The 57,671-nt window shown below is 65.7% G+C and carries 46 protein-coding genes (1 of these 46 running past the window's edge); 33 read left to right on the forward strand and 13 right to left on the reverse strand.

The features are described from left to right. Positions 1-140 precede the first annotated feature (140 nt). Positions 141-1,235: a serine hydrolase gene (locus tag ACFWB0_RS13055; RefSeq protein WP_378490868.1), complete on the reverse strand. Its 1,095-nt coding sequence runs from the start codon at positions 1,233-1,235 to the stop codon at positions 141-143. A gap of 122 nt (positions 1,236-1,357) precedes the next feature. On the opposite strand from ACFWB0_RS13055, the gene ACFWB0_RS13060 reads away from it, so the two are divergent. From ACFWB0_RS13060 to ACFWB0_RS13075, 4 genes are all read left to right on the forward strand, one after another. After that, the gene (locus ACFWB0_RS13060) at positions 1,358-2,023 is read left to right on the forward strand and encodes a nucleoside/nucleotide kinase family protein (protein ID WP_378490869.1); all 666 of its coding nucleotides are present in this window, start codon (positions 1,358-1,360) and stop codon (positions 2,021-2,023) included. 10 nt (positions 2,024-2,033) lie between these two features. Next, positions 2,034-3,287 (forward strand): phosphoribosylamine--glycine ligase, encoded by a 1,254-nt coding sequence (purD, locus tag ACFWB0_RS13065; RefSeq protein WP_378490870.1) that lies wholly within the window; start codon positions 2,034-2,036, stop codon positions 3,285-3,287. An 84-nt stretch (positions 3,288-3,371) separates the two neighbouring features. After that, on the forward strand, positions 3,372-5,174 hold the full coding sequence (locus ACFWB0_RS13070; RefSeq protein WP_378490871.1) for a CocE/NonD family hydrolase: 1,803 nt from the start codon (positions 3,372-3,374) through the stop codon (positions 5,172-5,174). Positions 5,175-5,205: 31 nt separating this feature from the next. After that, positions 5,206-6,381: a pyridoxal phosphate-dependent aminotransferase gene (locus ACFWB0_RS13075; protein ID WP_378490872.1), complete on the forward strand. Its 1,176-nt coding sequence runs from the start codon at positions 5,206-5,208 to the stop codon at positions 6,379-6,381. A 1-nt stretch (position 6,382) separates the two neighbouring features. Here ACFWB0_RS13075 and ACFWB0_RS13080 read toward each other — a convergent pair whose 3' ends face one another. Beyond that, entirely contained in the window at positions 6,383-8,011 is a 1,629-nt protein-coding gene (locus ACFWB0_RS13080; RefSeq protein WP_378490935.1) for a GMC oxidoreductase, read from the reverse strand. 142 nt (positions 8,012-8,153) lie between these two features. On the opposite strand from ACFWB0_RS13080, the gene ACFWB0_RS13085 reads away from it, so the two are divergent. The 7 genes from ACFWB0_RS13085 to ACFWB0_RS13115 all read left to right on the forward strand — a co-directional run bounded on the left by ACFWB0_RS13085 (position 8,154) and on the right by ACFWB0_RS13115 (position 14,813). Beyond that, positions 8,154-8,765 (forward strand): TetR/AcrR family transcriptional regulator, encoded by a 612-nt coding sequence (locus ACFWB0_RS13085; protein WP_378490873.1) that lies wholly within the window; start codon positions 8,154-8,156, stop codon positions 8,763-8,765. Between the two features lie 31 nt (positions 8,766-8,796). After that, positions 8,797-10,218 (forward strand): adenylosuccinate lyase, encoded by a 1,422-nt coding sequence (purB, locus tag ACFWB0_RS13090; protein WP_378490874.1) that lies wholly within the window; start codon positions 8,797-8,799, stop codon positions 10,216-10,218. A gap of 62 nt (positions 10,219-10,280) precedes the next feature. After that, positions 10,281-10,895, forward strand: coding sequence for a TetR/AcrR family transcriptional regulator (locus tag ACFWB0_RS13095; RefSeq protein WP_378490875.1), 615 nt, complete (start codon positions 10,281-10,283; stop codon positions 10,893-10,895). A 24-nt stretch (positions 10,896-10,919) separates the two neighbouring features. Further along, the gene (locus ACFWB0_RS13100) at positions 10,920-11,348 is read left to right on the forward strand and encodes an HIT family protein (RefSeq protein ID WP_378490876.1); all 429 of its coding nucleotides are present in this window, start codon (positions 10,920-10,922) and stop codon (positions 11,346-11,348) included. A gap of 4 nt (positions 11,349-11,352) precedes the next feature. Further along, a complete protein-coding gene (locus ACFWB0_RS13105; protein WP_378490877.1) occupies positions 11,353-12,948 on the forward strand; it encodes an L-lactate permease in 1,596 nt (531 codons plus the stop codon). Positions 12,949-13,014: 66 nt separating this feature from the next. Beyond that, a complete protein-coding gene (locus ACFWB0_RS13110) occupies positions 13,015-14,013 on the forward strand; it encodes a Dyp-type peroxidase (RefSeq protein WP_378490936.1) in 999 nt (332 codons plus the stop codon). Beyond that, positions 14,010-14,813, forward strand: a complete 804-nt coding sequence (locus tag ACFWB0_RS13115; protein ID WP_378490878.1) for a family 1 encapsulin nanocompartment shell protein — start codon at positions 14,010-14,012, stop codon at positions 14,811-14,813. Before ACFWB0_RS13110 ends, ACFWB0_RS13115 begins: the two co-directional genes overlap by 4 nt. Before the next feature lie 44 nt (positions 14,814-14,857). Here ACFWB0_RS13115 and ACFWB0_RS13120 read toward each other — a convergent pair whose 3' ends face one another. The 3 genes from ACFWB0_RS13120 to ACFWB0_RS13130 all read right to left on the reverse strand — a co-directional run bounded on the left by ACFWB0_RS13120 (position 14,858) and on the right by ACFWB0_RS13130 (position 16,958). Then, the gene (locus ACFWB0_RS13120) at positions 14,858-15,340 is read right to left on the reverse strand and encodes a MarR family winged helix-turn-helix transcriptional regulator (RefSeq protein WP_378490879.1); all 483 of its coding nucleotides are present in this window, start codon (positions 15,338-15,340) and stop codon (positions 14,858-14,860) included. Positions 15,341-15,425: 85 nt separating this feature from the next. Next, positions 15,426-16,184: a cutinase family protein gene (locus tag ACFWB0_RS13125; protein ID WP_378490880.1), complete on the reverse strand. Its 759-nt coding sequence runs from the start codon at positions 16,182-16,184 to the stop codon at positions 15,426-15,428. 105 nt (positions 16,185-16,289) lie between these two features. Continuing rightward, entirely contained in the window at positions 16,290-16,958 is a 669-nt protein-coding gene (locus ACFWB0_RS13130) for an alpha-ketoglutarate-dependent dioxygenase AlkB family protein (RefSeq protein ID WP_378490881.1), read from the reverse strand. A gap of 72 nt (positions 16,959-17,030) precedes the next feature. Here ACFWB0_RS13130 and ACFWB0_RS13135 point away from each other — a divergent pair, with 72 nt between their 5' ends. From ACFWB0_RS13135 to ACFWB0_RS13165, 7 genes are all read left to right on the forward strand, one after another. Next, entirely contained in the window at positions 17,031-17,711 is a 681-nt protein-coding gene (locus ACFWB0_RS13135; RefSeq protein ID WP_378490882.1) for a TetR/AcrR family transcriptional regulator, read from the forward strand. Between the two features lie 36 nt (positions 17,712-17,747). Next, complete coding sequence (locus ACFWB0_RS13140) at positions 17,748-18,251, forward strand: hypothetical protein (protein ID WP_378490883.1); 504 nt, start codon at positions 17,748-17,750, stop codon at positions 18,249-18,251. A 113-nt stretch (positions 18,252-18,364) separates the two neighbouring features. Beyond that, complete coding sequence (locus tag ACFWB0_RS13145) at positions 18,365-19,183, forward strand: SDR family oxidoreductase (RefSeq protein ID WP_378490884.1); 819 nt, start codon at positions 18,365-18,367, stop codon at positions 19,181-19,183. A gap of 22 nt (positions 19,184-19,205) precedes the next feature. After that, on the forward strand, positions 19,206-20,429 hold the full coding sequence (locus tag ACFWB0_RS13150; protein ID WP_378490885.1) for an acyl-CoA dehydrogenase family protein: 1,224 nt from the start codon (positions 19,206-19,208) through the stop codon (positions 20,427-20,429). Next, on the forward strand, positions 20,426-21,208 hold the full coding sequence (locus ACFWB0_RS13155) for an SDR family oxidoreductase (RefSeq protein ID WP_378490886.1): 783 nt from the start codon (positions 20,426-20,428) through the stop codon (positions 21,206-21,208). The genes ACFWB0_RS13150 and ACFWB0_RS13155 overlap by 4 nt, the downstream gene beginning before the upstream one ends. Then, positions 21,201-22,235 (forward strand): phosphotransferase family protein, encoded by a 1,035-nt coding sequence (locus ACFWB0_RS13160; protein WP_378490887.1) that lies wholly within the window; start codon positions 21,201-21,203, stop codon positions 22,233-22,235. The genes ACFWB0_RS13155 and ACFWB0_RS13160 overlap by 8 nt, the downstream gene beginning before the upstream one ends. A gap of 53 nt (positions 22,236-22,288) precedes the next feature. Next, positions 22,289-23,272: an NADPH:quinone oxidoreductase family protein gene (locus tag ACFWB0_RS13165; RefSeq protein ID WP_378490888.1), complete on the forward strand. Its 984-nt coding sequence runs from the start codon at positions 22,289-22,291 to the stop codon at positions 23,270-23,272. A 64-nt stretch (positions 23,273-23,336) separates the two neighbouring features. On the opposite strand, the gene ACFWB0_RS13170 is transcribed toward ACFWB0_RS13165, so the two are convergent. After that, positions 23,337-24,773 carry an MFS transporter gene (locus ACFWB0_RS13170; RefSeq protein WP_378490889.1) on the reverse strand — a complete coding sequence of 479 codons (1,437 nt, stop codon included), beginning with the start codon at positions 24,771-24,773 and terminating at the stop codon, positions 23,337-23,339. Positions 24,774-24,876: 103 nt separating this feature from the next. After that, positions 24,877-25,515, reverse strand: a complete 639-nt coding sequence (locus ACFWB0_RS13175; protein WP_378490890.1) for a TetR/AcrR family transcriptional regulator — start codon at positions 25,513-25,515, stop codon at positions 24,877-24,879. 124 nt (positions 25,516-25,639) lie between these two features. Between ACFWB0_RS13175 and ACFWB0_RS13180 the strand changes: the two genes are divergently transcribed. Genes ACFWB0_RS13180 through ACFWB0_RS13215 form a run of 8 tightly spaced genes read left to right on the forward strand, consistent with a single transcriptional unit; the run spans position 25,640 to position 33,608 of the window. Continuing rightward, the gene (locus ACFWB0_RS13180; protein ID WP_378490891.1) at positions 25,640-26,428 is read left to right on the forward strand and encodes a 3'(2'),5'-bisphosphate nucleotidase CysQ; all 789 of its coding nucleotides are present in this window, start codon (positions 25,640-25,642) and stop codon (positions 26,426-26,428) included. An 11-nt stretch (positions 26,429-26,439) separates the two neighbouring features. Beyond that, positions 26,440-27,345 carry a sulfate adenylyltransferase subunit CysD gene (gene cysD, locus ACFWB0_RS13185; RefSeq protein WP_378490937.1) on the forward strand — a complete coding sequence of 302 codons (906 nt, stop codon included), beginning with the start codon at positions 26,440-26,442 and terminating at the stop codon, positions 27,343-27,345. Further along, a complete protein-coding gene (gene cysN / locus ACFWB0_RS13190; RefSeq protein WP_378490892.1) occupies positions 27,345-29,246 on the forward strand; it encodes a sulfate adenylyltransferase subunit CysN in 1,902 nt (633 codons plus the stop codon). The genes cysD and cysN overlap by 1 nt, the downstream gene beginning before the upstream one ends. Before the next feature lie 44 nt (positions 29,247-29,290). Then, on the forward strand, positions 29,291-29,650 hold the full coding sequence (locus ACFWB0_RS13195; RefSeq protein ID WP_378490893.1) for a nuclear transport factor 2 family protein: 360 nt from the start codon (positions 29,291-29,293) through the stop codon (positions 29,648-29,650). A 26-nt stretch (positions 29,651-29,676) separates the two neighbouring features. Next, positions 29,677-30,459 (forward strand): SDR family oxidoreductase, encoded by a 783-nt coding sequence (locus ACFWB0_RS13200; RefSeq protein WP_378490938.1) that lies wholly within the window; start codon positions 29,677-29,679, stop codon positions 30,457-30,459. 22 nt (positions 30,460-30,481) lie between these two features. After that, positions 30,482-31,627, forward strand: coding sequence for a sulfotransferase family protein (locus ACFWB0_RS13205; protein WP_378490894.1), 1,146 nt, complete (start codon positions 30,482-30,484; stop codon positions 31,625-31,627). Positions 31,628-31,662: 35 nt separating this feature from the next. After that, positions 31,663-32,724: a DUF1214 domain-containing protein gene (locus ACFWB0_RS13210; RefSeq protein WP_378490895.1), complete on the forward strand. Its 1,062-nt coding sequence runs from the start codon at positions 31,663-31,665 to the stop codon at positions 32,722-32,724. Between the two features lie 11 nt (positions 32,725-32,735). Further along, complete coding sequence (locus ACFWB0_RS13215) at positions 32,736-33,608, forward strand: TIGR03619 family F420-dependent LLM class oxidoreductase (RefSeq protein ID WP_378490939.1); 873 nt, start codon at positions 32,736-32,738, stop codon at positions 33,606-33,608. A gap of 48 nt (positions 33,609-33,656) precedes the next feature. Here ACFWB0_RS13215 and ACFWB0_RS13220 read toward each other — a convergent pair whose 3' ends face one another. Beyond that, complete coding sequence (locus ACFWB0_RS13220) at positions 33,657-34,148, reverse strand: FBP domain-containing protein (RefSeq protein WP_378490896.1); 492 nt, start codon at positions 34,146-34,148, stop codon at positions 33,657-33,659. A gap of 266 nt (positions 34,149-34,414) precedes the next feature. After that, positions 34,415-35,632: an MFS transporter gene (locus ACFWB0_RS13225; protein ID WP_378490897.1), complete on the reverse strand. Its 1,218-nt coding sequence runs from the start codon at positions 35,630-35,632 to the stop codon at positions 34,415-34,417. A gap of 95 nt (positions 35,633-35,727) precedes the next feature. Here ACFWB0_RS13225 and ACFWB0_RS13230 point away from each other — a divergent pair, with 95 nt between their 5' ends. Further along, complete coding sequence (locus ACFWB0_RS13230) at positions 35,728-36,099, forward strand: ArsR/SmtB family transcription factor (protein WP_378490898.1); 372 nt, start codon at positions 35,728-35,730, stop codon at positions 36,097-36,099. 180 nt (positions 36,100-36,279) lie between these two features. Here ACFWB0_RS13230 and ACFWB0_RS13235 read toward each other — a convergent pair whose 3' ends face one another. Further along, a complete protein-coding gene (locus ACFWB0_RS13235; protein WP_378490899.1) occupies positions 36,280-36,753 on the reverse strand; it encodes a MarR family winged helix-turn-helix transcriptional regulator in 474 nt (157 codons plus the stop codon). 76 nt (positions 36,754-36,829) lie between these two features. On the opposite strand from ACFWB0_RS13235, the gene ACFWB0_RS13240 reads away from it, so the two are divergent. After that, positions 36,830-38,662 carry an ABC transporter ATP-binding protein gene (locus tag ACFWB0_RS13240; RefSeq protein ID WP_378490900.1) on the forward strand — a complete coding sequence of 611 codons (1,833 nt, stop codon included), beginning with the start codon at positions 36,830-36,832 and terminating at the stop codon, positions 38,660-38,662. Between the two features lie 95 nt (positions 38,663-38,757). On the opposite strand, the gene ACFWB0_RS13245 is transcribed toward ACFWB0_RS13240, so the two are convergent. After that, a complete protein-coding gene (locus ACFWB0_RS13245; protein ID WP_378490901.1) occupies positions 38,758-39,900 on the reverse strand; it encodes an isochorismate synthase MenF in 1,143 nt (380 codons plus the stop codon). 248 nt (positions 39,901-40,148) lie between these two features. On the opposite strand from ACFWB0_RS13245, the gene ACFWB0_RS13250 reads away from it, so the two are divergent. After that, complete coding sequence (locus ACFWB0_RS13250) at positions 40,149-41,174, forward strand: ABC transporter substrate-binding protein (protein ID WP_378490902.1); 1,026 nt, start codon at positions 40,149-40,151, stop codon at positions 41,172-41,174. Positions 41,175-41,269: 95 nt separating this feature from the next. Here ACFWB0_RS13250 and ACFWB0_RS13255 read toward each other — a convergent pair whose 3' ends face one another. Continuing rightward, positions 41,270-41,680 (reverse strand): hypothetical protein, encoded by a 411-nt coding sequence (locus ACFWB0_RS13255; protein ID WP_378490903.1) that lies wholly within the window; start codon positions 41,678-41,680, stop codon positions 41,270-41,272. Between the two features lie 185 nt (positions 41,681-41,865). On the opposite strand from ACFWB0_RS13255, the gene ACFWB0_RS13260 reads away from it, so the two are divergent. Next, positions 41,866-42,750 carry a phosphoribosylaminoimidazolesuccinocarboxamide synthase gene (locus ACFWB0_RS13260; protein ID WP_378490904.1) on the forward strand — a complete coding sequence of 295 codons (885 nt, stop codon included), beginning with the start codon at positions 41,866-41,868 and terminating at the stop codon, positions 42,748-42,750. Between the two features lie 5 nt (positions 42,751-42,755). Beyond that, on the forward strand, positions 42,756-44,882 hold the full coding sequence (locus ACFWB0_RS13265) for a S9 family peptidase (protein WP_378490905.1): 2,127 nt from the start codon (positions 42,756-42,758) through the stop codon (positions 44,880-44,882). Positions 44,883-45,012: 130 nt separating this feature from the next. Here ACFWB0_RS13265 and panD read toward each other — a convergent pair whose 3' ends face one another. Continuing rightward, positions 45,013-45,435 (reverse strand): aspartate 1-decarboxylase, encoded by a 423-nt coding sequence (panD, locus tag ACFWB0_RS13270; protein WP_378490906.1) that lies wholly within the window; start codon positions 45,433-45,435, stop codon positions 45,013-45,015. A gap of 342 nt (positions 45,436-45,777) precedes the next feature. Between panD and ACFWB0_RS13275 the strand changes: the two genes are divergently transcribed. Together ACFWB0_RS13275 and ACFWB0_RS13280 are read left to right on the forward strand one after the other, a co-directional pair. Next, positions 45,778-52,380 (forward strand): amino acid adenylation domain-containing protein, encoded by a 6,603-nt coding sequence (locus ACFWB0_RS13275; protein ID WP_378490907.1) that lies wholly within the window; start codon positions 45,778-45,780, stop codon positions 52,378-52,380. After that, a protein-coding gene (locus ACFWB0_RS13280) for an amino acid adenylation domain-containing protein (protein WP_378490908.1) crosses the window boundary here: on the forward strand, positions 52,377-57,671 show its 5' portion. It continues 2,454 nt past the right edge of the window; the window shows 5,295 of its 7,749 coding nt (coding positions 1-5,295); it begins with the start codon at positions 52,377-52,379; its stop codon lies off the right edge, out of view. Before ACFWB0_RS13275 ends, ACFWB0_RS13280 begins: the two co-directional genes overlap by 4 nt.

Raw genomic sequence — 57,671 nt, forward strand, 5'->3', positions numbered from 1 at the left:
TCGCCGCCGGGCTGGCGGAGACACGAAACGCCTGCGGAGGCGATGTCAGACGGCACGGGTCCTCCCGTCCGCACTCGCCGGTGAAACAGGAACTCCCGGATGTGAGTCCGAGAATCCTCGTCCTTCAGGGCGGGGAGTAGTCAAACAGCGCACCGTATCTGATCGAGGATCTCGGGCTCGCTCATCGCCGCGAACATCAGGCCTTGGTGCGCGAAGCTTCCGAGCGCGGCCGTGTAGTCGGCTTCCGTCATGTTCGACGTCAGCATCACCGCAGTTGCGACGGAGCCGTCGGCCAGTCGCAGGCTCATTGCCTCGGTGAGTATCCCGGGCAGATTTCCGCCCTTGAATCCGAGACCGTCGGTGCCGGGAGGTGCGGGCTGCCATTCCAGGTGACCGCGAGCGATGTCCGTTCCGCTCCCGAACGACCCGTCGGCGATCGTCCGATGGATGCCCGCAAGCTGGTCGGCCGTTCCCGCGTTGTCTTCTCGTTGAATCCGGTCCATTTCGCCGAACGGGTCGTCGGGCAACACATCGGGTTGCTGAAGGAGTCCGAGGATCTCGGCGCGGAAGCCGGGATCGTCCGCGTAACGCTGCGCGCTGTCCCACAGGTCGGCGCCGGTGTCCTGCGGTGCAAGGAACGCGAGCGTATTGCCGAGGAGGGTGGGCGGTTCGAAGTCGTCCCAGCCGCCCTGTTCGGCAGCTGCCGTCAGTGCGTCGTCGCCGAGTCGATCACGTAGATAGTCGGGTGCGGCGTTGTCGCTCTCCTGGATCATCGCGGTCACCAGGTCGTCGAGAGCGACCGTGCCCTCTGGGGTGACGCCGAGGCGTTCCAGTGCGGCGGGGTGCGCGCCGCCGTCCGTGTCCGGGAGGTACCAGCGTTCCCATTCGGCGACAGGGATCTGTTCGGCGGGGTCGAGGGTGCCGTCCGCAACGGCCTGCGCGTACGCGGCAAGGTGGACGACCTTGACCGCGGATGCGAGTGGCTGTGGGTCGTCGGCGCGATGTGCGACGACGTTCCCGTTCCCGTCGTCGATGACGAGACCGACGGAGTCGGGGTGTTCGGCGAGGTATCCGACCCAGCCTTCGGGGATCGCCACGTCGGAGGCGGGGAGCGTAGCGCAGTCTGCGGCGGCGCTCGTGTCGGTGGCGGTGGCTTCGTCGGGTGGTGCGTCGGTGCACGCCGTGAGTGTCAGGGCGGCTGCGGCGGCGAGTGCGGCGAGGACCTTCGGCGACATGGCTGCTCCGTACTTTCTTTCGGAAATTCGTGAGTTCGGAAATTCGGAATTCCGGATTAACGATAGGTGTGGCGGGGGAGCGTGTCCAGCCCACGGAGTCGGCCGGTCGTATCCTCACCGTCATGAACGGGCCCGGATCCGCACGTGTCGGCACGCAACGCGCGCTGATCGCGGAGCTCGTCACCGAGGTTCTGGCACCGCTGCCGGCAGACCGGCGGACGGTGGTCGGGCTGTGCGGACCGCCCGGGTCCGGGAAGAGCCGCGCGGCCGGACTACTCGTTGCAGCGCTCACCAGAGCCGGAATCGAGTCCGGGTCGGCGCCGATGGACGGATTCCACCTGTCCGACGCGCAACTCGGCGCGCGCGGTGCACGCGGGCGCAAGGGCGCACCGGACACCTTCGATGTGGCGGGATACCGCGAGCTCCTTCAACGCCTTCGGCTCCGCCGCGCCGAAACGGTCTATGCCCCCGACTTCTCGCGCAGACTCGACGACCCGGTGGCTGCGGTGCACGCCATCGAACCGTCTGCCCGCGTGGTCGTCACCGAAGGGAACTACCTCCTGTTCGACACCGGGGGATGGGAGACGATCCGTCCACTCCTCGATCTCGTGATCTATCTGGACGTGCCGGATACGACGCTGACCCCGCGCCTGGTCCATCGGCATCGCGTGGGTGGCCGCGCGCAGTCGCAGGCCCGCGACTGGGTTCGCGAGGTCGATCTGCCCAACGCCGCGGCAGTCGCTCGGACCCGTGGCCGTGCCGATCTCGTGTGGAGCCCCGTCCCGTAGTCTGTCGTGCGTGCGCGTACTCGTTATCGGCTCCGGTGCCCGTGAACATGCTCTCGCCCTGGCGCTGTCCCGCGACCCGGGTGTGACGGCCGTTCTGGCTGCTCCGGGCAATGCGGGCATTGCCAAAATCGCCGAGCAGCATCCGGTCGACGCCTCTTCCGCCGACGAGGTCGTCGCGCTGGCGAAGGGCACGCAGGCCGACCTGGTCGTGATCGGCCCCGAGGTCCCGCTCGTCCTCGGTGTCGCCGAGGCCGTCCGCGAGGCAGGCATCCCCTGCTTCGGCCCGTCTGCCGAGGCAGCTCGCATCGAGGGGTCGAAAGCCTTCGCGAAGGACGTCATGGCCGCCGCGGGGGTGCGTACGGCGCGCAGTGAGGTCGTCGACACGCCTGCGATCATCGACGAAGCCCTCGATCGCTTCGGCCCGACCTGGGTGGTCAAGGACGACGGCCTCGCCGCGGGCAAGGGTGTCGTGGTGACCACCGATCGTGACGCCGCGCGCGATCACGCAGCGGAGATCATCGAGAACGGACACCCTGTCCTGCTGGAGTCGTTCCTCGACGGCCCCGAGGTATCGCTGTTCTGCCTCGTCGACGGCGAGACGGTGGTGCCGCTGCTTCCCGCGCAGGACCACAAGCGTGTCGGCGACGGCGACATCGGCCCCAACACCGGTGGTATGGGTGCCTACACACCGCTGCCGTGGCTGCCGGAAGGTGCCGTCGAGCAGATCGTCGACGAGGTCGTCAAGCCTGTCGCGGCCGAACTCGTGCGTCGTGGATGCGGGTTCTCCGGCCTGCTCTACGCCGGCCTGGCCATGGGCAAGGAAGGCCCCGCGGTCGTCGAATTCAACTGCCGTTTCGGTGATCCCGAGACGCAGGCCGTCCTCGCGCTCCTCGAATCCCCGCTCGGCGAGGTGCTGGGCGCAGTCGCGAACGGCACCCTCGCGCAGTTGCCCCCGCTGCAGTGGCGCGACGGCGCCGCCGTGACGGTGGTGCTGGCCGCGGAGTACTACCCGGCGAGCCCGCGCACAGGCGACGTGATCACCGGTGCCGACAGCGACACGGTCCTGCATGCAGGTACGAGCCGCCGCGACGACGGTGCGCTCTTGTCGGCAGGCGGTCGTGTGCTGAGCGTCATCGGGGTCGGCGACGATCTCGAGGCGGCACGCGCGGACGCATACGAGACGCTGGACGACATCAAGCTTCCGGGCGGCCATTTCCGCAAGGACATCGGCCTCGCTGCGGTCGAGGGTCGCATCACGCTCTGATTCGATCTCGCGCGGGAAGAACTTGCGCGTACTGCAAGTATGTTTCACACTCGGTGCATCTTCTGAAGGGGCCAGAGGTGGGACATGGGTTCGTGGAAGTATGTGTCGACGCAGGATCCGACTCCGCTCGAGCATCACTGCGTCAGGCTGTATCCGCTACCGAGCGACATCACCGTCGAGCGTGACGTCCCGATTCGCACTGCAGACGGCACCATCCTGCGAGCGAACGTGTATCGGCCGGAAGGGCTCGAACAGTGCCCGGTCCTCGTCTGCGTCACCCCGTACGGCAAGGACGCCGGTGTCGACGACTACCCGGTGAATTTCGGCGAGCTCGCGGAGTCGGGGAACTTCGTCGGAGAACTCGAACTGAGCGACCAGACGGCATTCGAAGCACCCGACCCCGGCTACTGGGTGCCGCGCGGCTACGCCGTCGTCGTCGCCGACCTACGCGGGTGTTTCGCCAGCGACGGCCGCCCGCGGTTGCTGCTCGGCCGGATCGCGGCGGACGCCGCCGACGTCATCGAATGGGCCGCCGAACAGCCGTGGAGTACCGGCAAGGTGGGCATGGCCGGGGTATCGCACCTCGCGACGTTGCAGTGGTACACCGCAGCGCAGCACCCGCCCCACCTCGCGGCCTTCTCTCCGTGGGAGGGCATCACCGACCCCTTCCGCGACACGCTCAGCCACGGCGGCATCCCCGAAACACATTTCAGCGATTTCTGGTGGCGCGCGACGCAGCGCGGCACCCGCGTGCCGTCGGCCTCGATCCGGAAGATCTCGCCGTGGCTGTGGCGCCGATTCCCGGACCGTTGCAGGCACGTCGTCGGCCCGCCGCCCTTCGCGGACATCACGGTGCCCGCCCTGGTGGGAGCATCGTGGTCCGACCAGGGGCCACGCACACGCGGCTCGATCACCGGCTACACCCAGCTGGGATCGCCCGACAAATGGCTGTACACGCACGGCCGCAAGACCTGGCAGATGTTCTACGGCGCCGAAGCACTGGACGTGCAACGCCGGTTCTTCGACCATTTCCTCAAGGGCGAGGACAACGGGTTCGACGAGGTTCCGCGCGTTCGCCTCGAAACCCGCCACGACCTGCGCACCTACTCCGAGCGTCACGAATCGCAGTGGCCGCTTCCGAACACCCGCTACGTTCCGCTCCACCTCGATCACGCCACCGGAGGCCTGCACCCCGAGCGATCCGACGAGGCGGTGAATGCCCGGATGTTCCCCGTCGCAGGCGACGAACTGGTCTTCACGACGACATTCGACGAGGACACCGAGATCTCCGGCCACGCGGCCCTCCGGCTGTGGGTGGAGGCCAAGGACGCCAAGGACATGGACCTGTTCGTCGCTCTGAAGAAGATCGATCCGTCGGGGAACGAGGTCCGATTCGAAGGACACGACGGTTTCGAAGAGGGAGTCGTCGCGCACGGCTGGATCCGGGTCTCGCACCGCGCGCTCGATCCGGAGGCGTCGACCGCATACCGCCCGGTGATCGACCCGGCCACGTACTGGCCGCTGTCAGCGGGACAGATCGTGCCCGTCGACATCGAGATCATGCCGCACAGCACCTTCTTCGAAGCAGGATCGTCGCTCGTGCTGGTCATCACCGGCCAGGACTTCGACACTCTCCCGGACATCCGGCACGACGACACGATCAACCAGGGTTTCCACATCGTGCACGCCGGTGGGCAATACGATTCGCATCTGCTGCTGCCGGTGGTGCCTGCCGCGGTCTCCACGGTCGACGTCATCGACACTGCTGTGTCGTGCGAATCCTCGGGGTCGTGCGAATCTTCGGGGTCCTCCGAAGCCGCCGGTTCGCCCGACGGCCTACCCGTCGCGTGGGGGCCCGTGTTCGGGCGCCAGCACGTCCGACTCTGAGAGTCCGGCGTGGACGACTACCGTCGATGTCGTGCGCATTGAATCCCGACGCTCCCGTATCGAGACGTTCCACGTCATGGATGTGTGGAAGGCTGCCACCGAACGGCAACGCACCCACGGCGACGTGCTGAGCCTGGCTGCCGGTCAGCCGTCGACGCCTGCCCCGACCCCGGTGTTGCGCGCCACCCGGCACGCCGTCGACACCGAACTCCTCGGCTACACCGAGACCTTCGGAATCCTCCCCCTGCGTGACACGATCGCCGGATACCACCGCGACCGGTACGGGATCGACGTCGACGCCGACGACGTCGTGGTCACCACCGGATCGTCGGGTGCGTTCACCCTGCTGTTCCTCGCCGCATTCGACCCCGGCGACACCGTGGTCGTCGCACGTCCCGGCTACCCGGCATACCGCAACACGCTCGCGGCGCTCGGCTGCAACGTCGTCGAGCTCGACTGTGGCCCCGACACCCGCTATCAGCCCACCGTCGCGATGCTCGAGGCTCTCGACACGCCGCCGGCCGGGCTGGTGGTCGCGAGCCCGGCGAACCCCACCGGCACCATGATCGACCCGGACGAACTTGCTGCGCTGGCCCGCTGGTGCGACGACCACGACGCGCTCCTGATCTCCGACGAGATCTACCACGGCCTCGAATTCGGCACTCCCGGTGCACCGGCTACGTCCACGGCATGGGCGACGTCGCGGGAGTCGGTCGTCGTCGGGTCGGTGTCGAAGTACTTCTCGATGACGGGATGGCGACTCGGGTGGATGCTCGTGCCGGACTCGCTGCGACCCGCCCTGCAGCGTCTGGCATCGAACATGACGGTGTGCCCGCCGTCGATCTCGCAGTTCGCGGCGATCGAGGCGTTCGGCGCCGAAGCGCGTGTCGAACTCGACGGGCACGTCGCTCGCTATGCCGCCAACCGCGACGTCCTGCTGACCGGGCTACCCGATCTCGGCATCACGAAGCTGGCGCCGGCCGACGGCGCGTTCTACGTGTACGCCGACATCGCCCATCTGCTCGACAACGAGAACTCGGCCGCGTGGTGCTCCCGGCTGCTGCGCGACACCGGTCTGGCGCTCGCACCGGGGATCGACTTCGACACCGTTCGCGGCGACGAGACGGTGAGGCTGTCGTTCGCCGGGTCGACCGCGGACGTGTCGGCAGCGTTGGACCGGCTCGCCGGATGGCTGCCGGTGCCCTGAATTACCTTCCTGCTGAGATGATCTGCGCGATGTTGCGTTCGGCAAGTGCGGCGATGGTCAACGACGGATTGACCGTGCCGGTGCTGCCGGGGATCAGCGCGCCGTCGACGACGTAGAGGCCCGGGTGACCGTGCACCCGTCCGTAGCCGTCCGTCGCGTCGCCCATCACCACACCGCCGAGCGGATGCGCGGTGAACGACGCGTTGACGTCCGAGGCCATCGGCTCGGCGCCGGGGACGGTGCCGCCGGCTGCAGCCATCTTGTTGTGCACCGCCCGGAGCGCGTCGATGCTCGCGCGTTCGCCGCCCGCCGGCCAGTTCACTACTGCGCGATCGGCATTCGCGTCGTACACCACGTCGGCGCGGGTCGGGTCGAGCGTCATGCCGAGGGATGCGAGCATGCCGACGTCCTTCGCGGTGCCCGCGACGAACCAGTTCTCGAGGCTCAACGGCAGCCCCGACTCGTCGACCACCCGTGACGCAGAGGGGGACCCCTGATCGCCGCCGAAACCGTTGGTCAGTGCCACCGAGCGCACGAGCACCGCGTCGCCGTTGGTTCCCCAGCCGCGGCCGACGTGCTCGTTGAGGTTCGCGAGCGATCCCGTGTGGCGCGCCTTGACGAGCAGCTCGGTGGTGCCCACCGAACCTGCGCCCAGCACCAGCCGGTCGCAGGTCAGCGTCGAGGTGCTCAGAACGGTGCCGAAGGGATCGACGGCCTGGACGTCCACTACGTAGCGACCGTCGGGTTCCTGCCCGATGGACAGCACACGATGCGCGTGGCACACCTGGGCGCGGCCGGTGGCCTCCGCCGCGGGAATGTAGTTCTGGGTGAGGTCGAACTTCGCGCCGTTGGAGTTGCCGAGGTTGGTCTCGCCTGCCACCGCCGAGCGGCGCACCGACCCGGCAAGCTCGGCGCGGACGACGTCCCAGTCCCAGATGCCGTCGATGCGGTGCGGTGTGTAACCGGCCTTGATGGCGTCGTCGTCCCAGCGTCGGGAGTGCGTGAACTCGTCCGCGTTGTAGATGTCGTCGGGCATCGTGTCGAGTCGCAGCATCGACCGCACCTTCGGGTACCACGTCGAGTTCATCTCGTCGTAGCTCAATCGGTCGCCGAACACCTGCTGGAAGAAGCGCTGTTCGGGGGCGATCATCACGCCCGTGAACACGATCGAGCCGCCACCGACGGCGGCTCCGCGCCACACCGACATGTTCGGGTAGTCGGTCACGTCGAGTACGCCCGCGAAGTCGTCGCACACGACGGGAATGCCGGTCGGGCCGGTGAACGAGGTGCGGTGGTAGTAGCCGCGACCGTCGGCAAGCAGATCGGTTGTGAAGATCTCCCGCTGCGGGTCGCGCGGCCAGCGCATACCGCGTTCGAGGACGGTCACCTGCGAGCCGGATTCCGCGAGCCGCAACGCAGCGACGCTGGCACCGAACCCGGAACCCACCACGATGACGTCCGAGTGGGCCGGCGGTGTGGGGGGAGGGGTGAACAGTTCGGGAATGAGACGACGGTATTCGTCGATTCCGAGGGGGAGTGCCGAGGCAACCGGAAGCCGGGTGCCGGGCACACCGACGGAGGCCACGGCCGCACCCAATGCTGATGCCTGTAGGAACCGACGACGCTTCATTGTGGTTTTCGCTCCGATCGTGTCGATACGATCGGGGGCGCGACAGCCGAGCCCCCATGCTCGCGACAGCGAGCTCATCGTACCGGCAGCATGTCCCACCGTTCGGCCCTGGTGGAGGCGGTCGGGCTGGCACGATGACGAGGTGTCGATTGCTGCGACTCCGAAGGGCGAACGGCGCCGTCAGGCGCTGGTCGAAGCTGCAGCCGACCTCGTTCGCGAAGGCGGTATCGACGCGGTGCGGCACCGGTCCGTCGCCACCCGTGCGGGCCTGCCGCTTGCGTCGACGACGTACTACTTCGATTCGCTCGACGACCTCGTGACCTGCGCGGTGCATTTCAACAGTGCGCGCGAACTCGACGAGATGGGTGAGTGGGTGCGTGAGGTCTCGCAATCGCCGCGCACCGTCGGCTCCACCGCCGATCTGATCGTGGATCTGCTCATCGGTCCGCGCGCGATCGGGCCGGCCGACCGCGAACGTCTCATTTCGCGATACGAGCGTTACGTCGCGACAGCACGTCATCCCGAATTGCGCGCTGTGCAGCTGGAGATGCGTAAACAGCTCGACGAGTTGCTCACCGAGCTTCTCCACCGATGCGGCCGCGACGTGCACGCCGATCAGCTGCGTCGGCTCGTCGCGGTGGTGGACGGCGCGGTGCTCGGTGGTCTCGGGGAGCTCGACCCCGATCCGAGAGCACTTGCACGAGGGATCTTGATCGACGTCGTGGAAACCGTCGCTCCGGCGGCCGATGAGTGATCGCGGGCGCGGGTCCGTAAACTGTCGCTCTGTGAGCAACATCCCGAACGTCCTCGCCACCCGGTACGCCAGCCCCGAATTGCGGCAGTTGTGGTCGCCGGAGCACAAGATCGTGCTCGAGCGGCAGCTGTGGCTCGCAGTGCTGCGTGCGCAGGCAGAGCTCGGGATCGATGTGCCGGAGGAAGCGCTCGCCGACTACGAGCGTGTGCTCGACAAGGTCGACCTCGACTCCATCGCCGACCGCGAGCGCGTCACCCGTCACGACGTGAAGGCCCGCATCGAGGAGTTCAACGCCCTCGCCGGTCACGAGCACGTGCACAAGGGCATGACCAGCCGCGACCTGACGGAGAACGTCGAACAGCTGCAGATCCTGCGGTCGCTCGAGCACATCCACGCACACGGTGTCGCGGTTGCTGCGCGTCTCGCCGTTCGTGCCACGGAGTACTCGTCGCTGGTGATGGCCGGACGCTCGCACAACGTCGCTGCGCAGGCCACGACCCTCGGGAAGCGGTTCGCTTCGGCGGCCGACGAACTCCTCCTCGCCCTGCAGCGCGTGCGCGAACTGATCGACAGGTACCCGCTGCGCGGGGTCAAGGGCCCGATGGGTACCGCCCAGGACATGCTCGACCTGCTCGGCGGCGACGCCGACAAGCTCGAGCAGCTCGAAACGAAGGTCGCGGAGCACCTCGGCTTCTCGCACGTGTTGACGAGCGTCGGGCAGGTGTATCCGCGTTCGCTCGACCACGATGTGCTGTCGGCGCTCGTGCAGGTCGGTGCGGGCCCGTCATCCTTCGCACACACCGTCCGCCTCATGGCCGGACACGAGCTGGTCACCGAGGGGTTCCAGCCGGGGCAGGTGGGCTCGTCGGCCATGCCGCACAAGATGAACACGCGCTCGTGCGAACGAGTCAACGGGCTGCAGGTGGTGCTTCGCGGCTACGCCTCGATGGCCGCCGAACTCGCAGGTGCCCAGTGGAACGAAGGCGACGTGTTCTGCTCGGTCGTGCGTCGTGTCGCGCTGCCGGATGCGTTCTTCGCGATCGACGGCCAGATGGAGACTTTCTTGACGGTGCTCGCCGAGTTCGGCGCGTACCCGGCGGTGATCGAGAAGGAACTCGTCCGGTACCTGCCGTTCTTGGCGACCACCAAGGTGCTCATGGCTGCGGTGCGTGCGGGAGTGGGCCGGGAGACCGCGCACGAGGCAATCAAGGAGCATGCGGTGGCCGTGGCGCTGGCGATGCGTGAACAGGGCCGCGAACCCGACCTGCTCGACCGCCTTGCGGCCGACGACCGGTTGCCGCTCGACCGCGCAGGGCTCGATGCCGCGTTGGCCGACCGCACGGTGTTCGTCGGTGCTGCCGAGGCGCAGACCGCACGTGTGGTTTGCGCCGTGGAAGATTTGGTAACGCAGTATCCGGAGGCGGCGACGTACTCGCCGGCCCCGATCCTGTAGACACAGGAGACGGCTACCAGGGGAAAGTTCGATGGGGGTAGCTGCACACAACAGGGGAGACAATGGCTTCGGAGAAGTTGGAAAACAACGGGCGGATCAGGGACGCGGCGCGCACACGCACCGCGCTCCTCGACGCCGCGCTCGAGGTGTTCCTCAGGGACGGATATGCCGAGGCTGCGACCGAAGAGATCGTGGCCGTGGCGGGGGTGACCCGGGGCGCGCTCTACCACCACTTCGCGAACAAGCGTGAACTGTTTCGTGGAGTGATCGAGCGCATCCAGAAGGAAACCGAGGAATCCTTGGTTCCGAAAGAGCCCTACGACGATCGATGGGAAGCGTTCACCGTTGCGGTATTGACGTCCCTCGACGCGGTCTACGACCAGGCAACCCGCCGATTGCTGCTGATCGAGGCACCTGCGGTACTCGGATGGGCCGAGGTTCGGGAGACCCACCGTGGCTCGACGTTGCGCAGCATCGAACGCATGCTGGAGTCTTTCGAACCGGACACGGCACCGTCGATCCGTGAATCGGTGCTCGCTCATCTGATCATTGCTGCCGTCGAGGAAGCGATGCTGTACCTCGCGCACAGTGACGACCCCCAGCGCGACCGCAGCATCGTAGAGGCGGAATTGCTCAAGGTACTCGGCGCTGCTCGCCGACCGGCTGTCGAAGCGTAGCCGCGGAGTGAGATTCTTACCTTCGTGAACGACTGTATTTTCTGCGCGATCGTGGCGGGAGTGGCACCGGCGAGCGTGGTACTCGACGAACCCGATGTACTCGCGTTCATGGACATCCGTCCCTTCACACCGGGGCACCTGCTGGTCGTGCCCAAGCGGCACGCATCGGGACTGGCACAGCTCGAGCCGGACGACGGGTCAGCGGTGTTCGACGCGGGCCGGCGCATCGCAACGGCCCTGCGAGCGAGTTCCCTGCCGATCGACGGCGTGAACCTCATGCTGGCCGACGGTGTGGCCGCAGGCCAGGAAGTGTTCCACGTGCACCTGCATGTCGTGCCGCGCACGGGCGGCGACGGGTTCGGGATGCGTGCCCGCCCGCAGTCACCCAACCGCACGGTGCTGGACGGCACCGCCGATGCGATCAGGTCCGCTCTGACGGTGCCCGAGGGGTGACCTCGTGACCTACGTGCAACCGATCGCGCCGATCGGTGAGTCGCTCGCATGGTCTGCCCTGGTCGCATTCCTCCCGCTGCTGACGATGCTCGTGATGCTGGCGGTGTTCCGGGTCAAGTCCTATGTCGCTGCTGCGGTCGCGGTCGTCGTGGCCATCGCGGTTGCCGCGACGGTCTACGGGATGCCGTTGTCGTCCGCGATCGGCTCCGGTGTCGAGGGCGCCGCCTTCGGCGTCTTCCCGATCATGTGGACCGTCGTCAGCGCTGTGTTCGTATACCGGCTGACGGTGGAGACGGGCCATTTCGACGTTCTGACCCGTGCGTTCGCGCGGATCTCCCCGGACCATCGCATCCTGACGATCGTCATCGCGTTCCTGTTCGGTGCGCTCCTCGAAGCCGTCGCCGGTTTCGGAACTCCGATCGTCGTCGCCACCGTCGTGCTGATCGGAGCGGGTCTGCAGCCCGTTCGGGCGGCGGCCGCGGCGCTGATCGCGAACGCTGTCGGAACACCTCTCGGCGTCATGGGAACCCCGATCCTCACCATGTCGAAGGTGTCGGAGATTCCGATCGAGGAGATCGGTCCCGTGGTGGCGGCCCAGGTGTGCCTGCTTGCTGTGTTCGTTCCGTTGGTGCTCGTCGCGGTCGTCGGCGGTGCCCGCGGGGTGCGGGAGACATGGCCGGCGGCGGTCGCAGTCGGTATCGCCTTCGCATCCGCACAGTTCCTGTGCGCGAGTTACTTCGTGGTCGGATTGAGCAACATCGCGGGTGCAGCGGCCGGGCTGGTGGCGCTGCTGATCGTGTTGCGATTCCGGTCGCCGTCCACCGGGGCGGCGCCCAGTGCGCCGCAGCACGAACCCGACAGCACACGCCGTGTCGTCGAAGCGTTCGCGCCCTACGCGTTGATCGTCGCGGTGTTCCTGATCAGCCGCATCGAGCCCGTCGCCTCGGTGTTGTCGCGCGCGACATTCTCGTTCACGTGGCCGGGCCTCGACGTCGAGACCGCGTCGGGCGGGGTTCCCGCAGCCGAGACGTTCACGCTGAATCTGCTGACCGCGCCGGGCACGATCGTGTTCGTCGCCGCACTGTTGTCGATCGCGTTGTTGCGTGTCGAGGCGGGGGATGCGCTGCGCTGTTTCGTCGCCGCGGTGGTGCAGTTGAAGTGGTCGTTCGCGACGGTGACGTCGGTCGTCGCGTTGGCGTACGTGATGAACCTGTCGGGTCAGACCGCGACCATCGGCCAGTTCCTCGCGGGTGCGGGCGCCGCATTCGCTCTGCTGTCGCCCGTTCTCGGATGGCTCGGTGTGGTGGTGACGGGTTCGAACACCGCGTCCAACGCGATGTTCGGCAGCTTGCAGGTGTCGGCGGCGCAGCAGGCAGGACTGAACCCGACGGTCCTCGTCGCAGGCAACATGACCGGTGGTACGGCCGGAACCCCGATCGCGCTGCAGAACCTCGCGTTGGTGTCGTCGGTGGAAGGTCTGGCGGGCAGGGACGGAGTGCTGCTGCGCCGGTTGCTCCCGGTGAGCATTGCCGCGCTCGTCGTGTATTCGGTGGTGGTGTGGTTGCAGACCACGTCGGTGTTGTCGTGGATGGTGACATAGGGCTTCGCCGCCCCCGTTCGGCGGCTGTTCCATTACGGTGATCTTGTGCCAGTTTCGCAGCCGATCATGACGCCCTTGACCGAGGCGGCAATCTTCCTCGTCGTCACGGTGGACGAGGGAGGTGAACCTGCGGTCCGGGACCTGCTCGGCGACCTCGCGGGCCTGCGTCGATCCGTCGGTTTCCGGATCCCGGAGGGCGGCCTCTCGGTCGTCGTCGGAATCGGGTCGACGCTGTGGGACCGGCTGTTCTCCGGGGCTCGCCCCGCCGAACTACACGAGTTCGTCCCGCTGGACGGCGAGACGCACCACGCGCCCGCGACCCCGGGAGACCTTCTGTTCCATCTGCGGGCGTCGACGATGGACCTGTGCTTCGAGCTGGCCGGGAAGATCAACGATCGACTGCGCGGCGTTGCCGCGGTCGTCGACGAAACCCACGGATTTCGCTACTTCGACCGCCGCGACCTGCTGGGGTTCGTCGACGGCACCGAAAACCCCGAGGAAGACGAGGCCGCCGACGCAGCGTTGGTCGGGCCCGGCGACCCCGACTTCGCCGGTGGCAGCTATGTGATCGTGCAGAAGTACCTACACGATCTCGCGACCTGGAACGCATTGTCGGTCGAAGAGCAGGAGCGTGTGATCGGACGCACGAAGCTCGACGACATCGAACTCGATGACGATGTGAAACCAGCGAATTCGCACGTCGCGCTCAACACGGTCGTCGACGACGACGGTGTCGAACAGCAGATCCTGCGGGCCAATATGCCCTTCGGGAATTTCGGAGCCGACGAATTCGGCACGTACTTCATCGGCTACTCGGGGACACCCGACGTGACCGAACAGATGTTGCGCAATATGTTTCTCGGAGATCCGCCCGGAAACCACGACAGGATCCTCGACTTCTCCACGGCCGTCACGGGCACGCTGTTCTTCTGCCCGGCCATGGAGTTCCTCGACGACCTTCCGCCGGCACCGCCGGAACGAGAGGTCATCCCCGAACCGAATGCACCGACCGCCGGAGACGGATCTCTCGGAATCGGCCCTCTCAGAAGGAGTTCAACGCTGTGAACAACCTGTATCGCGAACTTGCCCCGATCACGGGCGCGGCATGGGCCGAGATCGAGGAGGAAGCGTCCCGCACGTTCAAACGGCACGTCGCCGGCCGTACCGTCGTGGACTTCTCCGGCCCGCACGGCACCGATTTCGCGGCCGTCGGTCTCGGCCGCACCAGTGAGATCGCTGCGCCGGCCGACGGGGTACGGGCACGGCAGCATCGGGTCGCGCCCGTCGTCGAACTGCGAGTGCCGTTCACGCTCTCGCGCGAGGAACTCGACAACGTCGAGCGCGGCGCCCACGATGTCGATCTCGATGCGGTGAAGGACGCTGCGAAGAAGATCGCGTTCGCCGAAGACCGCGCGATCTTCGAGGGCTACGCTGCCGCCGGGATCGAGGGCATTCGTGCGTCGTCGACGAACGCGCCACTGCACCTGCCCGAGGATCCGCGCGACATTCCGGAGACCATCAGCCTGGCGTTGTCGGCACTGCGTCTCGCGGGTGTGGGCGGCCCGTACTCGGTGCTGCTGAGCGCCGACGCATTCACGAAGGTCAGCGAAACCTCCGACCACGGCTACCCGATCCGCGAGCAGATCCGCCGACTGATCGACGGCGACATCATCTGGGCGCCGGCGATCGACGGTGCTTTCGTCACCACCACCCGCGGCGGCGACTACGACCTGCAGGTCGGGCAGGATCTGTCGATCGGCTACCTGTCGCACGACGCGGAGAACGTGCAGTTGTACTTCCAGGAGACCTTCACGTTCCTCGTGTACACGGGTGAGGCCTCGGTCGCGTTGCTTCCGCCACGCTGACCTCGCGGGTCGGTCCGGCCGTCTCGAACGGGTGGACCGACCCGTCAGCGTTGTGTCTGTTGCTGCTTCTGGGCGGCTGCGTTGACGCGGCCGAGCACCCGGTGCAGTTCCTCGAGTTCGGAGATGTCGACGCCGAGTGCGTCGACGACCTGCCCCGGCACGGATTCGGCGGCGGTCCGCAGAGTGCGGCCGGTGTCGGTCAGGTCGACGACCAGTCGCCGCTCGTCGATCGAACTTCGGGTGCGGGTGATCAGGCCGAGCATCTCGAGTCGCTTGAGCAACGGCGACAGGGTTGGGGAGTCCAGTTGCAGGAGTGCGCCGATGTCCTTGACGGCCAACGGCGCCCGATCCCACAGGGCCAGCATGACGAGGTACTGCGGGTGAGTCAGTCCGAGTGGTTCGAGGATCGGCCGATACACCGCGAGCACCGCGCGGTTCGCCACCGACAGTGCAAAACACACCTGACGGTCGAGGGCGAGGAGGTTGTCGTCGGATGAGGTCTGCGAAGCGGGGATATCGACGCTCATGTGATCACCGTACCGAATCGATCGCGCATCAATGGATCGTGGGCGATTTGGTCGTTTTCGATTCGGATGCTGGTCCGTGCGCGCGTCAGGGTTGGTAGTCGGGGTACTTCGTGTGGAGTTCCAGGTATCCCGTGACGTTGTCCCGGAGCCAGTCCTTGCCGTCGCCGGGGGTGCGGCCGTCGCACACCGCGTCGCCTTCGATGCAGATTCGTTGGACGGGGATCTGACCGAATTCGCTGCGGGCGCCGCCGAGCGTCACGCCGGGAACGACGGGGCCCGGGAACAGGGTCTCGATGCCGCGGGTGTCGCGGGGATCCGAGTAGAGGATGCCGCTGATCCGGTCGGGCGGGACGGATCCGTCGGCCGCGACCTCGGCGAGGACGTCGCCGGCGATCGAGGCGCCCTGCGAGTAGCCGAGGATCAGCAGGTCGGCGTCGGGACAGGTGCTGTGCCGGGCAGCAATGGTCTCGCGGAGGCGCTCGTGTCCGACCTGTTTGGACCTGTCGTAGGCGATGGCGCCGTCGTCGTCGATGCCGTCGCCGTCGTCGTGTGAACCGGTACTGGGCATCGGTACGACCACCGCGGGGTAGGGGATGTGTTCGACGACGGTGCCCGGACCGCGGTAGCGGTCGGAGATCTCAGCGAGCGGCGAGTCGGGGTCGATCGAGTCCGGAGTGCGGAAGCCCTTGGTGCCGTCGACCGCGAGGACATACCGATCGGGGCAACCGGGGACGGGTTCGGCGGACGCCGTGCCGACCGGAACGGTGAGCCCTGTGATGATCAGGCCGGTGGTGAGTAACCCTGCTGCGAGCAGGCCGAGAGCGCGTGGGTGTTTCCGGGGCATGCGTAGTTCTCCTCGTGTGCCCCCGACAGGCGATATTCGAATTCGACAATAGCGGCGTTTCGGCCGCTACGCATGTCCAGAATGCGAACTTTCCGGTGATTGTGGTCACCCGCGGGTGCGGCCGAGCCCGGTCGCGCGGAGAGTGACGTTCAGTCGTCCTCCCGCAATCCCGATGTCGGCGGGGCCGGTCTCCGGAAAAACCGAGGGCACACCGTGATACGCGAACCGCGAGGGGCCGCCGAAGACGAAGAGATCCCCGGATTCGAGCCGCACATCGGTGTACGGCCGGCCCCGCGTCTCGCAGTTCCCGAATCGGAAGACGCACGCGTCGCCGATGCTCAGCGACACGATCGGTTCGGCGACGCGTTCGTCCTTGTCCTGGTGCATCCCCATCCGGGCGCCGGCGTCGTAGAAATTGATGAGGGCTGTGTCCGGCTCGTAGTCGTCGGCTGGACGAGAGTACGCGTCGGCGACCGCTCTGCGGCCGAGGTCGGCGAGCCAACGGGGCAGTGGCGCGACGGGTGCGTCGTCGACGTCCACCGCGGTGCGCGTGTAGCGATACGGAGACCAATGCCATCCGAGACAGACGGTCTGCACCGACATCATCCCGCCTCCGGGGAGTGCGGTGTGTCGCATGGGCGCCGGGCCCCGAGCCCAGTCGCGGCACGCGCCGACCAGCCGGCGCTGCATCTCGCGGTCGAGCCACGCGGGCACGTGCACCGCCCCGGGCGCGACCTGGCGACGTGCGCGGGGAAGCGGTAGCGGTTCGTTCACGGTCGCGGCTCCTCGAGGCGCTCGTCGTCCAGGGTGGTCAGCGGTCACGTGCCGATCACGTATAAATACAGAATGCCGAGATCCGACACCGATGACACCTTCGACGAGTCTCCTCCGTCGATGGCGCCGTCGTCGTTGCTGCGGGATCTACCGGTCACCGAGCGAGGGTTGCGGACGCGGTCGTCGTTGATCGCCGCTGCTCGAACGGTGTTCGAGAGCACCGGCTACCTCGATACCCGGCTCGTCGACATCACGAAGCATGCGAAATGTTCGGCCGGCACGTTCTACACCTACTTCTCGAGCAAGGAAGAGATCTTCGCGGCGGTGCTCGAACTGGCGCAGGAGGACATGCTGCATCCGGGTATGCCGCGCGTGGCCGACGAGGACGATCCGGCCGCGGTCGTGGAGGCGAGCAATCGGGCGTATCTCGAGGCGTATCGGCGCAACGCGAAGCTGATGGGGCTGCTGGAACAGGTTTCGCATATCGATCCGGTGTTCCGCGAACTGCGTCAGAAGCGGGGCGACGCGTTCATCCGGCGCAACGCGCGCAGCATCGCGAATCTGCAGGACCGCGGACTCGCCGACGGCGAGGTCGACGCGCTTCTGGCGTCGAGGGCGCTGTCGGGCATGATCAGCCGGCTCGCCTTCTCTCACTTCGTCGTCGACGACGATGAGTCCGCGGACATGGACACGCTCGTGTACACCGCGACCCGGCTGTGGGTCAATGCGCTGCGGATCCCGCAGGGAACCTGAGACGTCCCGGGTGCTCGGCCGTCGTACGATGCCGGTATGACGACGACTCGCATCGCCGCCCTCGCTCTCCTCACAGCCGCGGCCTGCGTTGCCTGTAGCCAGCAAGAAGTAACCGTGACCCGCAACGGCACCGTCGTCTCGACGGTGGCGGACCCTGAAGCGGCGGAGGGCATCGACCCGTGTACCGCACTCTCCCGCGAGACTCTCGACCTGTTGGGGGCGGGGGAGGCGGTGCCGCGCGAGTTGTCGGCCGAGCCGGGATGCGAGTGGTCCGGGATGAACTCGTACATCACGCCCTCGGCGACGTTGTGGGTGTCCGGGAGGTCCGAGCCCGAAAGTGTCTGGGAGGCCACAACCGTCGCAGGTGTCGAGGTCGAGATCTGGACTCTCGCACCGGAGGGGGGCAGATACATCGCCCGCTTCGATGACCTCACGTTGTCGCTGAACTATCTGCGCGCACGCAGTGAGGTTCCCGCGGGCGAGGCCTTGGACCTGCTGATGGCCGACGTGCTTCGCGCGTACGGACGCGCCGAGACATAAGAGTCCTCCGCGGGTCGTGCGGCGTTGCGGACCCGCGCAACCTCAACAGTTGAAGTTGACGCCGCATTCAACTTATAGTGCGAGGACGAGGAGCACGACTGTCGGGAGGCAAAGTGGACGTTGCAGGGAAAGTCGCCATCGTGACCGGCGGGGGAAGCGGGATCGGTGACGCCCTCGCAGCGCGGCTCACGCAGGCAGGAGCGCGCGTCGTGGTCGTCGACCTCGACACCGCCGCTGCCGAGAAGACCGTCGCGCGCATCCTGGCGGAACACCCCGGCAGTGCCGTCGCCGCCGGAGCGGACGCATCCGATGCCGCCGCGATCGCCAGGGTCATCGAGATCGCCGAAACCCGCTTCGGGCCGGTCGATCTGTACTTCGCGAACGCCGGAATCACCGGCATGCACGGACTCGACCTCGACGACGACCAGTGGGAGAACATCTTCGACGTCAACCTTCGGGCGCACATCCGCGCCGCGAAACTCCTCGTCCCGGGATGGGTGGAACGCGGCGAAGGGTACTTCGTGAGCACCGCGTCCGCGGCAGGTCTACTCACCCAGATCGGTGCGGCAGGATATTCCGTCACCAAGCACGCCGCCGTCGGATTCGCAGAATGGCTGTCGGTGACCTACGGCGACCGGGGCGTCCGCGTCAGCTGCATCTGCCCGATGGGTGTCAACACGCCACTGCTGTACGCGGGCAGCAACTCCGGCGAGTCGCTCGGCGACCTCGGAACCCGCGCCGTGACATCCTCCGCGGCCGTGCTCGAACCCGCCGACGTCGCCGAGATCGTGCTCGACGGCATCAGCGAAGAGCAGTTCCTGATCCTCCCGCACCCGGAGGTACTCCAGATGTACCGGAACAAGGGCGCCGATTACGACCGCTGGCTGCGTGGAATGCGGCGCTACCAGCGGTCTCTGATGTCCGAATCCTGATCAACTCTTCGAGGAGCTTGCCATGTCACTGTTCGACCTGTCACCGCGCGCCGAGAAATATCGGACGGACCTGCTGGAATTCATGGATTCCCACGTCTACCCGGCCGAGGCCGTCTACCACCGTCAGATGGAAGAAGCCGGCGACCCGCACTTCCACCCGCCCATCATGGAAGACCTCAAGGCGGAAGCGCGTTCGCGCGGACTGTGGAATCTCTTCCATCCACATCCGGAGTGGGGCCCCGGACTCACCAACCTCGAGTACGCGCCCCTCGCCGAGATCATGGGCCGAAGTCCGCTGGCGTCGGAGGCCTGCAACTGCGCCGCGCCGGACACCGGCAACATGGAGGTGTTCACGCTCTTCGGCACCGACGAACACAAAGAGAAGTACCTGAAGCCGTTGCTCGACGGCACCATTCGCTCGGCCTTCGCAATGACCGAACCCGACGTCGCGAGTTCGGACGCCACCAACATCGAGATGTCGATGGTCCGCGACGGCGACGACTACGTCCTCAACGGCCGTAAGTGGTTCGCGTCCAACGCGATGCACAAGAACTGCAGGGTCCTGATCGTGATGGGTAAGACCGACCCCGCGGCGGCTCCTCACCGGCAGCAGTCGATGATGGTCGTCCCCATCGACGCCTCCGGCGTCACGGTGGTGCGCAACCTCCCTGTCTTCGGTTACCACGACCGCGAAGGCCACGCCGAAATCCTGTTCGAGGACGTGCGCGTGCCGTCGAAGGACGTCCTCAAAGGTGAAGGCGAAGGTTTCGCCATCAGCCAGGCGCGTCTCGGCCCCGGCCGGATCCACCACTGCATGCGTGCGATCGGTGTGTCCGAACGCGCACTCGAACTGCTCTGCCGCCGTGCACAATCACGCGTCACGTTCGGTAAACCCGTGGCCGACAACGCCAACATCCAGGACTGGATCGCCGAGGCGCGCATCGAGATCGAGATGATCCGCCTCCTCACTCTCAAGACCGCGTACCTCATGGACACCGTCGGCAACAAAGAAGCGCGCACCGAAATCGCGGCGATCAAGGTCGCGGGACCGAACATCGCGCTGAAGATCGTCGACCGTGCGATCCAGGTGCACGGCGGCGGCGGCGTCACCGACGATTTCCCGCTCGCCATGGCATACGCGCATCTGCGCACACTGCGTCTGGCCGACGGCCCCGACGAGGTACACAAGCGCGCGATCGCGAAGCAGGAACTGCGCAAGTACCGAGACCTGCGGCCCACCTCATGACCGGATTCGACCTGACGGGCAGGACAGCGATCGTCACCGGCGCCTCCCGCGGCATCGGATTGGAAACCGCCCGCGCCCTCGCAGAGGCGGGAGCGAACGTCGTCGTGACGTCGCGCAGCCAGGAATCGGCGGACGCCGCCGCTGCCGACATCGGCCCGGCTGCGCTCGGTGTGGGTGCACATGCCGTCGACGAGGAAGCTGCGCGTCGATGCGTCGACCTCACCCTCGACAAGTTCGGCAGCATCGACATTCTCGTCAACAACGCCGGGACCAACCCGTCGTACGGTTCGCTGATCGAGCAGGACCACGCGCGGTTCGCGAAGACCTTCGACGTGAACGTATGGGGTCCGATGCTGTGGACATCGTTGGCGGTGAAGGCGTGGATGGGCGATCACGGTGGCAGCATCGTGAACACCACGTCGATCGGCGGCATGAAATTCGAGGCGAATATCGGCGTGTACAACGCGTCGAAGGCCGCACTGATCCACCTCACCAAACAGCTCGCGCTCGAGCTGTCGCCGATGGTCCGCGTCAACGCCGTCGCACCCGGTGTCGTGAGAACCAAACTGGCCGAAGCACTGTGGAAAGACCACGAACCGCGGGTCGCGGCGTCCACACCGCTCGGGCGCATCGGTGAGCCCGTCGACATCGCGTCGGCCGTTCACTTTCTCGTATCGGATGCGGCGCAGTGGATCACCGGCGAGGTGATGGTGATCGACGGCGGCCGGCTGCTGGGCAACGCGGCGTCGTTCCGGCAGGGAGGCGCGCGCGATGCCTGAGACCGTGGTGGTCGGGATCGATACCGACGCGGTCACGGCGTGGGTCGCCGAAATCGTGCCTGCGCTTGCGGGCCCGCTGACCTTCGAGCGGATCGGGCTGGGGCAATCCAACTTGACCTACCTGATCGGCGAGGCATCCGGCCGACAGTGGGTGCTGCGCCGACCACCGTTGGGCACGTTGCTCGCGTCTGCGCACGATGTTGCGAGGGAAGCCCGGATCCTCTCGGCCCTCGAGCACTCCGCCGTACCCGTACCCCGGATTCTTGCGGTGACCGACGACCCGTCGGTCACCGATGCGCCGCTCGTCCTGATGGAGTTCGTCGACGGACTCGTCGTCGACCGGATGGCGGTGGCCGAGGCACTCACCCCGAAACAGCGACACACGATCGGGATTCGCCTGCCTCGGACGCTCGCGGCGATCCATGCCGTCGACCTCCACGCGGTGGGGTTGGCGGATCTCGCGAGCCACAAGCCCTACGCCCAGCGGCAGCTCACCCGGTGGTCGGGGCAATGGGAACGCTCGAAGACACGCGAGATACCCGGCCTCGACGACCTCACCCGGAGATTGTCCGCCAGTATCCCGGAACAGCGGGAAGTCACGCTCGTCCACGGCGACTTCCACCTGCGCAACCTCATCACCTCACCCGACGACGGTGAGGTGAGAGCCGTACTCGACTGGGAATTGTCCACACTCGGAGAACCCCTGGCGGACATGGGAAGCATGCTCGCGTACTGGAGCGAACCCGGCGAGCACACCGCGGGAGACTTCCCGGCCACACAACTGGACGGCTTCCCGAGCCGTGCCGCACTCGTGGAGATGTATCTCGCCGAGACCGGTCGCGACCCCGCCGCACTGAAGTTCTGGCATGCACTCGGGTTGTGGAAGGTGGCGATCATCGCCGAGGGCGTGATGAGGCGCGCGCTCGACGACCCGCGCAACAAGGCAGCCGCGAGCACCCCGACCGTGGAGCGCATCGACGCGCTCGTCGACGCCGCCCGGGCGGTCGCGGCCGATGCCGGAATCTGACCGACCGACAACCACCGACCTGAAGGCTGTGACTACGTGAAGGCTGTGATCTTGTGAAAGCGTGGCGTGTACACGAACTCGGTGAGCCGCGAGATGTACTCCGGTTCGAGGAGATCGACGACCCGGCGGCAGGCCCCGGGCAGCTGCTCGTTCGAATGCTCGCGGCACCGGCCAACTTCCCCGACGTGCTGCTGTGCCGGGGAAAATATCAGGTCAGGCCCCCGCTGCCGTTCACGCCGGGAGTCGAACTGTGCGGTGAGGTGATCTCCGTCGGGGAGAACGTCACCCGTTTCTCCGTGGGCGACCGGGTCATCGGAAATCCGAATCTGCCGCTCGGTGCGTTCGCCGAGCGCACCGTGATGGACGAGGTGAACGCATTCCCCGCACCCGCGTCGCTCGACGATGCGTCGGCGTCGGCGCTGTTCATCGGATATCAGACCGCATGGTTCGCGTTGCACCGCAGAACGCGCCTGCTCGAGGGAGAGACGCTGCTCGTGCACGCTGCTGCGGGCGGTGTGGGCAGCGCCGCGGTGCAACTCGGCAAGGCTGCCGGCGCCCGTGTGATCGGCGTGGTGGGCGGGCCCGAAAAGGCCGAGTATTGCAGGAAGCTCGGCGCCGACCTGGTGATCGACCGGCACACCGATGATTTCGTACCGTTGGTCAAGGAATTCACCGGCGGCAAGGGCGCCGATGTCGTGTTCGATCCCGTTGGCGGCGATGCTTACACCGGATCGACGAAGTGCATCGCGTTCGAGGGCAGGATCGTGATCATCGGCTTCGCCGGCGGAACCATTCCCACCCCGGGACTCAATCACGCACTGATCAAGAACTATTCGATCATCGGCCTGCACTGGGGTCTCTACAAGGAACGCAACCGCGCGGTGATCGAAGAATGCCACACCGAACTCGCGGCTCTCGCCGAGTCCGGGGCGATCGCGCCACTGGTCAGTGAGAGGCTGTCATTGTCGGAGCTCGCCGATGGGATTGCGCGGCTCGGTGAGGGAACAACCGTGGGCAGGGTCGTCTTCGAGCCGTAGCAGTACGCCTCGACGCAGTGATCGGCCGGCGGTTCTCGGAACCGCCGGCCGATCCTGAGTTCCGTCAGTTCTTCTGGTATTTGATGCTGAGTGTGAGCACGATCGTGATGGCACACATGACCACGAGCAACGCGCACACGGCCCCGAGCGCGGCCACCGTCGGCGTCGACGTGCCGGGCACGACGAGGGTGGCGAGCAGGACCGTCGTGATCGACGTGCCGATCGCCATCGCCGCGGTGCGCACGACCGACTGGCTTCCGGTGATCTCGCTGGTGTTGTGCTCGGGCACGAACTCGACCAGCAGGTTCGGCAGTGCCGTGTAGGCGAACGCGGTCGCAACGGAGACGGCCACCACCAGTGCGGTCATGCCGACGACCGAGCCGTGGAAGAGGAAGAACGAAGCGCACGCGATCATGAACACCGTGGTGCCGAGGAGCAGCGACGACCGGGCGCCCAGTGCTGTCGCGATCTTGCCTGCGAGCGGGGTGAAGAGCATTCCGATCATGGCGCCGACGAACGAGAGCATCCCGGCGTGGGTGGCCGACAGGCCGAGTCCGAACGGCGCGGTGGTGGGTGTCTGCATGATGATCGGAATGAGCATCGTTGTCACGCCGATCGGGCCGATGCCCAGCGCCACGGTGGCGAGCATGGTGGCGGCGACGTTGCGTTCGGCGAGCAGGCGCAGGTTGATGATCGGAGACTTGCGGCCCAGTTCCCAGCGCACCCACCAGGCGAAGATCGCGATGCCGGCCACCAGCAGACCGAGTACGCGGGGGTCGCCCCAGCCCCACGACTTGCCCTGGGTGAGCGCCAGCAGGATGGCGGTCACGGCGATGGCCAGACCGATCGCGCCGACGAAGTCGACCTGTTGACGTTCGGTGTCACGATGACGCCACGGCAGCACGGCCTCGACGAGGACGACGCATCCGATGGCGTAGACGGCTGTGACGACGAACATGTACCGCCAGTCGCCGAGGTCGATGATCAGGCCGGCCACGAGAAGCGATGCGGCACCGGCGGCGACCGCGGAACCGGCGATCAACGCGACGGCCATCGGCACCTTCTTCGCCGGGAGGTGCTCGCGGGCGAGGCCGATACACAGGGGCAGGATCGCGCCTGCGACGCCCTGGATCGCACGTCCGAGGATGACGCCCCAGAGAGTGCCGAAGGCCATGCTGACGATGGATCCGACTGCTGCGCAGATCAGGACGATGATCAGGACGCGCTCTCTGCCGTACATATCACCGAGGCGGCCACATACGGCGGCGGAGGCGGCAGCAACCAGCAGGAACGCGGTGACGCTCCATCCGACGGCAGATGCGTCCGTATTGAAGATCTCGGTGAACGTCGGGAGCGCCGCGTACATCATCGATGTCTCGAACGCGCTGATGATTTCCACCGCGATCAGTACCGACACGATCAGCCAGACCGGGCGCGTCCGTTCGTATCGCTGTTGCGTGCGTGTCGATCGGGGCCGATCGGGTATCACCGATGTACTCATACGAGCTCCTGAATTCCGTGAGGCTTCGAGGGAGCACGGTATGGTTGTGTGGCTGGTCACAATGGCCGAGTACCGCTGAGTGGGACTTTCGACTGAGTCTTTGTCACCCTTGTGTCCGCGGCCCGTCTTCGGGCGCAGTGATGGCCCGGGTCAGCGATGCCGCGGCGAATTCCGTGAGCTCCGCGTGATCGAGGTCGGCGGCCCAGTTGTGGACGATGGTGTCGGCCACGCCCTGGAGGACGGACAGGGCGAAGGGGAGCATGGCCGGGTCGTCGCGCAGTGTGCGGTGTTCGGCGGCGGCGGCCTCCGTCAGCGCGGCATGGAGCTCGGTGTTGTACTCCCGGGCGGTTCGCCGCACCTTGCGGACAGATTCGCGTTCGGTGTGGTCGTCGCCTTCGACGTCGCGCCAAGTGGCAGTGAAGCGGCCGACTCGCCCCCACTGGCGAGTGGACTCGGGGATCACCGCGGCGAGCAGCGCCGCGACTCCGCGGTCGCGGGGGAGAGCGGCCACGAACGACCGGGACTCGATCTGACTCTCGTTGAGTAACGAGGTGAAGATGTCCTGTTTATCGGTGAAGTACTGATAGATCAGCCCGACGCTGGTTCCGGAGCGTTTCGCGACCGAGCGGATCGTCAGTGCGGAGTACCCGCCCTCGTCCAGCAGGGCGGCAGCCGCATCGAGTGTGCGGCGACGCCGTGCCTCTGCGTCCCCATAGATCGATTTGCTGCTCGATTCGCCCATCGTCCCACCGTAGCCGGGGTGCGGCGGTTGTCGACGTCCGCACCGGCGTGGCGTCTCCGACTGAGATCGAACATTGTTCGAAATGGGATTGAACAATGTTCGTTCTGTGGTTAGAGTCTCATTCATGGACCACGGCGCCCCGGTGGCGACACACCCGACCCCTCCCTTCTCGAATGCAGACGATGCGCTCGCGGCATCGGAATTGGCAACTGCTGCAGGAGCATTACTCCTCGATCTCCGTCTCGGTCTCGAATCCGGAGCGGATCCGGACGAGATTCGTCGGTTGGGAGACCTGAAGAGTCACGAGTGGCTCGTCCACGAGCTTGCGAACAGGTTCCCCGAGGACTCGGTGCTCTCGGAAGAAGGTGCAGACGACCTCGCCCGGCTCGGCTCGGACCGTGTGTGGATCGTCGACCCCCTGGACGGCACCCGCGAATTCGGGGAGTCGGGACGCGCCGACTGGGCCGTGCACGTCGCTCTCGTCGAGAACGGACTGCTGACCGTCGGCGCGGTCGCGATGCCCGCCCTCGGTGTGACCTACTCGACGGGCGACACCCCCACAGCCTTCTCGTCGCTATCGCACACCCCTCGCGTGGTCGTCTCCCGCACCCGCAAACCCGAACCCGTGCTGGCCCTCGCGACCGCCCTCGGCGCGGAACTCGTGGAGATGGGATCGGCCGGCGCGAAGGCGATGGCCGTGGTGCGCGGCGAGGTCGACATCTACGCCCACACCGGCGGCCAGTACGAGTGGGATTCCGCAGCCCCCGTGGCGGTTGCACGCGCCGCCGGACTGCACGTCTCACGAATCGACGGCTCCGAACCCCACTATAACCAGGAAAACCCCTGGATGCCCGACCTGTTGATCTGCCGCCCCGAACTGGCCGGCGAAGCATTGGAGGTGCTCGGACGATGAGCAGTCCCACCATCAGAAAAAACCTGACACACCTGGAACGTCTCGAGGCCGAGAGCATCCACATCATGCGGGAAGCGGTCGCCGAGAGCGAGAACCCCGTGATGCTGTACTCGGTCGGCAAGGACAGCGCCGTGATGCTGCACCTGGCCCGCAAGGCATTCTACCCGTCCCGCCTACCCTTCCCGCTGCTCCACGTCGACACCACGTGGAAGTTCCGCGAGATGTACAAGCTGCGCGACGAGACCGCTGCCGCAGGAGATCTCGACCTCGTCGTCTACAAGAACCCCGAATGCATAGAGAGGGGTATCAACCCGTTCACGCATGGTTCGGCGACCCACACCGACATGTGGAAGACCGAAGGCCTCAAGCAGGCCCTCGACCTCCACAAATTCGACGCCGCATTCGGAGGCGCGCGCCGCGACGAGGAGAAGTCCCGTGCCAAGGAGCGCGTCTTCTCGATCCGCTCCGCCGAGCACCGCTGGGATCCGAAACAGCAGCGGTCCGAACTGTGGCGGATGTACAACGTCCGCAAGTCGCCCGGTGAGTCTCTGCGGGTGTTCCCGCTGTCGAACTGGACCGAACTCGATGTGTGGGAATATATCCGGCAGGAGAACATCCCGATCGTCCCGCTCTATTTCGCGGCGAAGCGACCCGTCGTCGAGCGTGACGGCGCACTGATCATGGTCGACGACGACAGGATGCCGCTGCTGCCCGGCGAGGTTCCCGAGCTCAAGAGCGTGCGCTTCCGCACCCTCGGCTGCTATCCGCTCACCGGCGCCGTCGAATCCACGGCCGAGACGTTGACCGACATCATCCAGGAAATGTTGCTCACCACCACTTCCGAGCGCCAGGGTCGCGTGATCGACCACGACTCCAGTGCCTCGATGGAGAAGAAGAAGCAGGAAGGGTACTTCTGATGACTCAGCCTTCGGAACTGATCGCCGACGACATCGAGCAGTACCTCGCGCGGCACGCGAACAAGTCGATGCTCCGCTTCATCACCTGCGGCAGCGTCGACGACGGCAAGTCCACCCTGATCGGGCGCCTGCTCTACGAGTCGAAACTGGTCTTCGAGGATCAGCTTTCCGCGCTCGAAGCCGACTCACGCAAGGTCGGCACCCAGGGCGAGGGTCTCGACTTCGCGCTTCTCGTAGACGGTTTGGCTGCCGAACGCGAACAGGGCATCACCATCGACGTCGCGTACCGCTACTTCTCGACCGAGCAGCGCAAGTTCGTCGTCGCGGACACCCCGGGCCACGAGCAGTACACCCGCAACATGGTCACCGGCGCGTCCACCGCCGACCTCGCGGTGATCCTCATCGACGCCCGCAAAGGTGTGCTCACCCAGACCCGTCGGCACTCGTACCTCGTCTCGCTCCTCGGCATCCGCCACGTGGTGATCGCCGTCAACAAACTCGACCTGGTCGACTACTCGCAGGATGTGTTCGACGACATCGTCAGCGAATACACGAGTTTCGCAAACGAGATCGGGCTCGGAGACGTCGTCGCGATCCCCATGTCGGCGTACGTCGGTGACAATCTCACCGAACGCAGCTCCAACACGCCCTGGTACCACGGGCCGACGCTGATCGAGCACCTCGAAGACGTCGAGATCGACGATGACCTGCGCAATGGCCCGTTCCGCATGCCGGTGCAGTGGGTCAACCGCCCCAACCTCGACTTCCGTGGCTTCTCCGGCCAGATCGTCGGCGGAGCCGTGCGGCCGGGCGACCGGATGCGAGTTCTCCCCAGCGGCAAAGAGTCCACCGTCGCGCGGATCGTCACCATGGACGGCGACCTCGACGAGGCCATCGCCGGGCAATCGGTCACCATCACCCTCGCCGACGAGATCGATGTCAGCCGTGGAGATGTGCTCGCCGGAGCGGAGATGCTGCCCGGTGTGGCCGACCAGTTCGAGGCGCACGTGGTGTGGATGGGCGAACACGAGATGCTGCCCGAGCGTCCCTACCTGTGTCAGATCGGGACGATGACCGTGCAGGCCCGCATCACCAAGCCCAAGCACAAGGTCAACGTCAATACTCTCGAGAAGACCGCGACCAACACGCTTGCGCTCAACGAGATCGGCGTGTGCAACATCAGCTTCGACCGGCCGGTGCCGTTCGACACCTACGCTGCGAATCGCGATACCGGCGGGTTCATCCTCATCGACCGGCTCACCAACAGCACGGTCGGCGCCGGCATGATCGCGCACTCGCTGCGCCGCTCGGACAATATCCACTGGCAGGCTGTGGACGTCAACGGTGATGCCCGCCGGGCGCTCAACGGCCACGGATCGCAAGTGCTGTGGTTCACCGGCCTCTCGGGCTCCGGGAAGTCCACCATCGCCAACGAACTCGAGCGTCGGCTGCACGCACTCGGCTGCCACACGTACCTGCTCGACGGCGACAACATCCGGCACGGTCTCAACCGCGACCTCGGATTCACCGAGGCAGACCGGGTGGAGAACATCCGGCGTGTCACCGAGGTAGCCCGGCTGATGGCCGACGCCGGTCTGATCGTGCTGGCATCCTTCATCTCGCCGTTCCGTGCCGAGCGCGATGCTGCTTGCGAACTGGTCGGGTCCGACCAGTTCTGTGAGGTATTCGTCGACACCCCGATCGCTGTCGCCGAGCAGCGGGATCCGAAGGGCCTCTACAAGAAGGCACGTCGCGGAGAGCTGACCAACTTCACCGGCGTCGATTCCCCGTACGAGCCGCCGGAGCATCCAGACCTGCGGATCGACACGACCGCGACGTCACCCGAAGATGCGAGCGCGCAGATCATCGAGCTGCTGCGCAGCCGCGGCGCGATCGCCTGAATCTGTTCCCGCGTACCACCCACCCCTCACGGAAGGAACGTTTCTTGCCTACGAGAGACGAAATCTGTTCGGCGCTCGAGTCGTATGTGAAGCACCTGGGAAACCACGATGTGGACCAATTGGTGTCGCTGTTCGCGGAGGGCGCCGTACAACACGAGCCGCTCGGCGTGCGGACATACCGTGGCCTCGAGGAGATCCGCGGGTTCGACATCGAGAACGCGAAGGTGGACTTCACGGTGAGCCGCCACTCGCCGATCATCGTCACCGGCCGGTATGCCGCGATGCAGGTGCGAGTGGCGCGTGAGGGGATGCCCGCGTTCCTCGCCAGCGACCTGTTCGAGTTCGACGACGACTGCCGAATCGTTTCGCTCAGCGTCGTGATCGACCCGCAGGCCCAAGTGTGACGGCGGCCGAGCGAGCCGCGCCCACGATGCCGATACTGCTCGAGGGCAAGGTCCTCGTCGTCTCCGGTGTGGGGACGGGGCTCGGACGCTCGGTGGCCGTCCGCGGCGCGCTCGCAGGAGCCCGCGTCGTCCTGGCCGCCCGGACCGAATCGCGGCTGACGGAGGTCGCCGAGGAGATCCGGGAATTGGGCGGTACCGCGGTGTCCGTGCCGACAGACGTCACTGACGACGCGTCCGTCACCAATCTCGCCGAGTCTGCGCTCGCAGAGTTCGGAGTCGTCGACGCGGTAGTGCACAACGCGTTCGTGCAGCCACCGCACGAGCGGCTGCTCGACACCGAGTTCGAGGTGGTCCGGCAGGGCCTGGACATCAATCTGCTGGCGGCACTCAACCTGACCCGGAAACTGGCGCCCGCGCTGGAACGGTCCCAGGGATCGGTCGTGATGATCAACTCGATGGTGCTGCGGAACCAGCTGCCGAACTTCGGTGCCTACCGTGTGATGAAAGCCGGTCTGCTCGCCCTCGCCCGAAGCCTCTCGGTGGAGATGGGGCCGACGGGAGTTCGGGTTAATTCAGTTGCACCAGGATATATCTGGGCTGAACGTGTCCAGCGGATGGTTGAGAAGCAAGCGGCGGAGCGCGGCGTCGACCCGGCCGAGGTCTACGCCGAGATCGCGGCCGGAACGGATCTGCGTCGACTTCCCGAGCCCGACGACATCGCGAATGCCGTGCTGTTTCTCGCCTCCGATCTCGCTCGCGCGATCACTGGGCAGTGCTTGGACGTCAACTGCGGCCACGCCCATCACTGATTCACTCTCAAAGGACTCATGGATGACACACGACTACGACGGCATCGGCTCTATCGACGACCTGCATCAGGCCGCGCGCGAGGCCGCCGGTTACGACGACTTCGGCAGCGACGACTACCTCGAAGGGCTGCGGGTTCTGCTCGAGTCGTTCGAACGGGAGGCCGACCTCACTCCTCACGGTAAAGTGATCGCGCACAAGATGATCGTCGCCGCGCTCGCGGGACGCTTGTCCAGCGAGGCCGGATTTGCGAAATACCCTGAGCATGTCGGTGTTCCGATCGATCGCCCGATCTTCGTTGTCGGGTTGACGCGGACCGGAAGCACGGCGCTGCACCGGTTGCTCGGCGCCGACCCGGCGCATCAGGGTGCCGAGATGTGGCTCGCCGAGCGGCCGCAGCCGCGTCCGCCTCGCGACACGTGGTCGGAGAACGAGGAGTTCGTGCGTTCGGATGCCTTCTATCGGGCTCGCCAACGTAACGAGACAGATCTGATGAAGGTGCATTTCATGGGATCGGAGGAGGTCGAGGAATGCTGGCGTCTGCTCCAGCAGACGATGCTCTCGACCGCATTCGAGACCGTCGCATACGTTCCGAGCTACACCCGGTGGCTCGCGGGGCAGGACTGGACTGAAACGTATGCGCGGCACAAGAGGAACCTGCAGTTGATAGGGCTGCACGACTCGGACCGGCGGTGGGTACTCAAGAGCCCGAGTCATGTCTTCGCGATTGATGAGATCATGTCTGTCTACCCCGATGCGCTGTTCGTTCGCACCTTCCGGGATCCGCTGACGTCGATGGCGTCCACATTCAGCCTTGCGGAGCAGGGCGGCCATGACATGTCGAAAGCCTTCGACCGACCCGCCATCGGGCGCACCCAACTCGACTTGTGGGCGCGCGGAAACGCGAACTTCAACAGTGCCCGTACCCGGTACAACCCCGATCAGTTCATCGACGTCGACTACAAGGACTTCATCTCCGACGCGGTCGGCACCGTCGAGAAGATCTATTCGCAGTTCGCCATGCCCTTCACGGACGCGGCCCGCGCTGCGGTGGAGGCATCGCACCAGGCGAGCCTCGCTGACCATCGCCGGCCGTCGCACCGCTATTCACTCGAGGAGTTCGGCGTGAGCGCCGCCGACGTCGAGGCGAAGTTCGCTGCCACCGTGTGAACACTTGAAACATCCACCAGAACAGGGGTACTCATATGAACGCTACGTGGGAAAAGTTTTGCGCAGATCTGCTCGAGGTCGGGAAGGTCCTCGAGGACGACATCGTCCCCCAGGATCCACTGACTCAGGCCGAGGGGGTTCGCTACCTGAGCCGGTTGCTCCGATACGGAACCATCAACTGCGTCGAGTACACCGATCCGCGCTGGCCGCAGTTCACGTCGGCGCCGAACTCGAACATGATGACGAAGATCGGTGCCGACAACCCGGACAACGTCTACATGCGCGCCAATATCTCGGGTAAGTACACGTACCGGGTCGTCGGGAGCCGGGGCACTGTCCCGCTCATCACGTTTGGTTCACGCGTCAACCGGTACCACATCGATGGCACCATGTTGCAGACCGGCGACCTGCACATCCACGATCTCGAGGTCGACGAGAACGGCCGTTTCGAGTTCATTGCGAGCGTCGACAAGCCCGCCGAGGGTGCCTGGCTGCCGCTGTCGCCGGACAGCAACCTCATCTCTGTTCGGCAGACTCACCGGGACCGGCGCAACGAGGTCGTCGGTGAGCTGTCGATCGAGTGCCTCGACCCGGATGGGGAATTCGAGCCGCTGAGCCCGGAGGCGTTGGGCGAGCGACTGACCAAGTCGGTCGGGATCGTGAAGGGCATGGCGGAGACCTTCCTCGAGTGGTCACGCAGATTCCAGCCCCAGCCCAACGAGATCTTCGACCGCGGCCAGGCCCAGTTCCAGGAGGCCGGTGGAGATCCCACGATCTTCTATCTGCACGGCTATTGGAAACTCGCCGCCGACGAAGCCTGGGTGATCGAGACCGAGGTGCCCAACTGCGAGTACTTCAATTTCGTGTTGCAGAACTTCTGGGTCGAGTCGCTCGACTACAACCGGACGAACATCTACATCAACAACCACACGGCGAAGTTGAACGACGACGGCACCCTGACGATCGTGGTCGCCGCGAAGGATCCCGGCTACGGAAACTGGATCGATACCGATTCGCACGCCGAGGGTACCTGGGCGATGCGCTGGATCAAGGCCGATTCTCATCCGATCCCGACGTCGCGTGTGGTCGAACTGTGAGTTCGGTGCCCATGAAATGGGCACTGCCCGCAGCGATGATCGATGCACGCGACCTGCCGGAGTTCGCCCGAGTCGCCGACGAAAGCGGCTACGACGCGATTGCATTGCCCGACTCGGTCTTCTACCCCGAGACGGTGTCGGCCGACTATCCGTATTCACCGGATGGCAAGCGGATGTGGGCTCCCGAGACGCCGATGCCGGACCCGTTCATCGCGATGACTGCGATGGCCGCGGTCACGCAGCGCGTGCGGTTCTACACGAACGTGCTGAAGTTGCCGCTGCGCGACCCGCTGCTCACCGCAAAGCAGGTCGCGACGATGGCGGTGATGTCGCAGAACCGTATCGCCGTCGGTGTCGGATTATCCTGGATACCAGAAGAGTTCGAGTTCACCGGTACCGAGATGCGCACTCGCGGTGCCCGCACCGACGAAGCCATCGCCGTCGTCAAGGCCGTGTGTGCCGGCGAAGGTCCGCAGTGGGTCGAATTCCACGGTAAGCACTACGATTTCGACCGCCTCATGATCAGCCCGGCGCCCGATCGGCCCGTTCCGATCTACGGCGGCGGCCACAGCGAGGCGGGCCTGCGGCGCGCGGCGCGGCTGGCGGACGGCTGGATCTCGGTCAATACCGATACCGAAGGGCTCACCTCGGCGATCTTGCGACTGGCGGAGCTACGTTCCGAATTCGGCCGCGCCGAGGTTCCGTTCGAGATCGATGTGTCGCCCACCGATGTCTCCGACGTCGACGGGTACCGTGCGCTCGCCGACATCGGGGTCACCCGTGTGCGCGTGGCACCCTGGCGGATGTACGGGGCGGACCCGTCCGATCCGCAGGCCCGACTCGATGCCATCCGGAGGTTTGCGGACGCTGTCATCCGACCGTAGGTCGTCGTCGCCACTCCCTCGAACGCGGGGGAGTGGCGGCGGTGTCTGTCAGTGCGAGCCGACGCGGGCGATGAACGCGTCCAGATTGGACCGGACCCGCTCGATTCTGTCGTCGACGGGTGAATCGTCGCGATACTGTCGCCCCCCGCTCGGGGTCTTCTTGCGCCGTGCGTAGAGCGAACAGTCGAGGTCGGCGCACATGTAGATGCCGACGGTATTGCCACGTCGTCCGGAATCGCCGGTCTTGCTCGCTGCCATGAGGTGCACTCCGCCGTTGGGGTGGGTCGTCTGGCAGACCGAGCACATCTGCGCGGGACGCCGGCCGCCGGACCCGTGGCGCAACGCGACCCCGACCAGTTCGTCGCCCTGCTGGGTCACCACGTAGCAGCGACCGGGATAGGACGGATCGGTCCAGCCGAGGAAGTCGAGGTCGTCCCAGGGGAGACCGTCCAGGTCGGCGGGAACGGACAGGCGCTTCGCGTCACCTTTCGAGCAGTTGATGAACGACGATCTGATGTCGCGTTCGGTGACCGGCAGCATGTTCTGCCTCCGTTCTGGGATGAGTGGGACGTCCGCCGAGGTTACGGGCACTCGTTCGCCTGAGCAACGGGTTTTCCGGTGTGCGACCCGCTGAAGTGATCGATCCTGTCGATGATGGGAAGTACGTACCGTCCAGCGAAACACGTCCAGGGTCGCTGTCGGGTACTTGCGGAACACTGGCGCTGTGGCGGAGTGGCTTGCAACGCAGCTTGATCGAGGCGATCTGTAGCGATCATTGCGGCGGGCAAACGGGGACGTGAGTTCGCTCATCGTGCGTCCGTAGCGGACGGTGACTTGCTTCGCGTGCTGGCGCGCACCACCACCAGGGCGATCATCGCGACGGTACCGAGAGTCGCTGCGAACGCGATCACGGCATTGCCGAGTCCGATGGCGTCAGCGAGATAGCCGGTGGCTACCGGCAGTACTCCGGCTGGGATATATCCGGAGATGTTGAGCGCGGCGTTGGACTCGGCACGCCGATCCGGAGAGATCCGCGTAGCGATGAGTGTGAGGCCGGCAAGCTGACCAAGTCCTTGTGCAGTGCCCGCGAGCAGGGCGGCAGCAAGGAAGACCGGCCACCACGGCGTCACCGTGACGGCCATGGTCAGCATCCCCATCGAGGCCACGGCGGCAACGGAGCTGAGTGCGAGATGGGAGCGGGTGGAGAGGCTGCCCGCGGCGAATTGGATCCCGGTCGCGAGGAAGAACATTGCACAGGCGATAGCCCCTGCGGCCAGCGGATCCGGGACGCTGAGGGGGACGGCGAGCACCGAGGGACCAAGGGAGAGCACGAACGAGGTTGCCGTGATCCCTGGCCCGAAGGTCGCCGCACCCCACATCAGCTCGCGTCGGCGGTCCCGGGGTGGACGCGGCCACCGCAGGAGAGCGTCCGAAGACGTGGCATGGTCGGCAGCGGGGAGCGGCAGCCGCACGCTGACTGCCAGGGCGGCGACTCCCAGTGCCGTGACGAGGGCGAATGTCCACAGCTGCGGGGTGGTGGTCGCCTTCGCGGTGACGCCCGAGAGTAGTGGGCCGATCCCTGCGCCGAGCACCATGGAGGCGGACGCGATGAGGCCCCCGGCCCGCTTGCGGGCGGTCGGGGCGACGTCGACCACCGCGGCCATTCCTGCTGTCACCGCACCACCGACGGCGACACCGGCGAGCAGTCGTGCCGCCAGGAGCCACAGGACGCCTTGTGCGAGCAGGAACAACGCCCCCGACATGATCGCGGCCACCATTGCGGGCACCAGGACCACGCGGCGGCCGTACCGGTCGGCGAGCCTGCCCGCGATGACCAGCGTGCCCACCAGTCCGATCATGTAGCAGGCGAAGATGATCGTGAGCATGCCTGAGGAGAATCCCCACGTCCGTTGCCACTCGACATACAGCGGCGTCGGGGCGTTGGACAGCACGAATACCGCTACCACGGTCAACGCTGCCGCCACCGACCATCGCAGATCCCGTTGCTCGACTACCTTCTCCATCCGCACCACCTAGTTCGAAATTTCTCGTACAAGTACGAGTCGAGTCGAACTTAACATCAGTACGAATAATCTCGTACATCAGCTAATCTGAAGGTATGCACAGGCTTGCGTCGACCTACGCCCGCGGAGGGGAGCCGAGAGGTCTCCCCGCGCGGCTTCCCGAGCCTCCGGCCGAGGCCATCCGCCTCGAACGCGTCATGGGCGTTCTCGCCGAGCCGTTGAGGCTGACCGTCGTGCGGCGGCTCCTGCTGTCGTCCGAAGAATTCGATCAGACCTGTGGGTGGTTCGGGTTCGACCGGCCGAAATCCACGCTCACGCATCACTTCAAGGCGTTGCGCGAGGCCGGTGTCATCACCCAGCGTCAGTACGGGCTCGAGCGGCGCAGTCGCGTGCGCCTCGAGGACCTGAATGCCCGCTTCCCGGGGCTCATCGACCTTGTGCTGGATTGGAGTCCGGACGCGAACTGACGCGCTGGATCGATGCGTAGCGCGGCGACGATCGCTTCGGTCCACGAGGGCCGACCGGGTACGACAGGCGTTGCTCGGTCGGCGTCATGGTCGCGAACATCATCGATGCCATCCGGGCGCCGGGTGAATTCATGATGAGTGGACCGGCGTGGCGGGCGCCGTCACCTCGCGTGGAGCCCGTCAATCTGCAGCGGCGTGTTCTGCCGATCTTTGCTGCGTCTCGATATCGCCGGTGAGTTTGAGGAGCAGGCGGGCGAGCTCGGCGCGTTCGGCAGCGTCGAGTCGGGCGAAGACCTCGGCCGCGTCGGCGTCGCGCGCGGCATCGAGCTCGGTCAGCAGGCGCCGCCCGTCGGATGTGAGCTGTACGCACACCGCGCGCCGGTCGGCGGGGTCGGGAAGTCGCTCGGTCAGGCCACGGGACTCGAGCCGGTCGACGACCTCCGTGACAGACCGCGGCACGATGTGCAGCGACTTCGCGACGATCCCCAGCCGGACCGGCTCGTCTGCGTTGCCGATCACCCGCAGTGCCCGGTGTTCGTGCGGGGTCAGCTCCCACGGCCGGAGTTTCTCGTGCCAGCGTTTCCGCAGCGTACGGGTGGTGGCCATGAGAAGGTCACGGAGTGTGGCGGGGGAGACCGACATGACGTTCACCATACCTCAGTTGACTGTTACCTCTTAATGAGGCAACCTCACTAAGTACGAACGAATCATGAATCGAGGTGGTGCGCACATGATGCAGCCCCCACCAGGCCAGGGCGGCGGCAGAGGCCGCGGAGCCAAGGTCGACCCCAAAGACATCGAACAGCTGAAGGAATCACCCGTCAGCCTGCGGCGCATCGGCGCCCTGTTCGCCCCCTACCGCTGGCAGATCTCCGTCGTCGTTGCGCTCATCGTCGCATCGTCCGTCATCTCGCTCGCGAGCCCCTTCCTCGTCCGCGCCGCCATCGACGACGCGATCCCGGACCAGAACGTGAGCCTGCTGCTGTGGGTGGTGGGCGGCATGCTCGCCGTCACCGTTGTCAGCTCCCTGCTCGGCGTCGTTCAGACGTGGATTTCCACGACCGTCGGGCAGCGGATCATGCACGATCTGCGCACTCGCGTGTTCTCGCACCTGCAACGGCAGTCGTTGAGCTTCTTCACCCGCACCCGCGGCGGTGAGATCCAGTCGCGGCTGACCAACGACATCGGTGGAATGCAGTCGGTGGTGACCTCCACGGCGACGTCCATCGCCTCCAACGTCACCACCGTGGTCGGTACCGCCGTCGCGATGACGATCCTCAGCTGGCGATTGGCGCTGCTGTCGCTGATCGTGCTGCCGCCTGCCATCTGGCTCACCCGCCGTGTCGCGATGATGCGCCGCGTGATCACCGCTCGCCAGCAGCGCCGCATGGCCGACATGCAGACGCAGATCGAAGAGGGGCTGTCCGTCAGCGGTGTCCTGCTCGTCAAGACACTCGGCACCGGGCCCGCGCTGTCAGGTAAGTTCGCGCAGACCTCCGACGAACTCGCCGATCTCGAACTGCATGCGCAGCTGTCCGGACGCTGGCGCATGGCCACCATGAACATCGTCTTCTCCGCGATCCCCGCGGTGCTCTATCTCGTCGCAGGCCTGCCCGCTACGTCCGGCGGCATGACGATCGGCACCCTCGTCGCCTTCACCGGTCTGCAGGCGACCCTGTTCCGGCCGCTGATGAGCCTGCTCGACGTCGGAATCACCGTCACCAGTTCACTCGCGCTGTTCAGCCGGATCTTCGAATACCTGGACCTCACCGTCGAGATCGACGACCCGGAGAAACCGGTCCACGTCGACCGCGAACGGGTCGCGGGTGCAGTGCGATTCGAGAACGTCGACTTCCGGTACGACGGCGCGCACCGCCTCGCACTCGACGACATCACCCTCGACGTGCCTGCAGGTGCTCAGGTTGCCCTCGTCGGCGAGACCGGTTCGGGCAAAACCACACTCGGCGGCCTCGTCGCGCGGTTGTACGACCCGACATCGGGGCGCGTCACGATCGACGGTGTGGACCTGCGCGACATGGCGCTCGCCGATGTTGCCGCGCTGGTCGGTGTGGTCTCGCAGGAGACCTATCTCCTCCACGCGACCGTGCGTGAGAACCTGCGCTACGCGAAGTCCGACGCGACCGATGCGGAGATCGAGGACGCCGCCCGCGCCGCGCGCATCCACGACCTGATCGTGTCGCTGCCGGAGGGTTACGACACCGTCGTCGGAGCCCGCGGTCACCGTTTCTCCGGTGGTGAGAAGCAGCGGCTCGCCATTGCGCGGACGTTGCTGCGCGACCCACGGATCCTGGTGCTCGACGAGGCCACCAGCGCGCTCGACAACGAAACGGAACGTCTGGTGCAGCAGGCGATCGACACCGCGCGACACGGCCGCACGACGATCACCATCGCGCACCGCCTCTCGACGGTCCGCGACGCCGACGAGATCGTCGTACTCGATCACGGCAGTATCGTCGAACGCGGTAGCCACGACACGCTGGTCGCGCTCGGCGGCCGGTACGCGGCACTCGCTGCCCGAGTCGAGCAGCCGGTCGCCGTGTGAGCTGAACTCTCGCGCGGATTTTCGCTTCCCGCTGCCACGATCGTGGATGTGGGAAGCAAGAATCCGCGCGGATACCTCAGCGGTGGATCACAATCTCATCGCTGGACCCCGAAGGCCTCGAGAACGGTACCGAACTTCACTGTGGTCTCGGCCAATTCGTCGGCGGGATCGGAATCTGCGACGATGCCTCCGCCCGCATGTGCAGTCAGTGTCGTGCCGTCGGGTTCGAGGACCGCGCAACGGATGGTGACCATCCATTCGCCGTCGCCGTTCTCGTCGCACCAGCCGAGTGCGCCGGCGTAGAAGCCGCGGTCACCTTCGAGTTCGTGGATCAGGTCGCGGGCCGACTCGGTGGGGGTTCCGCAGATCGCGGGTGTCGGATGGACGGCGAGCGCCAGGTCGAGGGCGGTCACCGACGTGTCGCGGAGTCTGCCCGACACGGGAGTGCCGAGATGCCACAATTGCCGAGTGCTCGTGAGGGAAGGGTGATTCGGAATGTGCAGTTCCGAGCACAGCGGCTCGAGCGATGCCCGCAGGGAATCGATCACGTGGGCGTGTTCACCCAGGTTCTTGGCGGATGCGCGAAGTTCCTCGGCGGTGGCGCGGTCGAGTTCGGGGTCCGAACTCCGGGGTGCGGAACCGGCGAGGGGGTGCGCGGTGACGAGGTCGCCACGGCGGCGGATGAGCACCTCGGGACTTGCCCCCACCAGGTGACGTCCGGACCACTGCGCGCCTGCCGCACTGAGATCGACGGAGAAACCGTTGCCGACGGTGTCGTGGGACACCAGAGCGACAAGAAGTGTTTCGGGATCGATGCGGCTCTCGGCCTCGAGAGTGAGGGCTCGGGCGAGGACGACTTTCTCCAGCGTGTTGTCGTCGGCACGGAGCAGACCCAGCGCCGTGGTCACGCGGTCGACGTGTTCGGCCTCGGCGGGCATGACTCCGGAGATCCGGATCGTCGGTAGCGCAGGCGTTTCTGTCGTGAATGTGGTGGCGGTGTGGTCGAGAACCTCGGGCGCGGTGAGCGCTGCCGGGTGGTCGGGGGCGAAGGGAAGAGCTCCGACCACCGCGCGGATTCGTCCGGTGCGGAGTGCGGAGGCGGCGTCGGCGGCAGAGTCGAAGCGGGCGTGAACACCGTGGGCGAGCACGGTGCCGTGAGGGCGGGACAGCACGAAGGGGGGCGGTGTGGTCCGTCCGGCCCGGTCGGTTGCGGCGGCGACGGCGACCGGTGCTTGCATGCTCACACCTTTCGGTTGCGGCTGATCGGCCGCGGCGGCTGCGCGCGACCGGTCACGAAACTATACGGTTAGCCTTACCTTTGCTATCGCTACGAATCGTGTTGCGCGACGAGAAGGGTCGGTTCGCCGAAATTCCGGGTGAAATCGGATGAACGGGGCGCTTGGCTTGGTCCGTTCTTTTGGTTAGCCTAACCAATCGTGACCCGGGGCAACGCGCTGCCGGCGACGAGACATGTGGGAGACACACGATGCGGGTTCTGAAACGGAGCCGGGTGCGCAGCGCCGCAGTGCTCGGCGCGGCGGCCTTGTTGACGGTCGGGTTGGTGGGATGTTCGAGCGACAATGGAGGCTCCGAAGAAACGGATGCCGCTGCTTCGACGGAGACTCGCACCTTCGAGGCTCAGAACGGTTCCATCGAGATCCCGGCAGATCCGCAGCGCATCGTCGCCTGCGGCTACGCGGTGCTTCCTCTGATCCAGGCAGACGCCAACCTCGCTGCAGTGTGCGAGTGGACGCGAGAGACCGAGAACATGGACGAGGAGACCCTCGCCGCATACGAGGAGCTGCCGAAGGTCGCTCCCGACATGTCGGTCGCCGACCTCAACTACGAGGCCATCACCATGGCTGAGCCCGACCTCATCATCATGGGTGTTCCCGCGATGGTCCAGGAGCAGCTCGACATGGCCACGCTGGAAACGCTTGCGCCGGTGGTGTTCCTCGGTCCCAGTATCCCGGGTCAATGGCGTGAACTCGGCGAGCAGTTCGCCGATGCTGCGAACGTGAGCGACGCCTACGGCGAGTTCAAGGACGAGTACGACGCGCGCGCTGCGGAACTCGCCGACAAGTACGCCGGTACCCTCGGCGGCCTGAAGTTTGCCGGTGTGTGCAGCGAGTGTGGCACGAACCCCGGTGAATACATGCGCGAGTACAAGTCGTCCTACACCTCGAATCTTTTCGACGACCTCGGCTTCGACTTCCCCGGCGAGCCGGCCGACCCCGCGATCACCCACGGCGAGTACCTCTCGTTCGAGAAGCTGCCGGAGAACCTCGGTGACGCCGACGTGATCGTCTACGGTATCGAAGCGGACGGCTCCGTCACTCCGGCACTGCAGGAACTGTTCGACTCACCGCTGTGGAAGGAACTGCCCGCAGTCAAGGCCGGTAACCTCGTCGCCGTCAAGCATGCCAATGCTGCAACCTACGAAACAGCGCTTCTCGCACTCGATTCCATCGACGCAGCACTCGAGAAGCTGCCCGCCAACCAGTCGCAGTAAAACTGCCTCGCAGCGGGTGCGAACCTGCGGCACCGCACGCCCGAACGGCCCTCGCTCCTGGGGGCCGTTTGCGTGCCCGAATCAATGTTCGCGGATCAGGGACGCAGAGCGTTCTTGGTGGTGCGTGCCCACGACTCGATCGCCGAGTAGCTGTCGCCGACACCCTGTGTGTAGGCCACGAGAGCTCCGTACAGGTGTGCGCCCTCCGCGGCCAGCTCGATCGTGCCGACCCAGTGGGATGCGCGCGCCATCACGGCCGCGGAGATGTCGAGGCGATCGCGTGTCTCCCTCGAGACCGTGGCGAACGACTCGTCCGCGATCTGGAACGTCTCTTTGACGCCGCGCCAGTAATACTCCGCGTCCATTGCAGCGCGCAGTGATTCGTAGTCGGTCGTGTCCTGCATCGCCGTGGCATTCCGGAGCTCGTTCGACGCCTGGCCGGACGAGCCGAGGGGGATGTACGTGATGTCGTCGGTGGATCTGTTATCGCCGCGTCTGGTCCTCACCGAAGAGATGGTGCCCCATCATGCGGCAGAACGAAACAATCGGTTTCGTTCCGATCGCGATACGATCACGGCAGGGCCTCAGCGTGCACTGCCGCTCCCATGGACGGGGGGTGACGCCTGCCCCGTCGATGGGATATCCGCCACGGAGTGCGGTATGCGTCGGTGTCGACCACTAGGGTGTCACCGTGCGTCCTTCACTCGATTCCTACTCACATCTCGCAGGCGGCAAGGTCCGCGACCTCTACATCGTCGACGACGAGCATCTGCTGCTCGTGGCCAGCGATCGGATCTCGGCCTACGACCATGTCCTGGAGACCCCGATCCCCGACAAGGGGCGCGTGCTCACCGCGATGAGTGTGTTCTTCTTCGACCACCTCGACGCGAACAACCACCTGGCGGGTGAGCCCGATGACGAGCGGATTCCCGCCGAGGTCCTCGGTCGCGCATTGATCGTCAAGCGACTCGAGATGGTGCCGGTGGAGTGCGTCGCCCGCGGCTATCTCACCGGGTCCGGTCTCGCCGATTACCAGGCCACCGGCTCGGTGTGCGGCGTGGGCCTGCCCGAGGGGCTGGTGGAGGCCTCCCGGCTTCCCGAGCCGATCTTCACGCCCGCGACGAAAGCCGACCTCGGTGATCACGACGAGAACATCAGCTTCGAGCAGGTCGCCGAGAAGATCGGGCTGAATCTGGCGATGCAGCTGCGCCAGGACACCCTCGACATCTACGACCGCGCATCGATCTTCGCCTATGAGCGGGGCATCATGCTCGCCGACACCAAACTCGAGTTCGGTCTCGACAAGGCGGGCAATCTCGTGCTGGCCGACGAGGTGCTCACCCCCGATTCGTCACGATACTGGGATCTGGCCGAGTATGCGGAAGGCAAGGTGCAGCCGAGCTTCGACAAGCAGATCGTCCGCAACTGGCTCACCAGCGACGAATCCGGATGGGACCGCGCCTCCGACACGCAGCCCCCTGCGTTGCCCCAGCACATCGTCGACAAGACCCGTGCGCGGTATATCGAGGCCTACGAGCGCATTTCCGGACTGTCCTTCGACGATTGGATCGGCTGACCACGATGACCTCCCCGACCCCGCCCGTTGCCGCGAAGGTTCCGCACGAGCGCATTCACCACGGTCACACGTTCGTCGACGACTACGAGTGGCTGCGCGACAAGGACAACCCGGAGGTGATCGCGTACCTCGAAGCCGAGAACGCGTTCACCGAAGCGCAGACCGCGCATCTCGCGCCGGTGCGGGAGTCGATCTTCGAGGAAATCAAATCGCGGACGCAGGAGACCGACATGTCGGTCCCCGCTCGCATGGGCGAGTGGTGGTACTACGCCCGCACAGTCGAGGGCAAGCAGTACGGAATCCAGTGCCGATGCCCGATCACCGACCCCGACGATTGGACCCCGCCGGAGGTCACGGCGGGCACCGAACTGCCCGGCGAGCAGGTGCTGCTCGACGGCAACGTCGAGTCCGAGGGGCACGATTTCTTCTCCGTCGGCGCGTTCTCGCTCAGCCACGACGGCACGCTGCTCGCGTACTCCACCGACGTGGTGGGCGACGAGCGGTACACGCTGAAGTTCAAGGACCTCACCACCGGTGAACTCCTGGCCGACGAGATCCCGGGCACCGCACCCGGCGCCACGTGGGCGCTCGACCACAGTCACGTCTTCTATCAGACGGTCGACGAGTCCTGGCGCCCCGACACCGTGTGGCGGCACCGGCTCGGCACCGCCGTGGACGACGATGTGAAGGTCTTCCACGAGCCCGATGAGCGGTACTGGGTGTCGATCGGTGCCACGCGCAGCGAGAAGTACCTGATGATCTGGGTTGGATCGAAGATCACCGCCGAGGGCTGGGTTCTCGAATCCGACAATCCCACCGGCGAGTTCCGCGTCCTGTTGCCTCGGCGTGAGGGCGTCGAGTACGGCGCCGAGCACGCCGTCGTGGGAGGCCAGGACCGGTTCCTGGTGTTGCACAACGATGTCGACCCGAACACGGGGGAGAAGGCCGAGAACTTCGTCCTGGCGGAAGCTCCCGTCGACGATCCGTCGGCGCTGCGTACCCTCATCGAGCACCGCAAGGACGTCCGGCTCGAGGATGTCGAGGCGTTCGAAGGCCACCTCGTGGTGAGCTACCGACGTGAAGCGCTCACCCGGGTTGCGGTGTGGCCGCTCACCACCGATGGCTACGGCGACCTCCACGAACTCGAATTCGACGAAGAGCTGTTCGCCGTCGGCCCGGGCGGGAACCCCGAGTGGAAGCAGCCTGTGCTTCGGCTCGGCTTCACGTCGTTCATCACTCCTACCCGGGTCTACGAGTACGTCGTGGGCACCGGAGAGCTGCTGCTGCGCAAGTCTCAGCCGGTGCTCGGCGACTTCGATCCGTCGCACTACGAGCAGCGTCGTGAGTGGGCGACGGCCGACGACGGCACGAAGATCCCGATCTCGATCGTCGCGAAGAAGGGCACTTCTGCGAACGCCCCGACCCTGCTGTACGGGTACGGCTCGTACGAGGCGAGCATCGACCCCGGTTTCTCGGTCGCGCGCCTGTCGCTGCTCGACCGCGGCATGGTCTTCGCGGTCGCGCACGTACGCGGCGGCGGTGAGATGGGCCGGCACTGGTACGAGCACGGCAAGTCGCTCACGAAGAAGAACACCTTCACCGATTTCGTTGCGTGCGCACGGCATCTCGTCGACACCGGTGTCACGAGCCCCGACCGGCTCGTCGCCGATGGTGGTAGCGCGGGCGGACTGCTCATGGGAGCGGTCGCGAACATCGCACCCGAGCTTTTCGAGGGCATCCTCGCCAATGTGCCCTTCGTGGACCCGCTCACCTCGATCCTCGATCCGTCGCTCCCGCTGACGGTGATCGAGTGGGACGAGTGGGGCAACCCGCTCGAAAGCCCGGAGGTGTACGAGTACATGCGCTCGTACAGCCCGTACGAGAACATCGAGGCGAAGGATTACCCGGCGATCCTCGCGATCACGAGTATCAACGATACCCGCGTGCTGTACGTCGAACCCGCCAAGTGGGTCGCGAAGCTGCGCGCGACGAAGACGGGCGATTCGCCGTTGTTGCTCAAGACCGAGATGAGCGCAGGCCACGGCGGCGTGTCGGGCCGGTACGAGAAGTGGCGCGAGGTCGCGTTCGAGTTCGCGTGGGTGCTGGAGACTTCCGGCGCTCACCGCCCTTAGACGTCGGCGCTCGATCGTCGCCAGGTAGCACCATGTGCCAGTGTGGCCCCGAGGGGACCTGCACCGGCGACTCGAATCGGCTGTTCGGCCGTTCCGACTCGCCGGTGCGATCCGTCCACGGCTACTGACGTCAGTGTGCGGTGAGGTGGCGAGAAGAGATCTGCTCGGTGGATCCCGGAACCGGTTCGGCAGGGTCGCTACCAAGTGAAATGATCTTGTTGTCGGAGTCGACGTGTACAACCTTCGGTTCGTGCACGAGGAGTTCGGTTTCGTCGAGCTGAAGGTACGACATGATGATGACCAGGTCGTCAGGGTTGACGAGGTGCGCTGCAGCGCCGTTGATGCAGATGACACCGGAGTCGGCATCGCCGGTGATGACGTAGGTCTCGATGCGTGCGCCGTTGGTGATGTCGACGATCTGTACCTTTTCACCTTCCACGAGGTCGGCGGCACGCATGAGGGTTGCGTCGATCGTGACAGATCCGACGTAGTGCAGATCGGCTTGGGTGACCCGGGCTCGATGGATCTTGCCGTTGACCAGTGTGCGGAACATGTTCACTCCGTTTCGGTGGGGTTGATCGTGCGGGTCCGAGCTCTGTGATCAGGGCTGGACTCAGAGGTAGTGCCGAACTCGAATTCAAATCGGATCCGGTTGCAGCGGAAAGCATATCGATCGACCGGATTCCGTTCCTCCGTGTCGAATCCGGGTGATATCGCCCCATGCTCGTATGCGGAGCGACAGTGTCGTCGAGATCACGACGATAGGTTAGCCTAACCGAGGCTCGGAGTAGGGGTTCTGGGGCGGGCATGAACCGAGATCATAGGGTAGCTTCACCTAAGTTCTTGACCATCGGGTGGCGAGGGAGTTGGGTCGGTGCATCGGCAGGCGACAGGTGTGGGTGATGTTCGGGCGGTCGTTGCGAGCGTGATCGGCGTGGAGCAAGAGACGATCGGGTATCGCGCCAACCTTTTCGAGTTGGGACTCGAGTCGCTGGTCCTGATGCGGCTGGTGGGGCGTTGGCGTCGGGACGGGTTGGATGTCACCTTCGCCGACCTGGCCGAGGAGCCGACGATCGAGCGCTGGTCAGCGGTTCTCACTGCTGCAGGTGGATCAGCGACGCCCGCGGTCACCCGAAATCTCCGAGTGTCCAGTGCTGACAAGTTCGGCCTCGCGGTTCTGCAGCATGCCTACTGGGTGGGGCGCGGCGTCGACCAGGTCCTCGGAGGGGTTGCGCCGCACTTGTACACCGAATTCGACGGTCCCGGAATTGATCCGGACCGCTTTCGGGCCGCGCTGAGGGCTGTCGCGGAGCGTCACGGAATGATGCGTGCCAGGATTACCGACAATGGTCAGCAGGAGATCTTGCCGACTACGCATGACCGGCCCGTGAAAGTGATGGACCTCACAGAATCGGATGCCGCTGCGGTCGAGACGTATCTCGATGCCGCACGACACCGTCTCTCGCACCAGAAGCTCGACATCGAAGCGGGTGAGGTCTTTTCGGCGGAGCTCACGCTCTTGCCCGACGGGCGCTCTCGTCTGCACCTGGACGTCGACATGATTGCCGCGGATGCTGTCAGCTACCGCATCATTCTCGATGACATCGCACGGGCATACAGCGGAGAGAATCTGTCTCCCATCGGGTACAGCTACGGGCAGTACCTGTCGGATCGGCCCGAGGCGCGGCGGGAGTCCAGGGCAACGGCGGAGCTCTACTGGAAAGATCGTCTCGAGGACCTGCCTGGTGCCCCCTCCCTGCCACTTGTCGACGGAGACAGTGGCGACGCGGCGGCCACTCGGCTCGCGTTCCATCTCGATGCCGCCGGATACGATCGACTGCGTTCGGCCGCACGCGCATTCGGAGTGACACCTGCCGCGGCCGTGGCCACGGCGTTTGCCGAGGTAGTCGGTGCATGGTCACGCGAATCCCGGTTCTTGCTGAATGTCCCCATGTTCGACCGGATCGAGACGCATCCGGACGTCGCTCGATTGGTCGGCGACTTCTCCAGTTCTGTGATGCTCGAGGTCGACCTCGAAGACGACCTGTCGTTCGTGGAGAGGGTGAGGGCACTTCAGGCGACATTGCATGCGCGCGCGTCCCACGCGGAGTACTCCGGGGTCGAGGTCCTGCGTGATCTGGGTCGTCTACGTGGTGAGCAGGTGCTTGCGCCGGTGGTCTTCACGAGCGCACTGAGTCTGGGCGAACTGTTCCACGAACGCGTGCGTGAAGTGTTCGGCGATCCTGCATGGATCATTTCTCAAGGGCCGCAGGTGGTTCTGGATGCACAGATCACCGAACTCGACGGCGGTGTCCTCGTCAACTGGGACATCCGCGAGAACGAGTTCCTTCCCGGCGTTCCCGCTTCGATGTTCGCGGCGTTCGAGCGCCTGGTCTCGTCGGTGGTCGATGGAGGACCGGACTTCTGGAACTCCGGTATCCCCGCCCTGCTCCCCGCGATGCAGAGTGATGCTCGTGAGTCCGTACCGGTCGGTGATGCACAGCTCGAGTGGCCTCAGCCGTCTGATTCACCCGTGCTCCTGCACGCCGGGTTCTTCGAACGAGCCGCAGCCACACCGGCTGACATCGCGCTGACCTGGGCCTCGGGGAGCACGCTCACCTACGGTGCGCTCGCCGACAAGGCGTTGCGGGTCAGCGCTGCGCTCCGCGCCGGCGGTGTTGCTGTGGGCGACGCTGTCGGAATCACACTGCCCAAAGGGCACGAGCAGGTGATCGCGGTCCTCGGTGTCCTCGCCGCCGGTGGGGTCTACGTACCGATCGGAGTGGACCAGCCACAGTCACGCGCGGACCTCATCGCCGAGGCGGCGAAGTTCCGCACCGTGATCGGGCGAGATCTGCCGATGGCAGACGCGCTCGCGTACGAACCGCTGGCGCGACCGCATCTCGGATCGGATTCCGATACCGCGTACATGATCTTCACGTCGGGTTCGACGGGGAGACCCAAGGGGGTCGTCGTTCCTCACCTCGCGGCGATGAACACGATCAGCGACATCATCGGCCGATATGAACTCGACGAGTCGTACCGACCGTTGTGCCTGTCCGAACTGGACTTCGACCTGTGCACATTCGACCTGTTCTCATGCTTGACGGTCGGCGGCACCGCAGTGCTGATCGAAGAGCACGAGCGTCGGGATCCGCAGCGATGGGCTCGGATGATCGTCGATCATCGAGTCAGTGTCATCAGCTGTGTCCCACCGCTCCTCGACATGATCCTGTCCACCGGACTCGACCTCGGCGATTCGCTGAAGCTGGTGATGCTCGGTGGGGACAAGGTGACGGTCGACCTGTTCCAGCGTCTGCGGGCGGCAGTGCCCGGATGCCGGTTCGCCGGGCTCGGCGGAGCAACCGAGACGGCGATCCACAACAGCATCTGCGAGGTGCACACCGTAAACCCCCGCTGGCGGACGGTCCCGTTCGGTACACCGCTGCGGAACATGGTGTTCCGAGTGGTCGACCGGCACGGCCGGGACGTTCCGCAGTGGGTGGGCGGTGAACTGTGGGTGTCCGGAACAGGCCTGGCGACCGGATACCTCAACGATCCGGACCGTACCGCGAAACGATTCGTCCAGGCGCGAGGGCGTCGCTGGTACCGCACCGGAGATGTGGTCCGTTATGTCGAGAACGACATGGTCGAGTTCCTCGGACGCGTGGACAGCCAGGTGAAGATCAACGGTTTCCGGATCGAACTGGGTGAGATCGAGGCGATCCTGAACCAGGATCCGGACATCATCTCGGCCGCAGCGGCTCTCGATACCGCCGGAGTGCCGACCCTGGTTGCGGCCGCAGTCCTGGCCGACAATGTCGACGCATCGGTCGAGACCGTGGTCCGACGACTGGAAAGTCGCCTCCCGGTCCATATGATTCCGGATCGGATGGTTGTCACCGACGCGTTGCCCGTGACGATCAACGGCAAGATCGACCGCGATGCAATCGTGGCCGGTGCACGCGAATTGTCGGATTCACAGCGCTACAGTGCTCATATCTCGCCCCGGACCCCGCTGGAGGCGACCATCGCGGATGTGTGGAAGACCGTGCTCGGCGCCGACCGAGTCGGGGTGACCGACACTCTGTTCGCCCTCGGTGGAGACTCCGTGCTTGCCACCACGATCGTGGCGCGATTGCGGGAGTGCCTGAACACCGACGCTGTGACGGTGCGGATGGTATTCGCCGCACCCACTGTGGGCGGACTCGCCGCGCGCATCGAAGCGTTGGGAGAAACGCAGGCAAGATCGTCGACAACCTCCTCGCACGCACCCCTGATCACGCTCACCGACGCCGAACATGAGGCACTCTCCGCGCGCTTCCGCGGTATCGAGGATGTGTGGCCGCTGGCGCCGTTGCAACGCGGACTGCTCTACCAGGTCCGTCTCGATCCAGCTGCGACGCTGCTCTACACAGTGCAGAACGTCGCCGCACTCGACCGGTATCTGGATGAGGAACGGTTGCGCGAGGCCGTCGCCACCGTGGTCGCGGAAAACCCCACATTGCGTGCGGTATTCACATTCACCGACACCGGCGAACCCGTACAGGCCATCCTGCGGTCGGTCGAGGTACCGGTGCGAGTGGTCGACCTGTCCGAGCATCCGGATGCGGAGCAGCAGATGATGCTCGAACTCGCAGCCGACCGCGCGGCAGGTTACGACATCGAGAAGCCGCCCCTGTTCCGGGTAGTGGTCCTGAATCTACCCGGGAACGAAGCTCGGATGGTGGTCAACTACTGGTTCGGTGCATTCGACGGTACGTCGTCGTGGCTGCTGGCCGACCGCATACTCGACCTGTACGACGACACCGGAGCACCTGCTCCTACGGCGAGCTACCGAGATCACCTTGCCTGGCTGGCGCAACGCGACCAGCAGGAGTCCGCCACCGTGTGGCGGGATCTGTTTGCGGACTTCGATTCTCCGACCCTTCTCACCGAACGAGAGGATGACCAGGAGAGGTCGCCGATGCCGCAGCGTCTCGAGCGGCCGTTGTCCGGCACGACGTCTTCGCGTCTCGTCGATATTGCCCGCGAAGCTCAGGTCACGCCGTTCGCGTTGCTCGCAGCCACGTGGGGCGCAGTGTTGACGAGCGTCACCGGACGACAGGATGTCGTGTTCGGAACCGCGTTGTCCGGTCGCCCCATCGACGTTGCAGGTAGCGACCGGACCATCGGTGCGTTCATCGACACGGTGCCGGTCCGCGCATCGGCCCGAGGATCCGACACGGTGACGACACTCGCCGCGCGGATCCAGGACCAGCGACTCGATCTGATGCCCCACGATCACATCGGTCTCGGTGCGATACAGAAGTCCGTCGGCCTCGGCGCACTGTTCGACACCCTGCTCGTACTGCGCAACGCTGCGGTGCCCGACTCGGGGGCGGTGCCGAGGATGCAACATGTGTCGACCGTCGATGGTTCCGAGTTCCCGATCTCGGTCGCGATCGACCCTGGTGATCGCCTGAATCTGAGTATCACCTACCTGCCTAGTTCGGTCGACGAGTCCCGAGCACGCGATCTCCTGGGCAGGTTCTACGACGCTCTCGAGACGATCGCCTCGGACTCCGCTCGTCCGCTCGCCAGGTGGGCGAACGATGCTGTACCGAATCTTGCGGAGCTCACCGGGACACCGGATGTCACGATTGCCGAGATGCTCTCGGACCGAGCACGGGAGATACCGGATGCGACCGCGGTCGTGCTGGGTGCTGAGTCACTGACATTCGGGGAACTCGATTCGCGCATCGACATGTTCGCCTCGGCGCTTGTACGCCGTGGGGTCGGGCCCGAGCGCATCGTCGCGCTGGCGCTGCCGCGCACGGTCGAGATGGTGGTGGCGTTGTTCGCGGTGTTGCGAGCCGGGGCAGCGTATCTGCCGCTCGAACTCGATCACCCCACGGACCGGCTCAATGTGATGCTTGCGGATGCCGGTCCCGACATCCTGGTGACGAATTCCATTGTCGCCCAGCGCCCGTTCGTCACCGATGCAGAAGTGTTGATCGTCGACGACCCCGACACGGTGACCGAACTCCGTTCCGGCCGGCGATTCACGACAGCCGGCTCGCGATCGTTCGCGCCGGGTGTTCCGGGTCGCCTGAACCACCCGGCGTACGTCATCTACACGTCAGGCTCGACGGGGACACCGAAGGGTGTGGTGACGCCCTATCTGGGGCTGACCAATATGCTGCTCAACCACCGCAGCAAGATCTTCGGTCCGACGATCGCCGCTGCCGGCGACAGGGTTCTCCGTATTGCGCACACGGTCTCGTTCTCCTTCGATATGTCGTGGGAAGAACTGCTGTGGCTGGTGGAAGGTCACGAGGTGCACATCTGCGACGAAGAACTCCGTCGCGATGCGCCGGGACTGGCCGCGTACTGCGCTGAGCACGCGATCGACGTTGTCAATGTCACGCCGACGTACGCTCAATTGCTGCTCGACCAGGGCATTCTCGACGGTGAGTCCCGCATGCCACTCGTGCTTCTCGGCGGCGAGGCGGTCCCGGACACACTGTGGTCCCGGCTGCGCGCCGAACCTGACGTCGAGGGTTACAACCTCTACGGACCCACTGAGTACACGATCAATGCTCTCGGTGGTGGCACCTGCGACAGTGCGACAGCAACGATCGGCTCACCGGTATCCGAGACACGCGCGCACGTCCTCGACGGGTGGTTGCGTCCCGTGCCGACCGGCACGATCGGGGAGCTGTATCTCGCCGGATCCGGACTTGCCAGAGGCTATCTCGGACGATCGGGGCTGACTGCCGGGCACTTCGTGGCCGACCCGTGGACGTCCGGTGGCCGGATGTATCGGACGGGCGACCTCGTGAAAGTGCGTCCTGACGGTGTGTTCGATTACTGCGGGCGAGCCGATGAGCAGGTGAAGATCCGCGGCTATCGCGTCGAACTCGGCGAAGTGGAGGCGGAGGTCACGGCATGCCCCGGAGTTGCGGCCGCAGTGGTCCGCGCAGTCACCCCACCGGGAACGAACAGTCGTCAGCTCGCCGCGTACGTGGTCTCGCCAGGCATCGATGGGGAGGATCTGTTCACTTCGATCCGTGACCATCTCGCGACGCGCCTGCCGGACTACATGGTGCCGACCCGCTTCATCCTCATCGACCGCATCCCGATGACGGTCAACGGCAAGCTCGACACACGAGCGCTGCCGATACCCGATTCCGGAGCTGCGGGCTATCAGGCGCCTCGTACCCCGGTCGAGATCGTGTTGTGCGAGATCGTCACTCGTATCCTCGGCGTCGAACGAGTGGGTATCGACGACGACTTCTTCGGGCTGGGTGGCGACAGCATTTCATCGCTTGCGGTGGCTTCGGCCGCGAAGGCCGCGGGGATCGGGCTCACACCGCGGTCGATCATGCGGAAGCGAACGGTGCGGCTGTTCGGTAGCGGGGCCGGCTTCGATGACGCTCCGCAGACCGAGCTCGTTCCCGCGACCGTGACGGATCTCAGCTCGGATGAACTCGACGAGTTCGAGAGCAGCCTGTGAACACCACATCGGGACAGTCCAAGATCCTCGAGGTCATTCCGACCACGGCGCTTCAGACCGGGATGTACCTGCAGTCCTCCTTGGTGTCGCCGGCGCAGGACCCGTATCTTTCGCAGACCGTCGTGACGTTCCGGGCGCCGATCGACGTCCCGGTTCTCACGTCGAGTGTCACTGCGATCCTCGACCGCTATCCACACCTGAAAGCTGTGCTCCGGCAACGGGCGAACGGCTCGCTCGTGTGGGTTGTGCCCCGCGCAACGGAACCGGAGATCGAGTTCGCCGATTCCGGCGCCGACGCGGAGGAGATCCGGATGCGCGACCGTGCCGCCGGATTCGAACTGTTGCGCCGCCCGCTGATCCGGTTCACGATCGTCGGTCGACGGTTGTCGGTCACGTACCACCACAGCTTGATGGACGGCTGGTCGGAAGCAGTGTTCGTGCGTGAACTCGTGCAGATCTACGACGCCGGGGGTACCACTGGCGGTCTTCCACCCGCAGCCTCGTTCGGCAACTACCTCGGTTGGGTGGCTGCGCAAGATGTCGAGGCCGCGCGTGCGCAGTGGGCCGCCCATCTCGAGGGCCTCGCCGCGCCGACGCTGGTAGCGTCCGGGCCCAGTGAAAGTGGCGGTGCCCCGATCCGTCTCGATGCCGAGATCCCGGACGATCTGAGTGACCGGGTCATGCGGTGCGCGAAGGGCGCCGGGGTGACCGTCAACGTCGTCGTTCAACTCGCCTGGGCGCTCGTCCTGTCGGGTATGACATCACAGCGTGATGTCGTATTCGGGATGGCGGCGTCCGTCCGGCCGTACGATCTCCCCGGCGCCGAGTCGATGGTCGGTCTACTTCTCAATACCGTTCCGGTGCGGGTGACAACCGACCCCACGGTCACCGTTCACGGCCTGCTCGAGCAGATCCAGTCCAGTCATCTCGACCTCGAGGAACATCGACATCTGGGAATGGCCGAGATCTCGCGGACCACGCCGTATCGGACGCTGTTCGATACTGCGGTCGTCTACCAGAACTATCCCAGCGCTGTCCCTGACGGCGACGCGAGCGTCGACGAGGTTACGGTGCTCGGCGCACCGATGAGCTTTCCCCTTGCGCTGGTTGCGGGACCGGATCCTCGGTTGTGGGCATTCGTCGTGTATCGGCCTGGAGCAATCGGCACCCAGGTCGCAGCCGGCGCCGTCGCGCGATTCGTCGAACTTCTCGATGCCTTGACCCTCGACCCGGATGCACCGGTGGCGCGGGTGCTCACGTTCTCCGAGTCGACCGGTGACCGTCTCGGTGCGGGACCCGACATGATCGTCAGTTCCCTCGAACGTCAACTCGCCGGTCGGTTCACCGAGTCCGCCGACGAGCCTGCGATCGTGTGCGGATCCGACACTGTCACCTACGCCGAGCTCGCGAGTCGCGTCGCGGGCCTGGCCGCACATCTGCGACGAGTCGGTGCAGGTCCTGAAATGCGTGTGGCTGTGGCAGTTCCGCGTGGAGTGGACATGGTTGTCGCACTGCTCGCGGTGCTCGACGTCGGCGCAACGGTGGTGCCGATCGATATCCGATACCCCCGCGACCGCATTTCTTTCCTACTGTCCGATTCGGATCCACAGGGGGTGATCGTGCACCCGGAGACTGCCGCGGTGCTGGACCGACTCGCACCCGGAGCTGCACGCATCACCGTTACGGAAGTCGAAAACAATTGCCAGGAACAGCCGTTCATGACTGCTCGGCACGGCACCCTCACGGCCTACCTCATCTACACCTCGGGGTCGACGGGAACGCCGAAGGGGGTCCTGGGTACCCGTGACGGGTTGGCGAACCGGTTGCACTGGGCTGTGAGTCGATGGGGCGATCCCCGCGTGAGGATTGCGAAGAGCTCGCTCAGCTTCATCGACGGGACCACCGAACTGCTGACCGGGCTGCTGGCCGGTCAACAAGTGATCGTTGCCGGCGACGACGAGTTCACCGACGCGCATGCTCTCGCCCGCCTGACCGCCACTCATCGTGCCGACCAGATCACCGCAGTCGGATCACTCGCGGCCGCACTGTGCGACGTGGCCGCGAGTGACGTATCCGCGGTGGCACACTGGATTGTCAGCGGCGAGTTGCTGACCAGCAGCATCGTGGAGTCGATTGCGCAGGCCTGCCCCGCTGCCCGCCTGACCAACTCGTACGGATCGTCGGAGGTGGTCGGTGACGTCGCTACGTACGATGTCGCCGACCGCGCCGACAGTCCGGTTCCGGCGAGCGTCGTCGGCCGGGCGGTCCCCAACAGTTCTCTGCGGATTCTCGACGAGTTCCTCGTTCCCGTTGCACCGGGCGTAGTCGGGGAGGTCTACGTCGCCGGAGTTCAATTGGCTCGCGGATATCACGGTGCGTCGTCCGCGACGGCCGCACGATTCGTGGCCGATCCGGAAAACTCCGGCGGTGAACGGATGTATCGAACCGGTGACCGCGGCCGCCAGGTGGACGGCGGTCTTCTCGACGTGATCGGACGTACCGACCGGCAGGTCAAGATCCGTGGATTTCGCATCGAACTCGCCGAGGTCGAGGCGGCCGTTGCGGCGACCGGACTCGTGGACGATGTGGCTGTGATCGCTGTGCCGGACGATGCCGGACGCACACGGCTGACCGGGTTCGTGGTACCGCTCGCCGACTACAGCGGAGACTCGATCGGGGTCGAGATCGCTTCCCGGCTGACCCGGCAGTTGCCCGACTACATGATCCCGGCCGCCTGGTCGGCGCTTCCCGTTCTCCCTGTGACGCCGAACGGCAAGTTGGATCGACTCGCTCTCGGCCGGATCACAATCCCGGTGAACATGTCGAGAGGCGTCGCGCCGCGGACCGAGACCGAACGTGTCGTGGCGTCGGTGATGGCCGACCTCGCGGGAGTCGACCCCGCTGACGTCGCCGTCGACGACGATTTCTTCGCACTCGGTGGGGACAGCATCGCGGCGATCTCGTTCGTGCACCTCGCGGCTCGACAGGGCGTCGTGTTCACCACCGTGGACGTCTTCGCCGCACGCACCGTCGAGGCCATCGCAGCGCGGGCCGACGCTGCTGCGGATGACTCTGCGGCGGACGGTGCCGTCGTTCCGGTGGACCGTGGTGTAGCTCCACTCATGGACGTCGACGAGACCGAGCGTCGGGAGCTGAGTGCCGTGGATATCGATGTGGACGACGTTCGTCCGGCGACCTCGCTCCAGCAGGGCATCGTGTTCCAGTCCGTGACTGCGGCCGTGGGCACCGACGAGATCTATGTCATCACCACGAATTTCGAGGTGACGGGCGAGCTCGACGACTCTCGATTCGAAGCAGCGTTGCGCGGGCTGCTCGCCCGGCATCCGAGCTTGACGTCGAGGTTCGTGACGCTGCAGTCGGGCCGTACGGTTGCTGTGCTGCAGCACCATCGGGACATCGAGGTTCGGCGAGTGTTCGTCGACTCTCTCGATGGACCCCATGCCCGTGCATTGGCCGCCGAGGACCGACGCACCTTCGATGTCGGAAATTCCCTCTTGATCCGGGCGACCGTACTCGACGAATCGCCGACTCGGCATCGAGTGATCCTCACCCTGCACCACCTACTGGTGGACGGTTGGTCGATGGGTATCGTCGGCACGGAGCTCTTCCGCTTGTATCGGGGTGAAACACTCGGGCCGCCTGCCTCGTTCGACAACTATCTGCGGTGGTTGTCCAGTCACGACAGCGTCCGGTCCGAGACGGTGTGGAGGACGGTGCTCGGAGCCCGGTCCACAGCACAGAACCGACCCGTGCGACCATGCCTGGTTTCCGATTCGTCGGGTCGAACATCACGTGTCGATGCCGAGGAGATCGTCGTGCACCTCACCGCGGCGGGAACTGATGCGTTGAAGGGCGCCGCAGCCGAATTCGGCGCGACTCTGAGCGAAGTGGTGCACGCCGCGTGGGCGGTGGTGCTGGCCGGAGTGACCGGACAGAGTGACGTGGTGTTCGGGTCCACGGTGTCCGGGCGCCCATCCGGTCTGGACCGCTCGGCCGATATGGTCGGACTTTTCGTCAACACGATCCCTGTGCGCGTCGACGTCCCCCCGCATGCGACGGTCGCCGAGGTTCTGGGCCTACTCCGTCAACAGACCGTGGACGTTCTCGACTACCATCACGTGGGCCTCGCCGACGTCCAGCGGATTGCCGGTGTCGGCCAATTGTTCGACACCCTCGTGGTGTTCGAGAACTTTGCTCCTGCGGATACATCCGGCATCAACTCCGCGGACTTCTCGGTCCATGTCGGTGACTTCCACACGATGACGCACTACCCGATCGCCGTGACGGTCTTTCCAGGTGATCGGCTCCGGATCGTCGTCGAGTACCGACCGGATCTGATCGATGCCGGGAGCGCCGAGACGATGAGCGCGTCTCTGCACGCGATCCTCGGTTCGATCGGTACGCCTGGTTCAGGCCGTGTGGCAGGGCTGTCCTTGGTGGATGGCGCTGCACGGCAGCGCATCCTGACAGAGTTCGTCGGTGAGGAATCGCAGTGTCCCGGTGGGACCCTGGTAGAGGTCCTGGACGCGCAGTGCGCGAACACCCCTGATGCAGTTGCGGTCACAGGGCCCGACACCACACTGACCTTTGCGGAACTCAGTGCCCGGGCCAACCGCATTGCCCGCGCGTTGATTCGATCGGGCGTGGGTGCGGAAGACGTGGTCATCGTTCCCGCGACACGTTCGGCGTGCACCCTCGCGTCGATCGTCGCTGTGATGAGATCCGGTGCCGCGTACCTACCTATCGAGCCTGATGCGCCCGCCGAGCGGACCCAGCGCATCGTCGACAATGCTCGGCCGGTGGCGATCGTGGCCGGGCCGGCGGATCGGACGGTGGACAACCCCCTGTTCAACGGCGCGGTGGAACTCGGGCAGTGCCGGATCATCGATTCCTCTACGTTGGCCGATTCCGATGACGATCGTCGAGGTATCACCGATGACGAACGTCGTGATCGCGTGCACCCGGATGCGCCGGTATATCTGATCTACACGTCGGGAACGACCGGTGTACCGAAGGGCGTGGTTGTCACTCATCGGGGGCTGGCGAATCTGTATTACGGGCATCGCGCTCGCGTGCACGACCCGGCAGTGGCCCGAGCAGGCCGCGCACAACTCGACGTCGGGCATGCATGGTCGTTGGCGTTCGACGCATCGTGGCAACCGCAGTTGTGGATGTTCGGTGGTCACGCGGTACACGTCTTCGATCGTGAGTGCGTCAGTGACCCGAACACGCTGCTCAGCGAGCTGCGACGGGTCTCGGCGGACTTCGTC

Origin of the sequence: Rhodococcus sp. NPDC060086, from assembly GCF_042730275.1 — a bacterium.
In the GTDB taxonomy this organism is placed as follows: Bacteria; Actinomycetota; Actinomycetes; order Mycobacteriales; family Mycobacteriaceae; genus Rhodococcus.

Bases quoted from the DNA above. Each gene is read 5' to 3' on its own strand.
- ACFWB0_RS13055 (WP_378490868.1), bottom strand. From the start codon at position 1,235: ATGTCGCCGAAGGTCCTCGCCGCACTCGCCGCCGCAGCCGCCCTGACA.
- ACFWB0_RS13060 (WP_378490869.1), top strand. From the start codon at position 1,358: ATGAACGGGCCCGGATCCGCACGTGTCGGCACGCAACGCGCGCTGATC.
- ACFWB0_RS13070 (WP_378490871.1), top strand. From the start codon at position 3,372: ATGGGTTCGTGGAAGTATGTGTCGACGCAGGATCCGACTCCGCTCGAG.
- ACFWB0_RS13080 (WP_378490935.1), bottom strand. From the start codon at position 8,011: ATGAAGCGTCGTCGGTTCCTACAGGCATCAGCATTGGGTGCGGCCGTG.
- ACFWB0_RS13095 (WP_378490875.1), top strand. From the start codon at position 10,281: ATGGCTTCGGAGAAGTTGGAAAACAACGGGCGGATCAGGGACGCGGCG.
- ACFWB0_RS13110 (WP_378490936.1), top strand. From the start codon at position 13,015: ATGACGCCCTTGACCGAGGCGGCAATCTTCCTCGTCGTCACGGTGGAC.
- ACFWB0_RS13120 (WP_378490879.1), bottom strand. From the start codon at position 15,340: ATGAGCGTCGATATCCCCGCTTCGCAGACCTCATCCGACGACAACCTC.
- ACFWB0_RS13125 (WP_378490880.1), bottom strand. From the start codon at position 16,184: ATGCCCCGGAAACACCCACGCGCTCTCGGCCTGCTCGCAGCAGGGTTA.
- ACFWB0_RS13135 (WP_378490882.1), top strand. From the start codon at position 17,031: ATGCCGAGATCCGACACCGATGACACCTTCGACGAGTCTCCTCCGTCG.
- ACFWB0_RS13140 (WP_378490883.1), top strand. From the start codon at position 17,748: ATGACGACGACTCGCATCGCCGCCCTCGCTCTCCTCACAGCCGCGGCC.
- ACFWB0_RS13150 (WP_378490885.1), top strand. From the start codon at position 19,206: ATGTCACTGTTCGACCTGTCACCGCGCGCCGAGAAATATCGGACGGAC.
- ACFWB0_RS13155 (WP_378490886.1), top strand. From the start codon at position 20,426: ATGACCGGATTCGACCTGACGGGCAGGACAGCGATCGTCACCGGCGCC.
- ACFWB0_RS13160 (WP_378490887.1), top strand. From the start codon at position 21,201: ATGCCTGAGACCGTGGTGGTCGGGATCGATACCGACGCGGTCACGGCG.
- ACFWB0_RS13170 (WP_378490889.1), bottom strand. From the start codon at position 24,773: ATGAGTACATCGGTGATACCCGATCGGCCCCGATCGACACGCACGCAA.
- ACFWB0_RS13175 (WP_378490890.1), bottom strand. From the start codon at position 25,515: ATGGGCGAATCGAGCAGCAAATCGATCTATGGGGACGCAGAGGCACGG.
- ACFWB0_RS13180 (WP_378490891.1), top strand. From the start codon at position 25,640: ATGGACCACGGCGCCCCGGTGGCGACACACCCGACCCCTCCCTTCTCG.
- cysN (WP_378490892.1), top strand. From the start codon at position 27,345: ATGACTCAGCCTTCGGAACTGATCGCCGACGACATCGAGCAGTACCTC.
- ACFWB0_RS13200 (WP_378490938.1), top strand. From the start codon at position 29,677: ATGCCGATACTGCTCGAGGGCAAGGTCCTCGTCGTCTCCGGTGTGGGG.
- ACFWB0_RS13205 (WP_378490894.1), top strand. From the start codon at position 30,482: ATGACACACGACTACGACGGCATCGGCTCTATCGACGACCTGCATCAG.
- ACFWB0_RS13210 (WP_378490895.1), top strand. From the start codon at position 31,663: ATGAACGCTACGTGGGAAAAGTTTTGCGCAGATCTGCTCGAGGTCGGG.
- ACFWB0_RS13215 (WP_378490939.1), top strand. From the start codon at position 32,736: ATGAAATGGGCACTGCCCGCAGCGATGATCGATGCACGCGACCTGCCG.
- ACFWB0_RS13220 (WP_378490896.1), bottom strand. From the start codon at position 34,148: ATGCTGCCGGTCACCGAACGCGACATCAGATCGTCGTTCATCAACTGC.
- ACFWB0_RS13225 (WP_378490897.1), bottom strand. From the start codon at position 35,632: ATGGAGAAGGTAGTCGAGCAACGGGATCTGCGATGGTCGGTGGCGGCA.
- ACFWB0_RS13230 (WP_378490898.1), top strand. From the start codon at position 35,728: ATGCACAGGCTTGCGTCGACCTACGCCCGCGGAGGGGAGCCGAGAGGT.
- ACFWB0_RS13235 (WP_378490899.1), bottom strand. From the start codon at position 36,753: ATGGTGAACGTCATGTCGGTCTCCCCCGCCACACTCCGTGACCTTCTC.
- ACFWB0_RS13240 (WP_378490900.1), top strand. From the start codon at position 36,830: ATGATGCAGCCCCCACCAGGCCAGGGCGGCGGCAGAGGCCGCGGAGCC.
- ACFWB0_RS13245 (WP_378490901.1), bottom strand. From the start codon at position 39,900: ATGCAAGCACCGGTCGCCGTCGCCGCCGCAACCGACCGGGCCGGACGG.
- ACFWB0_RS13250 (WP_378490902.1), top strand. From the start codon at position 40,149: ATGCGGGTTCTGAAACGGAGCCGGGTGCGCAGCGCCGCAGTGCTCGGC.
- ACFWB0_RS13265 (WP_378490905.1), top strand. From the start codon at position 42,756: ATGACCTCCCCGACCCCGCCCGTTGCCGCGAAGGTTCCGCACGAGCGC.
- panD (WP_378490906.1), bottom strand. From the start codon at position 45,435: ATGTTCCGCACACTGGTCAACGGCAAGATCCATCGAGCCCGGGTCACC.